Origin of the sequence: Butyrivibrio sp. (assembly GCF_015056685.1) — a bacterium.
In the GTDB taxonomy this organism is placed as follows: Bacteria; Bacillota; Clostridia; order Lachnospirales; family Lachnospiraceae; genus Butyrivibrio.
The window spans coordinates 1-53323 of record NZ_SVFW01000027.1; the positions used below are offsets into that span (position 1 = coordinate 1).

Consider the following 53323-nt stretch of genomic DNA (forward strand, 5'->3'; position numbering starts at 1 on the left):
AGTAATATCAAGGATTTGCGGTAGTAACTGTTAACGATTTATACCAGAGCCTTGGTATAATTTCGCGGGAGCGCAGGTTTTAACCCTTTGAGAATTTCAGTAGCTAATGCTACAGGCGTCCATTTTCTTCCTGCAACATCGTAATATTCATCTTTATCAATAATAGTTTTTATTGATGTAAAAAACTCGTAATTTTCTGAAAGCTCCAGACGTCTATTTTTTGCGTCTCTTCCTGTAATAATTTCTCCAGTTACTTTATTTATCCCAACTATAGATGGAAAAGGCGTTCCCTGATCATCTCCGTGCTCATATCTCCCAATAGAATTGCCCTCATCCAAAAAGGAAATAGATGCACTATTTGTTGTTCCAAAATCAATTCCAATCCACTTATACTTCTTAACTAACAACTCTTCATTTCTCCCAATACATATATTTAATTATTTGATTGTAATACCATTCTTTTCTAGTACTTTAAACACATTCTCCAAAGTATCTACAATAGCAAGACCTACATCATTAGACATTTCCATAGCTTTCAATTCTTCAAAATCTGTATGGAAAGACTTCAAAGATGCTCCAAGTGCATTTTTAAACTCCTGGGCAGATTCTGTCTTGTCTGCTTTTACGATATTTATTACCTCATTTCTATGCTCAACATCAGCTTTGAGTTTATCTATCTCTTCCTGCTTTTCTGCGAACTTTACTGTTACCTCTTCGATTCCCCTCTTTAATTCTGCTTTTTCTTCTGTTAATTCCTTGTTTTTTCTCTTTAGCCTATTTCTTTCTATCTCAACCTTCTCAAATGCAAGTGCTACATCTATTATTTTCTTGAACTGTTCGCTCTTATCTTTAAGAGAAATAGATGCTGGTCTCTTATCTTGCTTTTCTTCAGCGGTAGCATCTGAAGAAGCAATGTCTTGCTTTACATCTTCCTTAATTCGAGCTACAGGCTTACCTGTTTCAATCTCTTGTTCCTTTTCTGCATTAGCATCTTTATCAGTAGTAACAGTGCCGTTATCAACAGGCTTTTTTTCTTGTTCATTTCTGCTCTTCTCTACAGGACTCTCTATTGGATTCCCAACAAGTTGCTCTTCCTGCTTATTTTCTGACACTTCTACTGTCTTATTATCTTTTCTATTATCTTGTCTGTTATCCTTTTTAGATTCTTTCTTATGAGAAAAATCATTTCTTTTTTCTGCTTTATTATCCTGGCCCTGCTCACTACCGCCATTTTCGCGATACTCTTTACTTTCCTGTTTAACATCTTCGTTAATAACCATGCTTACATTGCTCTTTTTGACCTTCTTATTCTTATTACTCATATTCAATCCTTTCCTAGTCTTTTTGTTTATGTACTAATGTTGTTATATTTATTTTATTTACTCATGCCAATTCAAGACATAGATCAATAACCAACGCAGCATTTGATATCCTACCATTATAAAACAGTATTTGATATAGCTATCTTCAACCAATATTTCCTTTAAATTACGGCACTTTACCAAAAACAACATCCAGTTTCTGCTCGATGACACTTATATCTTGCATGTCAGCAGAATTATTAATCTATAGTTTTCTCAAAAACCGTTTCTAAGTATATTTTTTTATGAAATCCCCCACGTTTTTCTGCTTTTTCATGTCTTATTCTTTCCAGTTCTTCAATTGTAAATCCTCTCGCCTCTGCAGCAGCATACAATACTTCCAGGAGATCTGCCAGTTCCTCAATATTCTGGTCTTTATGATATTCTGCTAGTTCCTCATCCAATTTAGCATCAAGAGCCTTAAGGTAGTCCACATCATTAAGAACTCGCACAGAACATGTCTTACCGTCCTGTTCTATTATTTCTGGAATCTTATCCCTTACAAGCTTGTTATACTCTTTTATTCCCATACGCCTACCACTTCTGTAACTCAATTCATGTTGAGCCCCGTTTCCTCATTACGAGTCATCAACTTTTTCTTAAACCACGCCTCTCGTTGTTGAGCAAACTTCTTATCCTGGCCTTCATTTCCAGTACGCGGAATTGTCTCAAGTATTGTAAACTGAAGGCTTTTATACCTATCTGGGTTATTATCCAAATGCTCCTTCAATTTTTTGTTATTGCCCGTGCCTTTTGTCCTGAGGTAATCCTTCCACCTTCCCCAAATACCATCACTGCCATATGCGGAACCAATGTATTGACTAAAATCAACAGTATCAACTATTAGATATACGCCGTTAACCGACGACAATGCTGTATATAAATCACCATATATTTCTTCATGCCCAATATATTTCTCTAAATCTGAAAAGCGCCATATGATATTTTCGCAACCTTCAAACACTCGGCTACTGATACCAACAACAGGCTTATTCGCAATGGTATTCCAATTTACATGCACAATATTCCTTGTGCCACCATAATCGATTACTAGCCTATCTTGCAAATCCTCCAAAATATTCAATTTCTCAAGATCATAAAAATAATCATCCTTTTTGCTATGAATATTTCCAAATCGTTTCCAATATATAGGATTCACATCTGACACACTTAAATTTTTACTAGCGTTGACCTTGTAAACAGCTATAAACCTTGCTGTAGATTTAGTTTCACCAACAAAAGAAAATATATACTCTTTGCCATGAAAATAGTTTTTAGGTTGGATCTTCTGATATTCTTCAAAGCAATCCATCCCCGCTTCCCATACTTGTCTAAAATTCTTATGACTTTTAGGAGTATGCCGGATTAGTGCGATTTTATCATGATCAATCCCAGTCTTTTCAATTACATCAGATAAGAAAAATGTATAGTTCTCCATCTTTACACCTCAATTTGTGACACTTCCCGCATTCACTGCATATTGCAGCAATCTGAAAGAGCTTGCCGGTCGTTTAGCAAAGTCTTCAATAAGGCATTCATGAATAATACGCCCATTCCTAATAGCCTGAATTTTACCGTTATAGAAATCATAATATGTATTCCCATGCTTAAATCCGATATTTGCCTTATCGTCAGCAATATCAACATCCTTAGAAGCACGCTTGAGTTCTCTATAAAATCTATACTCTTCTTCAGATTTAATATTTAGCTCCGGGACAACATCGCTATGCTGAAGCAAAAACATATTTGTAAAACCAATTGCCATACCTTGCTCAAGTGGCTTAATGGTCTCACCTGATTCATTAGTATCAGTAATATCCTTCCACTCCCGGACAGTAATCCTGTAGTATGGCTCATCGCCATTGTTTCTGCTTGGATTGATTGGCACCTCTGTTATAGATGATCTCTTTACCAAAGCAACACGGATAGCCTCGCCATAGTACCTGATCTCGCCCTTATCTCCAAACTTATTGTTAGTCTGATACAAGGCAACATAGTGGATCGGCAGTCTATCATCACTTACCATGCTCTTAGGAACATAATAGAATTTCTTCTGATAACAAGTTTTGAACTGCTCTGGAGATCTGAAAGTTCCTATCAGCACTTCTCTCTTATCCCAATCAACCTTAGCAAGCTTCTCCTCTATACCTGCAGGAAGCGTTGTTCTTTCAAACGCAGATTCCTTGGAATCACTGATAAGGTCATCCAATAAGCTTCTCACCAGTTTGGTGGAACCAGGTAAAAATGGAAGTCCGCCAATATTTACAGTTTCTATACTCTTATAGAATCTGTGGTTTTTGTACTGTTCCTCGTCGTCATAGGGGAATAGAATGTACGCTCCAAACATAGTCTTTTCAAACATAAACTTGGATTCGCGATTCTCATATACAATTGAATCCCTGTATCTATGCATAGTATTGATATCGTCAACCTTTGGTCCTGGCTTATCATCAGGATAAAATGGGCTTGAAGGATCCTTCTCTATGCGGTACTTCGCATCAAATACATACTTGTAAGCTACGTCGGTTCCTCTCTTTTCAAGCTCAAGTACATTGTCAGGTCTCTGATTGACGGTTTGTGTCTTTTGCTCTGAAGGATTATAAACAAGGGTTATATGCTCACCGGTATTAGGATTGATAAATCGTGCCTCGGATCTGTGGCCTTTTACTAGCGTCACAGTTATTCCGTTGTTATCAACCTTAACTATATCCGGCGATACCAGCTCGTATTCTTTCTTTAAGATGCTAAATAGCTTTATAAAACACCAGTACTCATACAAAAGAGCTGTATCCTTAACAGACATTTTAAATATGTCTCCGTTAACAGAAAGGCTTCTGCTTAACATCAGGTAACACTTATAGAGTTCTCTGTAACCTGGAGCCATACCAAACACAAGAGACATGCTCTTAGCAGCATGATACTCAGAAACATCTTGAAGAAATGATGAATGCATAACTCGCTTCACATCCCTCTTCATACGCTGCGCATCCTGTATAACTTTTTCTTCAGGCTCTCCACCAGCTACATTCTTGGCATACCTTGTGTATCTCTTAATGAACTCATCAAGCCTTTTTACCGTAGATCTCAGTATATACTTAACAAAACGGTTCTCTTCAGTGTCATATGTAAGCTGCTTCTTAGCTGTAAGAAGTCTCTCTGCAGCTACTACTCCATCAGAAATAACCATCCTATCCTGTCGCTTTCTTAGCCAGTTGATAGAAGTCTTGTCGGTCCTCTTTGCCTTGTAATACGGAACAACCTCATGCTCTGTAATCAGCTTGTGGTGCGGAACGCTGATAATCCTGTTTACCGCATTCATATAGTCATTAAAGATGACTGATAAAATCTGAAAATATACAGACAGTACAGTACTCTGCTTATCTCCGAGTTTAAAAGTCTGATATGTCTTTTGCATAAAATCGATGGCCACTTCAGAAACCATCTCTGAAATGTCATCGATCATCTTTTGATAATCTTCTTTGTATGTAATTTTAGAAGGGAATACCTCTATCCGAATAGTAAGACATCTCACGCCATCTGCAGAGATTTCAAAGTCAGAATAGCCACATGTATTCTCAAAATTGAGAACGCCAGATAACAGAGTATAATCTCCATCATAAGCAGATCCTACTCTATCCTTGATAGAAGAGTTTTCATTCCAAAAGGAGAGCTGACTTCCATCATTGCTCTTTATGATGATCTCATAATCGGTCTGCTCAAAAAAAATTGGAGGAATCTCAAATTCATAATGAGCATAATCAAAGTTCTCACACTCAATATCCTCCTCTGTCGCTGCGATCTTAACTTCTTTAATATTCCTACCATCAAGCACAAGCGAAGAAGACCGGTTGGAAGTATCTCCCTGCCAGCTTCTTCTACTTTTGATGACTACATTCAGTTTTTCAGTGCTTATCTCTAATAACTTATCAGAGCCAGTAGGAAGTAAAGCCATCCTCTTCGAATCTCCTCATCATGTAGCACAGCTTCTGAGCTGAATTTTTATATTTGCATGATTTATTATTGATACAATCATCCATTTGCTTCCAAATATAGCTCTGGCTGAAACCGGAATAATCGCCGGCAAACATTTTGAACAAGTCACACATCATATTCTTGATGCCTTCGCTACTTCCCTGGATCCTCGGCAAAATCTTTTGCATGATCTCATAGTCAAAAGCGGTATCATAGTCTAGGAGCTTCGCAGTGTCATTGTTCAGCATGTAGAAAACAATCTCATCTCTTACTCTGTATCCAACATGCGCATTTGCCTGCTGCAACACTTTATTGATATTCTGCAGGTCAGCACTTACTCTTTTCGCAAGTTCCTGCTGCTCCGGCTTCACATCTGTACCCAGAACAAGATACTGCGATTTAAAGAAATCATTTCCTTTGTTGAGTGGAGCTACTGCCTCTGCATTAGATGAGAAGCTTGGTAAAAGATCTACATAAGAAAACTCAATAGTATTTGCTCTATCAAGTACTTTCTTACTGAACGGGAATGTGGTCTCATCCATGTTTACAGTACCTATAACATACAAGTTCTCGGGGATATAAAGATCGGGATAATCCTTCTCCGCAGCTTTATCCAAGGTCAGCTTATATGTCTTAATCTCACCGTTAACATTGGTCCTTGTTTCTATAAGAGATAAGAAGTCGCTCAGGTAATACTCAACTCTGGAAAGATTCATTTCATCCAGGCAAAGGAAATATGGATATTCCCTGTTCTCTTTGGCCTCCTTTACAAAATCGATAATAGCTCCAGGAATATAGTTACCGTTCAAATCTGTATGTCCAAAAAGATCTGTCGAATCAGACCAATCAGGGCGAACTGAAACAAGCTTAAATCTGCCATTTCCGCCTGATTCCTTGGCATAAGCTCCAACAGCCCCAGCAAAAAGTTTCACAAGGCGAGTCTTTCCGGTTCCGCTGGTACCAGCAAGGATAACGAAAGGTTTTGATTTCAAGCTCAAATAGAAGTCTTCGATAAGGCCTTCATTGTAGCTAAAGCCTTTAGCTGCTATGTATTTTTTAATTTGTTCTATATCACTCTTGATAGACAAATCTTTTTCTCCCTTGGTTCCATTTGTGACATCAGTTACTGTCTTTGGCTTAACACCGGCATATTCTCTGTAAATATCCATCATCTTTGATAGATCCTGTTGAAGTTCTGCTTCAGATGGTACAGCACCTCTTTTGTATTCTTTATAGAAGATAGTGCCTTTCTGATACATTTCACCTAAATCTGTCAGCCCTTGTCCAAGATCAATATCTTCATCCGTGTTAAATCCCCGGCTATCAATCCTTCCTACAATTTCTGCAGCTCTTTCCCTCATGATCCTGATGGCACCATGCTTACCATGAGCATTCTTGATATCAGTACAGCCCTGATTAAATGTTAAGTATAAGGATTCTCCCGTCTTTGAAAGCAGGTATACAATGTAAACACCTTTTGTTGCTGTAGTTGTGATGCTGCGGTCAAATATACATATCCATGGGATTGTCGCCCAATTACCTTGCCCAACACTGCCGGTTATCAGATAATTCTGCGGATCCACAAGGCCTGTATTGTAAATGGCATTAGGAATCTCTGACCTAACAAATGTACCGAAAGGACTTCCTGTAAAAGCTCCTTTCTTGGCATCCACATATCCATTTAGAAACTTATCAATTACTTCTCTCAATTTGCCCTTAGCTCCATTATCCATTGATGAATAGTACAATTTCAGTTTCTGCTCAACTATGTCCAAGATCTTATCTATCTCAGCATTGGTAATTGCCGACGCTAATTCCGGAACCATTTGGAAACAGTCTTGGTCATCTTGCTTCTCAATTCTAAAGAACCCCTTATTTTGAATCACGTTGAAAGGATTTTTAAGGATAACATCGAGCGCATCCTTTACAGTACTCTCCTCCGGATTTGCTATCGCCTTGCTAACATTTAAGTCAGGAACTTTGCCCTGGCGTATCCTATTTATGTAATACTCCCGGAACAGTTCAGCAATATGCTCTGTTGTAGTGGCTTCTCCTCTTTTTATGCTCTCAAAATAAGACTTGTAGAATACAAGCTTATAAGACCTTTCATAACCTCCAAGACTATTACCCGGACCGAGGTATTTGTAGAAAGATGAGAGTATATCGGTATTTAAAGAATTAAATGTATCCATTTTACTTCCTCTGCTTTGCAGCTTCCATTATTTTATATTTGGAAAAAAATCTATTCTGTGTAAAAGCCAGTCATATCCCTCACTCTTTAATTAGCTTTCAACCTCTGAATTAGCTGACGTGCAAATAGCAATGCTATCTGATCACATGTATAATCTTTAGAATCAATTGCTTGTATATCTGCCACCATCGGATACTTACTGCGTAAATCTTCATTAGTAATTCCATGAACTATCGGCAATATCAGCTTCTGACCATTTCTGTTCTGTCTGTTTAGGAACTCTCCAAGCTCCTTTTCGGTCCATTCTCTATCAAAGAAGTTCTCTGATATTACTATTATTGCAAACTCTGCCTTCTTTGTACCATCAAGAATACGCTTCTTCCAATTGTCGCCCCACTCAAGACTCTTTTTGTCGTAAAAAACCTTTACCCCAAGCATTTCAAGGGAATTATTTAACTCATCAACTATCTCTGCTTTGTCAGCATTAGCATGTGAAAGGAACACATCATATTCAGGTATCATCTTAGCTTTATATGCAGGGACTTCAACAGTTCCTATTCCGTTCATCTTATCTATGAAATCATGATCTTTGCTGATACTGGTCAAGCAAGAAACCACATCTTTATATGCACTAAGAGAACGGTGAAACAACAACGTTTTTATCCTCTGCCCAAGTGCATGCTCTGTTAGGTATTTATTATAAAAAATTTCTACATCATTGAGCCAATCTTCACTAGGTCTGTTATATTCATCAATATTAGTTCCCAATGTTGCACAATTGATAGGCGCCTTAATATCTTTAGTTCTCTCCAGCAATGCATTTAATTCGTCTTCAAATTTTGACATATTATTCTCCTAAAAACGATAATTTAGTGCACCAGCTTCAAACGATATACAATTATTGGTTTTCGCAATATGATTTCCCCAATAACCAAGGAAAACCATATAAAGCTTCAAATGGCACTTTTGTTACGAATGATGTTATAAATAGTGAAGTCCCAGTTGACTGGTCTGTTTCCAAGTTAAATACATTATGTTCCTTCAAAAATGGTATCAACTATGACAAAGAGTTAAGTGGCAATAAATCATACCGAATTGTAAATGTAAGGAATATTACAGCAACACATCCCATGCAAATACCTCATAATAATTTATAATACATCGCCTTCGTCTAAAACAATGGTTCTCTTACTATTCCATTTGAATATGCTTCATCACTCATAAGTTATTTTTTATAACTCCGTATACTTTTTACTGTTCCCATAGCTCTTTTCAACTGGGTACTTCTCGGCGTTTTTCCTGATTTTATCCATGATGGCATCCTCAATATCAATTCCCATTTTGTCTGCCATAAGGATGCAATAGTTCATGATATCGGCCAGCTCTTCTGTGGCAGCTTCCTTATCATAATCAGGGCTCCACTGAAAGCATTCAAGCAGTTCTGCTGCCTCAATAGAAATACTCTTCGCCAGATTCTCCGGTGTATGAAACTGATCCCAGTTTCTGTCTTCAGTAAACTTTACAACTTCTCTTTTTACATCACTAAAGCTCATAATTCCTCAAAACCTTTCCACATATTTCATGAAATGCTCACGAAGTTTTTCATCACACACATACAAATATGTTCCCCTGATTCCCCTTGTCATGAGAACGTAATAGATATTTCTGATGTATAGATCAAGTTCTTCGTCCGTCGCGGACTGCTTTCCACGTTTATCGTAATAGTTTGATCTATCAACATATATCTTGTGACGAACATCATCATATTTAATGTCTTTTCCCAGAATAACAAATGCATAATTAAGGTCATATCCTGCACTGGTATGAATGCATCCCACTTCATCAAGAGCACCATCACTGTTTATCCAGTTATTAAGGCAGTGATTCCATCTCTTGCTGATTCCTTCAATCTCGATATCATAAGCAGTTTTATCATTCTTGGTCTTCCATTCCCATGCGTACCCTGCCAGCATTCTACAGAGTTCCATATCATTTTCTTTAACATACAGCTCCCTGTTAAAGGTTCCAAAATCAGTAAAGATCTTGAAATCGTAATCCGTAAAAGTCTTCTTTGGAACATCAACATCATGAAGAATATCATTTACATAGTTTATGTACTCTTCGCCGCCTTTTACACGCATCTGCATCTTTAAGAAATGCGCCACATACGCACCAATACGATTTCTCCTACCAAGCTCAAGTTTGACCTTATTCTCAAAAACTTCAATCGTTGTGCCTGAAGGTCCGGACAACTGATCAGGATCAAAAAAGAACACGGGCGTCTTTGCAATCTTAAGAACCCAGTCAAGCTCTGTAGCATCACTTGGAAGTCCAAGTTTTTTATTATTGTTATCGTACGCCTGATACCCCACAATGCTGCGCCTTACCTGAAGTTTCTGCGCCTCATCTACAAACAGAATATCCCAGGAACCCTCTTTCACAGCATCAGATGCACCTATAACATCCTTTGAAGCCAAACCTTCAATCTTTTTGAAAAGGCCTCTCAAGGTTGCTCTCAGTGATGTCTGAGGGATGATAAGTCCCATCTTCATACTACGGAACGGATATTCATGAGTCTTTTCATCCTGATAGTCCCTTAAATACTTCATAAGATAAACTGCTACAATCGTCTTGCCGGTGCCGGGGCGTCCCTCCACAACAATTGGCAGCTTTTTCCCTGAACGTATCTCATAAATAATGTCATCCGCTAACTGCTTCTGATCCTTATTTAGTTCTTTAAATGGTGAATACTTGTAGAACTCGCTATTTTTTATCTGCTCAAGAGTATGCTCAGCGAGATTGAATGACCTGAGTTCATTCCATAACTCTTCAAAGGTATCGTCATAGTCCGGCTTCCTAAAATAATTCTTATTGGCGATACCATCATTTTTATTTGTGATTATGAATTTACCATCTGCAGATACAAACTGAATAAGTTTGGACTCATAGTCAAAAGTAACAGACTGATTAAATCTGTCAGAATATATAAAATGAACCTGATTAAACTCACGTTTTTCCTGATTGTTATAATGCTGCTTCATTCTTTCGGCAACATTCGTAGACTCGCCGATGTATACCTTTTTTTCATTCTCCAGAATATACAGCATTGGCCAGTTATTAAGATAATCATCATTCCCATAATTATCACTGGGGAATTTTCGATTTGTAATTATGTAAAGATTATCCTTAGTAGTATCCATCATATAGTCGCTCCAAGCAGGTATTATCTACAACAGTTACAATCAGTATACTACATTTTTACTATTCCTTAGCAGTTGTGCTTGTCTTTGCTTCATAATTCTTTCATAACATTTTTAATTTCAGTTAAAGTACAAGTCATAATATAAAACCATCAAGAAGAACACAACTTCTTGACCCAAACAAAACAATACTTTTTCATAACACACATACCTTCGGAGAATATCCGAAGGTTCCTCCCTAAAACAACGCCGCTATGTTTCCTCATTCAGGAAATATAGCGGCTTCATTTTTTCTATTATTTAATTCAAATACCTGCATATATAAATCTTACAGTAAATTAGTTATTTTCGGGTATTAGTATTAGGATTAACTTGAAAGAGTAAAAAATAGAGGGCATAAGTAGTGTACTCAGCCCTCCATTAGTATACCTATTAAATTACTTGGCTATTCTTCCTTCAGCCTTTCCATAATCATTATAATGCTTAAGTAACTTATCTCCATCAGCTCCAATTGCAGTCTGTAAATCAGCATTGTTTATGTAATATACATATGCATTGAACTCACTACTATTACCTTTATATGTTTTAAGTGCCTCAAGCGCTGCATCGACAGTTGTCTTGGTTGTGGTATTTGCTACCGCAGTAGTTGATTTTGCTGCTGTTGTCTGACTTGAAGAATCCAACGAAACCGGATTACACTTTGAACATGCTCTATAACCTTTATCGATAGCACTCTGAAGAGTGGTTTCTATTTTGCTTCTTCGCAAACTACTACATCCTGACGAATGATAGCACTCACCTGTCTTGGTGATATAAACAACAGTATCTCCACTAGCAGCATATACAGTACTTGTCTGAATACCAAAGCTTACAAGAATTGCAAATGTAATGATTATTGTTCTCAATTTCTTCATCACTATACCTCTTTTCTTTTATGATCAAAATATATTAGTAGTAATCTCTGTAGCTTCTTGTGTACTCAAGTCATCAACACTGGATATTGCAGTTAATGTATAATCATCCTTTTGAAATACTATAGAAAAATACTTTATTCCTAAATCCAGCGCTTTTACCTGCGTGCCAAGATCAACTGCCAAACTCTGCAAATCAGCATTTTCAAATGTATCTGAAACAAGCGTGATATTGCAATCCAACTCACCTTCTGCTCCAGCAACATCAATCATATATATGTCGCTATTTTTATACTCATTGGGAATAATTGAATCAACTTGTTGTTTTATTGGCTCAACTACAGATTCATCAGCCATAGTAATTTGAACAGCAAGAGTGCCATCATCATTTACTGTATACATTGTTGAACCTGCATCATCACCAACCTCATAAGTTCCATCAGCACCTTTTGTCAATGCAATGTCTTTCTGAACAAATCCCATTCCATTAGAATATACACCTTTATTATCCACATCATCGTAAATGATAACATGATACTTGGAATCACTATTTTTCTTCACGAAGTTAGTATACCAATCTGCCAACATTTCTTCAGAACAGTCATCTTTATTTGCATGGCAAACTGTTATAGTGCCAATCTTATTCTTGCCACTACCACTCATCATATCTACAATTTCAGCATTATCATAAATATGAGTTTCTTTTGTCTCTTCAATCTGAGTATTATTAGTTGTTGTTTGTGTATCTGTAGTCTGATTATTGTTTGATCCCAAAACAAATATCAGTAACCAAAACATTACTGTCACAGCTATTTTTATCTTGATATCCCAAGTATTCTTTTTGCGCCAGATCAAGACCATTACAGGTGCAGGGAAAAAACATATCCAGCCAAGAACCCACCAAATTGTGTTTTTCTTTTTAGGAACCTCATTTGCTTCAGATTCAGGATACCAGGTGTGCCCGCAATCTTGGCAAAATCCTACGGTCCTATGAACAATTTGCTTCGCATTTTTTCCACGAATTTCTCCCTGGTTTTCACGAGTAAACTTGATACTAGAACTTCCACACTTTGGGCAGCCTTTTTTATTCAACTGCTCTTGCTCCTTTTTCATCTCAAGAGAAATGTGGGTACCACAAAACTCACAAGTTGTGCTGTCTCCAATCTCAGCGCCGCAACTTGGACACTTCATTTTTTAAGACCTCCTTATTATTAGTCACATAAGCTATTTTATCACTTTAATCATTATTGGAAGCAGTTTTTCACTCTCTAGAATCTTTCCGTGGCATTAAAAATGGGACAGTTTCATGCTATCCCATTCATAATCTCAAAAATTAGTAGCCATTTGCTGTAACACCATATTCAGCTTGTTCTGCAGAAAAGCCTTCAAAAGTCAATTGATCTATAAGACCTGATTTTGAAAATGACATCAATTTTAAGTACTCAGCCGCTTTTTCCTTAGCTTGTTCATTCCAATCAGCTCCGCAATTGTCTACGCCATATTTTGCTTCTTCTGTCGTATAACCCTCAAATTCAAGTTGCTCTTGCAGCCCTTTTGCAGAAAAAGCCATTAGTTTCAGGTATTCTTTAGCTTTCTTTAAAGCCTGCGCGTTCCAATCGGCTCCGCAATTATCTGCGCCATATTTTGCTTCTTCTTCAGTATACCCTTCAAATATCAACTGATCTACAAGTCCGTCATGTGAAAAAGCCATCATCTTAAGATATGTCTTAGCTTTGCTAAGAGCATTCTTTTGTCCAGTTGTTACCGCGCTGGCAGTTGAAATCGTCATAAACTCTACCGATGATGTTGCATCATATCCTGCGGCCAAAGATGTAATAGCTCCATTCTGAACAAATAGAATTCCACAAAGAATGATACCAAAAATTGTTCTCTTAATTGCCATGCGCGCCTCCTTTTCACTTTACACAGTTACTGCCAAATGTTTCAAGATATCGCAATTGCATATAAATGTTTTCAAAGAAAAAACACTGCCATGCCAGCAGTGCTCATTCATATCTTCCGCAACTGGCTAACTTAATTTCAAGTCCCTATAGCTTTGTGTCGCCGGATCACTCCGGTTTTACCTTTTATATTTTCTTGTGATTGTCATTATATCTTGTACTTGTAATTATTAAAACAAACTTTGAATTAAAATATTATAAAACAACTATAATCTCTTAGGTGGTATAAAACCACTCTCACTCTCCAAATTCACACCATTATCCACATTTTTTATACAGAGTTTAGTCCCACGTAACTACTTCTCCGGTTCAATCTATGATTCCGCCAAACTCATACACATTGGTGTAACCCATATCTGCAAGCTTCTGTGATGCCTGCTTGCTACGATTACCACTTCGGCAATATATAAGTATTATCTGGTCAAGATCTGGAAGTTCCGCCGGCTGCTCAGTTCCAATTTCCTCATTGGGAATCAGGATTGCTCCCGGTATATGACCAGCTGCATATTCATCCGTTCTACGAACATCAACAACGATATGATCATCGTCTTTTCCCATAAAATAGACTCCGTCATAACGTGGCGAAGACGTAAGAATCAATTGCTTATCCTCTGCAGAATCCCGGCAACATCTACCCCCGGATGTGTAAAGTACATCCGGCAAATCTGTTCCGCAAGATCTTCTGATATTTTCAGTTTCGCAGCTATTTCTTTGTGAGAAGCTCCCTTGTCAGCAAGCTTCATCGTCTTGGAAATAATAGAGACGATATTTTCCGGAAGAGAACTGGTACTGCCCTCGACCTTTATGATTTTCTTCTCAAAATAGAAATCATACTTTCCACAGATATCAAGAATTCCATAACTCACTTCCTGATCAGGTTTTCTTTTCCCACAGCACCCAGGGTTGAACCAAATCTGTCCATGCTTTTTCTCAACTAGGGAATACTTGTGGCTGTGTCCATAAATAATAATAGGAAGGTCAGCGATATAATCATCGATTTTTCCTTTGTTATGGATCACATAGATCTTATTACCTTCAAATTCAAGAAGTGCTTTCTCAGGGAGGTACACTGCCCAATCCTTGTCAGCATTTCCTCTTACTGCAGTGACCGGTGCAATCTTTTCCAGCTCATCGAGCACTTCCTTCTTGTCGATATCCCCTGCATGAATTATGTGATCAACACCCTGCAGACCTTCTATCACTTCTCTCCTGAGAAGTCCATGAGTATCAGATACAATTCCTATTCTCATTGTTCATCTCCGTTTTAATATTGGTATATCCATTCTTCTAATCCCAGTTATAAATCATCCTGATGCCATCTTCGTCCTTTACTAAAACATTCTTTTTTATAATTATAATTAATTCCAATTGTCTTTGCTTCGTTTTCTCTATTTGCTCTTATCTATTTGTTTCAGTTTCTTTTCCTGATTGCTGATCTTGTTGAGCAGCTGCTGAATCAACTCTTGCAGTAGCACTGTAATTGTAAGAAGCAGTGCTAATAATGTGGCCACAACTTTCAACAATATCCTTTTTATCTTTACCTGATATTTTTCTTTATTCTTCAAATAATGTCTCACTGCAACAATGATTATTGCAAGAAATAATTCAAAAATAGCTAACATGTTACCACCGCCTTTCCCAAATGGCACAGGGCGAGAAATGATATATGATCATTCCCCGCCCCAACTATATATCTGTTAATCGATATCCCCATACCATCCAGGAAGCGTGTAGCCATCCTCTCCCTCAGGAAGTCCAATTACATGAAGTTCATCTGCTGAATACACCCAGCCTTTGCCTGATCCTGAGTAGTCAGATGAATATGTACCATTCACATCGCCATAGTAGCCTGGCTTCGTATATCCATTGGAGCCTTCAGGAAGTCCTATAACATGTAACTCATCTGCTGAGTATACCCATCTTTTTCCAGAAGTTGTTGTGCCAGAGCTTTCTCCAACATAGCTTCCAGATTTGCTTCCGCCAGTTGACTTATGATTAGGAACTCTTCCTTCACCATACTTGCCTGCTGCCTTGATTGCCTCCGGTGTAAGGTTTCCATCAGCTTCGAGTTCATCCAGCCATTTTTCCGTAAACTCTTTTTCCTGCTGTTCTCTCTTTGCGCGCAGATTCTCGTAGTATTCCTGCCAGTCATACGCCCGTGCCGGAATGGTTGTTGCGCCAAGAAGTAATCCCACGATAACGATTGTAGTTAATATCATCACTATTTTTCTCATAATTTCTGCATCCTTTCTGAAAAACACAACAGTTGCATCCCCAGCAATCTCTTTATCATCCAGCGTTCTCGTCACTTTTATTTTCTCTTGAACAACTGCATTATCAAAAGCGCCGAACAGCTACCTACATACCCGATTCCTGTTAATGCCGATAGAAAAAATATCTTCAGAACAAGGAACACACCATATAACCCGAGCATTACTGGTGTTAGTGCTATAACCATACAACATATAAGAAACATGAAATCACCTTCCTTCATTAAAGAATCTTCTTTTCTATTTATGTGATTTTATGCTAATCGATTATGTGTCCTATAATCACACCTTAATAAAGGACTGCGGTGTTTCTGCAGTCCTTTAGGTTGATAATATTCTTTTCCTTAATTAGCCATAAAAATAGAGAGTGGCATAAAACCACTCTCACTCTCCTCTCTTCATCAGTTCTTAAAGCAATCCGGTATTTCTTTTACCCCGCGCCCCATACATAGTGCTGATGAAGCGCCTGTGTATGAAAGGGGATTTCCTTCAATGTCTGTCACGCTGCAGCCTGCTTCCTTGGCGATAAGCGCTGCTGCCGCGTAGTCCCAGATCTGAATCTTCAGTTCAAAGTATAGGCCGCATCTTCCAAGAGCAACACAGCACATATCCCATGCAGCAGTTCCGGATCTTCGAAGATCGACGCACTGGGGCAGGAGTCTTTTGGCAATGTCAAAAGATCTGTCTCTGTATTCTTCGTAGTAAGGAGCGGTTCCAAAGCATGCGAGCTGATCAGAAAGTGGTGCCTCTGATGACATTATCTTTTCACCATTCATGTAGGCGCCCTGGCCTGCTGCCGCAGAGAACATCATGTCATCATAGGGATTGTAGACAACGGCCATGTATGGCTTTCCATCCTTGAGAAGTCCCACTGATACAACTGAAGGTCTATACGCATAGATGAAATTTGATGTTCCATCTATTGGATCTATAACAAAGCAGTATCCGTTTGCCATCTTAGCGGAAAAGACATCCTGCCCATCTTCTTCTCCGAGGAACTCAGCCTCAGGCAGCACCGCCTTCAACTTTTCCACAAGGAATCTTTGAACCTTCTCGTCTGTTTCAGTTACAAAATTTGCATGTCCGGACTTTTCCATCACCTTAGGGCGTTTTGCTGTCAGTAGTATATTTCCGGCCTCTCTTACTATTTCAATAATCTCATCTATTTGCATTTTTTCTTTTAACCTATCCTTCAGATATTCATAGCGGAGTCTCTTTTCCTCTTTTGCAAAATGGAAATCTCGTGACTGCTCTGGATTATCGGTGTAATCAAGTTTCTCATCTGATCTCCAATCCTTTTTAGGAATTCCATATTTTTATGGTCTTTAAAAGTTTTTCCTTTGATGATTCTTCAAGCTTGGATATTTCACGTAAAAGAGCATTATCCAAAGCGGAACTCTTGTATTCGGGCTCTAGCTGCCCTACAAGAGCATCTAATGTAATCCCCATCAACTTGGCATAATAAATAAGCATTCTAAGTGACATAGCAGTTCTTCCGTTTTCTACATTGCTTATATAGCCTGGAGTTACTTTCATTGCAGTGGCAACTTGGTTTTGAGTAAGACCAAGGCTGATTCTGTATTCTTTTATCTGATTTCCATAATCTTCATTCATATAATTATTCCTTTACGAAATATAGTTTTTGTATCATAAGTATATCATAAGTATTGACTGGCAGTAAGCAACAATATAATATATAAAATATACTATTGGTATATAGATGTAAGTAAATGGAGGGCTTTACAAATGGGAGAAAATATCCGAGTGAATGAAAATCTATTTGTCATGTCCGTAGATATGGATGGTAGATCTGTAGATGATATTGCAAGGGATGCAGCAGAAAGAATAGTTAAACTCTTCGAGCAAATCGGACGAGAGCACGAAGCGACTAAGAAAAAAAATGAGAATGTTTGAGGTCACAATTTGTGACCTCAAACATGGAGGAAAAAGTGCAAAAGCAGGAACAACAGAAAAAAGATATTATTCCGATTATAGCGGAATCAAAAGATATTAAAAATCTGGTTTATGTCATTCGAGGACAGCAGGTTATGTTAGATAGTGATCTTGCTATGCTATATCAGGTTGAAACCAAGGCTTTTAATCAGGCAGTAACTAGGAATGCAGAAAGATTTCCAGAGAGTTTCAGATTTCAATTGACGAAAGAAGAGTTTGATGCTTTGAAGTCAAATAATGCAGCCTTAAACGGAAGAGGCGGCAGGAGATATAGACCATATGTGTTCACGGAACAAGGGATAGCCATGCTTTCTGGCGTGCTTCGGAGCAATGTGGCGATTAAAGTGTCAATACGTATAATGAGCACATTTGTTGAGATGCGCCGTTTTATAGCCAATAATGCTCTTCTTTTCGAGAAAGTTAGGGATATAGAACTGAAACAACTGGAATATCAGAGAAGTGCGGACGAGAAATTTGATAAAGTGTTTCGGTATATTGATGATCACGCAGAATCTGAGCAAAAGATATTTTTTGATGGCCAGATTTATGATGCATTTAGTCTGATAGCCTCTATTATTCAAAAAGCACAAAAGGAGATAATCCTGATTGATGGATATGTTGATGTTGATACACTAGACATCTTATCTAAGAAAAATGATAGTGTTGATGTAAAAATATATACATATTCAAGTGCTAAGCTTTCTAACAGAGATGTTTCCGTTTTCAATGCACAGTATCCGACATTGATGGTAAAGAAAACACAGGCATTTCATGACAGGTTTATAATTCTGGATGGGATGATGGTATATCATGTAGGGGCGTCAATAAAGGACGCTGGAAAGAAGTGTTTCGGTATTTCTCTGATAGATGATCCGGGTGTTGTGGCAGATTTGTTGAATCGCTTGAAAATGGTTTGAATAATAAGCCTGCTTACAACAAACTTCTTTTGATCTGCCTTTCGTTTGAGACAGCTACATCCTTAAGGTCCTTTGGTATCATCAGCTCTATCACTACATTCATCCGATTACCAAATCTACGGCTCTTTTCAACTTTGGTAATCGAAGCATGGGTCTGCACTTTGGGATCTTCCAGAAGTGGAAGGACCACGTAGTAAAGCTCATCCTCATCAAAAGATACTGATCCAAGCACCTTACCTGTCACAATTTCTTCAACAACTGCCCTGTCTTCTCGGAGAAAAATGTTCAAAGGCTCCCCTATAGTTGGTGCAGAAGCTTTCGGATCTGCAGGATTTTCTTTTACAAATCCATTGAAAGCGAATACTTCTGTGTCTCTATCCTCACGGACCTTATTGCCAATCTTTCTGGCTGCATCAGCAGGAAGGACATACTCCTGCATCATGAGATGAAAGATTTCTTTTACCTTATCAGGCGTGAGCCTTGCGCTATAGTCTGTCATGATATCCTTGCAGGCTTCCAGAACGCTCTTGGAAAAGAGCTTGAACTCTTCCATATCAGGATCCCAGACAAATCTCCCTCTGGCCATCTTGGAAAGTGGCAGCTCCTCATCATACATCTTGAACTGAACGTAGATGTTCCTCTCAGAGAATGCAGCCTTGTTCTCAAAGGCATCCCAGGTAAACTCATAAGTGTCGAAGTAGGGCTCTCCTTCATACTCCTTGATCTTTTTGTAAGCTTCAATGACCTGCCTGATCTTATCATCGTCCTCAGGATTTCTTTTCCTGGTCGGATCAGAATCCGGATGGTACAGGATAAGAAGCTTTTTGTATTTGGCTTTAATCTCACGGTCGTCGTCATGTTTAGAAGCGCCGAGGATCTTGTAAGCTTCCTTAAGTGTCATACAGATTAATGTGATATCCTTTTTTCGTGTAAGAAACTGATCAGTTCCTCTGAATAATTTGCCTTGATTAGCGTTCCATTATTGGAAGCAATATCTGTAGGGTAAATATGCCGTCCTTGGCATTTACTGTCATAGTGCCGCCATACTTCTCTGCGAGATATCTGATGCTCTTGACGCCAAAGCCGTGCTGGGTCTTGTCTGTCTTGGTTGTGAGGGGCATACCATCTTCAAATGACAGGACATCATTGTAATAGTTCTGAAGCTGTAGCATGAACATATTGTTCTGATTAAGGACCTTCAGATTTATAACTCTCTTTTCCTTATCACTTATCTTCTCAACTGCTGTGATCGCGTTATCCAGAGCATTTCCGAATATGGCATAGACATCCTCGAGTTTCATGAATGAGAGGGAACCCGCGTCGGCCATGCAGCTTAGCTGTATATCATGTTCGCAGCAGTACAGCCCCTTATCCATCATCAGGACATTAAGGGCCTCGTTACCGGTATCTATGGCCACGTCGTAGATCATGATATCTTTCTTCAGTTCTTTATAGAAAGCCTCTTTGTCGCTATCCTTCTCCATGTGATGGATAGCCTCGATCTGATGCTTTAGATCATGGCACTTTCTATTGATACTGTCGATGGTTTCCTGCTTAATCTTGAACTGCTCCTTTTGAATCATGAATGCCTTATTGATACCCTCAAGCTCGCTTGCATAGTACTCGCTGAGCCGCCTTGTACCCTGTGTCCACAGAATATATACGCAGCAAAGAGCATCAACAATTCTGTAATATACATAATTCCAGGAGAACTCCACGTCATAAAAGGTATTGCCTTTATACATGACACTTACAAATAGCACGATCATCATGATCGTTATGATTGGTACCAGATCTGTCTGCTTAAAGCTCTTGGCTTCCATCTTGGCAAAGATTCTTTTGATAACAAAGGCAAATATCCCATAGATAAGAATATAGACAACTATATCTATTACCTGTATTCTGCCAAATATCGCATCAAAGATCTCACATATATCGAAGGCAACATGCTGCACTGCAAGAGCAACAATGGAATAGTACAGAACCTGCCTCATGTTGTACTCTGTGCACAAGAATATCTGGAATAATACGCCCGCTATGTATAGGGACCAGTAGCCCACAAAGCCTATTACCTCCATGATATTCCTGGAAAAATGATTCATAAAAAGAGATACCAAAATGAAAAGAGCTGCTGAAACAGCATAGCGCAGTCCCCAGTATTTTTTCCTGGGACTAAAAATGATCACTATAGTTCCGGCCAATATCAGCTGTACTGCATATGAAATTAGATCCCATATTTCAAACATGGTATTCACAAAATCTTACCTCCCATGTATTCAGCAATTGCCTGCAAAAACTCCCTCTTTTTGGGGCGGCTTATCTTAAGTCTGTCTCCGCCTACAATTACATCATCCTTATCGACACCGCTTACATGTTTAAGATTGATCAGATAGCAGTTGTTGCACCTCTTAAATGGCAGTTCTGATATCTTGACCTCTATCTCTTTTAGTGTGCCTTTTTGTTTGTAAACCTGATTGGTAGTGTGATAGTAGATATAGTGACCGTTCACCTCTATGTAGTAGAGATCGTCACTTGAGATCATGACAAAGCCATGCTCTGTCTGAACTTTGAAGCTCTCTGACCTGTGCCCCTGATAAAAACCAAGAGCGTTCCTCATCTTCATGGCAAAATCACCGTAATTGACAGGTTTTACTATGAAATCAAAAGCCCTGACCTCATAGCCTTTGATAGCCATCTGAGCCAGATTAGTAATAAAGATGATAATGACATCAGAATCGACCTGCCTTATCTTTTTGGCAAGTTCAATTCCATTATCACTATCATCTTCTGTATTAAGCTCAATGTCGAGACAGAGCATCGCATAGCTCTTATCGTACCCGGACAGGAAAGACTCCCTGTCTGAGAACGTAACAACAGACAGGTCGATCCCTATCTCTCCACCAAGTCTTGTAAACATATCTGATAATTTTTGCTGTTCATTAAGATCGTCATCTACAACAGCGATTTTAATCACTTTCTACCTCTGGAAAAATAATCTTATAAACAGGGAAATATATCACCATCTGCACACCGCCATTTATAACAGTTATGAGAATGTTATAAACAGCAGGCTCAAGGAACTGCTTACAAACAGGAACATAGATGGACATCAGCACGCTGCACACTACTGTTATTGCAACGAATGCTATGACATACCACATCGCCTGATACCAAACATTTCCGTGAGACTTAAAGGTAACATTTCTCTGCATTGGGAAATTGACGCACTGAGCAATAAACAAAGTGATCGCAAAGGCTGCAAAATATCCCATTCCACCAGTTTCATCTCCGGTTACCGGATAATTAAAAATGTACGTATCTACTATACCCAATTTTACCCTAAAAAGCTGACAAGGTATACTACACCAATCTGTGTTGTTATTAATTATTGTGGGCAAAAAAGTGAGCAGTAAATACTGAAGCAGTGTAACCAAAAGAGAAAAGAGATAAAACTTAACAAACTGAAATAGTAACTTCTTTATCTTTTCTCTATTCATCATCTTACCTCTACAGTGGCCGACGCTGTCAGATTCTTATTAAGTGAAACTGCATTTACCACCATGCTTCCTTTACTTACAGGTCTTATTACAGCAAGTGCTTCACCGTAGTATGTGTCGCATACATCATCCAGATAGCTGCCCTCATAATACGGGCAGGCGCTGCCAAGGCCAATGAGCTCTCCACCGGTTACGCTGACCTTGATGTGATCTCTTTCAATGGGCTTTAACTCTCCCGCCTGATCTGTAAATTTAAGTCGAACATAAGCAAGATCGCCGTCACTATTTATTGCTGTAAGCTCCGGTTCTGCTACTAACTTAGTCTTTTCCCCTGCAGTTAAAAGAACCGTTGAAGCAACTACTTTACCATTTTCAGCGTATGCCACAGCCTTAAGTTCACCCGGCATATAGGTAACATCAAATACTACTCTGCAATCGTTTTTGGTTCTCTTTTTACCGATAGTTTTACCGTTTAACAGAAGCTCTATCTCGTATGCGCGGGCATAGACCTCTACCCTGGTCTTCATATTCTCGCATCCTTCCCATGACCAGCTGGCCATGGCATTTGTCATTTTCCATGCGGATGGAGAGTGTTTTTGAGCAGCATATTTAACAGGGATAACACCTATTGCAATATCCATCTGTCCAAAGGCTACGCGAGTGTAATCAGCTTCAGAAAGAGATTTACCTGTGAGATCAACTCTTCCGGAACCTGCTGCCACCCATCCTTTTCCGTGGCTAAAATCTGGTGCATAGTCCTGGTATTCCCAGCTTCCGACGCCTACTTCTCCCAGGTAATCCATACCTGACCATACGAAGTCGCCTATTATCCTGGGCTCATCTGCAGCAAGCTCCATGAACTTGTAAGCATCGCTGCAAAATGTCTCACTTCCAAGTATCAATCGGTCAGGATATTTCTTTAGATCATGGACATATCTGTTGATTCCATAGTTATACCCTGCAAAATCCATTCTTGCAAAGGCGTCTCTTGTAAGTACATCGCATGGATACAGAGTAGCTCCAAACTTCATGAAATCTGCACCGAGGATCCCGGCAAGGTTATTAAAGAATTCACTTCCAACTGCCTTCTTTTTTTTGACATTCTTAACTTCCTGCTCCGCCTTTTTATCAGAGTAGATGCCAAGTCCCATTGAACTTAAGAAGTTAAAAAAGATATTGATTCCACATGATACAGGTCTTGAAGGATCAAGTTCATGAAGGTAGTCAGTCATGTTGCCGCAAAGCTCGATCCCCCTTGCCTGAGCTGTCTCCGCAACTTCGTTACCGGTTGAATACATGATCACACTTGGATGATTGTAATCCTTATCTACAAGGGACTTCAGGTCTTTTTTGTAGTTCTTTTCAACTGAGGTTGCATAGTCGTATCTGGTCTTGTGGATATACCAGGCATCGACGTACTCATCCATCATCAGGACGCCCATTTCATCGCATGCTCTAAGAATAGCCTCAGAGCATGGATTGTGAGCACTACGCACTGCATTATAGCCATTTTCCTTCATGAGTCTGATCTTTCTGTAGTCAGAGAACTCATGTCCGGCTGCTCCGAGGATACCATTGTCATGGTGAATGCATGCGCCCCTGAGTATCACTCTTTTTCCATTGATGGCAAAGCCTTTTTTAGCATTGAATTCAAGGGTTCTGATTCCGATACGTTCAGTTCTGACATCATCACCAAAGCTCACCTTAAGGTCATAAAGCTTGGGATTTTCGGGGCTCCATAGTTCTGCTTTTGGAAGCTCCATGGTGATCTCAGCTACACCATCGGCGTTAGTTATTTCTTTTACCTCTGTATCAAGTTCTGCTATGGTGCATGTCACCTGGCCTTCAGAGTTTGTACTAACCGCAGCCTTTATCACAGGAGGATCTATTGACAGGGTATCAACCTTAATTCCATTTATGAGAATATGCTTTTGTGGCATCTGGTATAGCCATACAGGTCTGTAGATACCGGTTCCTGTATACCATCTGCTATTGGGCTGATCAGTATTAATAGCCTCTACAAGAATAGTGTTGTCCTCACCATATTTCAGAAGCTCTGTCACATCCACATAAAATCCGGTGTAACCATAGTCCTGATAAGCAGCTTTGACGCCATTTACATATACAGTTGCCTTGTGATAGACACCTTCGAAATACAGAACTGTGATCTGATCTGCCCATTCCTTTGGAGCCAAAAGAGTCTTTTCAAAAGAGTAATCCTGTGGCACATACCATCCAAGGTTAACTCCTGTGACGCTTTCGTCGTCCTTTTCATCCAATAGCATCGCATCATAAGGAAGAGTTACATCAATTGCGGTATCTCTTTTCCCTGTAACAAAACATTTCCAGTTGTCATTTAAGCATATTCTCTTCATATTAAACTTCTCTTCTTAAAAATCCACTAATAATTGTAAGTAACACTCCAATGCCCATAACAATTGCTATAGACACTATGTTTCCGACCTGTGTGGCATCTCCGAACATGTTAATGCCCTGAAATGCATCCACGAATGATCCAACCTGATCAGCCAGATGTCTGAAGACTGCAAATGAATAGCAAGCTGTCGCAGCTACAATCAAAAGGTCCTCGTCCCTGATCATTACAATAACATTTAATACAATTCCTATTATAAGTGCAGCCACTACAAGAGCATTTGTGGCATTATGGGCAGGAGCCCATGCCAGGTATCTGACAAGTGATATAACTGCAACAATAAGCGCCAGCACTACGGCATAAAAGCCATATGATTTTTTTGCAAAAAAATTCTTCATAGTTGTCCACCTCATTCCTTAACAATCTCAGTTACAGTTCTGCGTTTCTTCAGATCCATGAATATAAACAAAATGTCAAGTGCAGCAAATACTACGATCAGAACGATCATAAGTGGCTGCCACCAAGGTGTTACAGATACGATTTTAGAATCAACGCTGTATCCGTTCATAACGCTGCTGTTTGCAACTGTATACAGGTAATCATGTGCTGACTTTCTAACAAGTGCCAGAAGGTCTCCATCATCAGTGTCTGTGATCTGCTTTGCTACAGCTGTTCCAACTGAACCGGAGAAATCAAGGCAGAACTGGTCTACACCGGCTGCAACTGCACTTGTAAGATGCCACTTATATGTACCCTCGGCACCTGCTACAGCGTCAGTTTCCTGCTGTCCGACAAATCCCCATTCATTCTCGATTACCTGGCTGCAAAGTGCTGTACTCTCTGAGCACCATACAAGACCAAGTCTGTTAAAGCCGTGCATAAGGGCTTTTCCACCGGCTGCTGCTATAGCGCCCTCTGCTGCTCTTAGAGATGTCTCTCTAAATGCCTGTTCGTTAAAGAATACTGCGATACCTTCTCTGTTATTTTCCTGATCATTACCAACTACGTGCTTGGCACCGGCCTGAACGCCTCTTTCTTCCATAGCAACAACTTCAGGAATAGCACAGAGATAACTCATAACTGCATCTTCTGAATAGTATTCAAAGTTTCTGCCACCAAATGGTGTTCTGTGGATGTTAATACCAGGCATCCAGTCTTCTTCCATTCCGAGATACATGCACTCATTTGCCATGAGCTTGCCTCTGTTGTACATAAGGTCTTTATTAAATGTAGAAGCAAGAACTATCTCTGTTGGGAAACATGTATCCTGTACGCTTGTTCCGTACTTACTCTCATTATATGTACCGCCGACACCATCAGGTCCATCACCTGCAACAATGGCCGGCTTACCTACAGATGCGATCTCAGTTGTACCAAAGTTATCTGACAGAAGGCTTGTAAGCTCAGATATTGTAAACTGGTTCAAATATGTATCCCATGCCTCATCGTCATATTCAAGTCCGATAAGTGCAGCAAGTGGCATTCCTATGTTATCGCCCTGAGTGAAATCAGCTACAGAAAGTGCATCTTCACTCTTTTCATAATAATTACCTGCAAGGAGCTCGATCATCTCATCATTAAGTGTAAGCTGTGTAGCAGATGTTGGATATGTTCCTTCCCAATCGTTTCTTGACAGATAAGTAACTGTGCCTTCCTGCCAGTAATTAGGATCAGCTTCTTCGAACTGATTTGTAACAACTTCATCTGTGTACTGTGAAGTTCTATAGGTTTCTGTATCTAATGCTTCGCTCCATGCGTATACATTAGCTGCATTTCCTGTTACTTCCTGACCGTTTTCATCAGTTAGTTTCTCTGCGCCCTTTGCTGCAAGAACGTTATTGAGGGCATCGTGTGCATTATCACCGATTGCGATATAATAATCGCCTTCGCTCATAATATATCCTTTTGCATTTGTGTAATCATAGCTTGCAAGAAGGTACTTATCACAAGTGATGCTAAGTGTCTGTGACTGACCCGGTTCAAGTGTATCTGTCTTTCCAAAATCGAGCAGCTGGATAGCAGATTTTTCTACCAGATTCTTTTTCTCATAATCTCCGTAAGGAGTCTGAGCATATATCTGTACAGAAGTCTTACCGGCAACATCGCCTGTATTTGTAACAGTTACATTAACTGTTATTTCGTCCCCATTCATAGTTACGCTATCAAGGGTCTTCTCAAAAGTAGTATATGAAAGTCCATATCCAAACGGGTATGTAACTTCTGCGGCATAGTTCCAATCTTTTCCAAAAGATGAACCTACAGATGAAGTTGCATTGCCCTGTCCGAGAACGCTGTCTTCATATCTTGTCTCGTAGTACTTGTATCCAACATAGATACCTTCTGCCTGAACTGTTGAATAAGATATTCCGGCATCGGCATCATCTATAGCTGCAAGCACTTCATCAAGATTAGCCCATGTCTGGTTATTGAAGCTTCCGTTTACAACTGCTGGTGCTGAAAGTGAATTAGCAGCATATGTATCTGTAAGTGATCCTGATGGATTGATGTTGCCGTTCAGAATCTGTGCAACTGCTTCAAATCCTCTCTGACCCGGCTCACCGATCCAGAGGCATGCATCAACTCCATATTCATCGAGCCACTCAAGCTCCATGGGATTGCCACTGTTTATCAGCACGATCACCTTATTGAATACGCCAGATTCTTTTATCATATTCAGAAGGTCTTTTTCCTCCTGATGAAGTGCTAACTGGCTGATTCCTTCAAAGCTGTCCTCAAGTGCCAGCTCCATTCCCTCTCCGCCTTCTCTTGCAAGCATTACGATCGCAACATCGCTGTAGTCGGCAAATGAAGCCTTAAGATCATCTGTATAAAAAGAGATGTCTTCTTCACCCATTGATAATACGCTTGTAGTATTAGTTAAAAAGTCATACTTGCCAGTTCCTCTTTCTGTTGAGGACTGAACATATGCATTATAAAGTGTGTCATTGATCTCAAATCCCTGCTCAGAAAGAGCTGTGTACAGGTCAATGCTCTCTGAAGTTTCATAGGCCTTTGAACCTGCAGATGAACTCTTGTATAAAGGCTGCGCAACCGCATGTCCAAAAAGAGTTACTCTTGTTTCGTCAGATGAAAGTGGAAGTGCGTTGTTATCATTTTTTAATAAAACTGCTCCCTCTGCCTCTTCCTGAACCGCCTCATCGTAAGTCTCCCGGATAAGTGTCTGAAGATTCTCAGAATTTAATTCGCCATAATCACTTTCAAAATATGTTGTATCTTCTGACGTATCGCCATCATTTACAACCTTACTGGTAGTAATCCCCAAAGCCTGATTAACTGTACCCGAATACCCCAACATACAGTTAAATCCAACGCTTGACAGTACCAGACAGCATGTACTGACAGATGCCAAACCAGTCCATAACTTGGAATGTTTACTCATTTTTTACATACCTCCATAAATACATAAAATACTTCCTGTGGCCAACATTATCTGATTTTGAAGGCAGTAACAATAGGTTGTTCACAACCTGTAATTCACCGTTCATAAACTGTTTGGTTGTATTGGAAATTTGTATGGTCCTTACCTTGATTCTAGGGATTCAATTCTTTTTCCAATCTCTTTATCAGCAGTAAGATCATAAACCATTCTATAGCAATCAAGCGCCTGGTCTTTGTCTCCGCCTTCTGCAGCTTCCTCTGCTGCCTTGTATAAAAGTGCAAGGGTTACAGGGTTAGCCTCTGTCGGAATTTGGTTATCCTTAAGAATCTTCTGAATTTGAGGCAGGTCTTTCTTTGCAACTTTCTTACCTACAGCTTTCTCCAGGAATTCCAGTTCAGCATCAGCCTGTTGGGATTCGCCAAAATATTTGCTATAGAGATAACATGCTGCAGATACTTCCGGCTTGTATTTTTCCAGGTAATACCATCCAAGGTTTCTGTAATAAGCTGCAAGCTCAGCCCTTGTGCAGCAGTAATTATAAGATTCTATGGTATAGGAATATTCGCCATCTGCATCTCCAAGTTGCTTACAACACAAGATAATTCCAAGGATTGTTTCCATGTCCACAGGGTTCTCAAGGTGTGCACTAAGCCATTCCTGCTGGGCCCCAGAATAATTCCCTGCAAGCAACTGTTCTTTTGCCTTCTCCTTGTGAGGTGTCAATGTATCCTCATCGGATATCTCATATTCATCATCTCCCAAACAGTAATACTCATATAAAAACACTTCCGAAATATGCCTAAGGCAAACTTTTAGTTTACTCATCTTTTCTTTTTCCTCTTTAGTATTCCTTTTTTATCTCTGTTACTTTGTACATTTTCTTGAACATTTCCAAATCCTCACTGGTATTGTTCTGTATCATGTTCTGTAGAAAAGCATAACACAATAGAAATTGTTTTGGGCATGTATAATGCGGAAGCATTCGTAATAAAAAAACCCGTATCATATGATACGGGCCATTCATTATTTAAATATAAAGAGCTTCATAGTTATGCACAAATCTGGGCTACAACGACTTGAGCGCCAGTAACTTGAATGTCGAGAAGCAAACCGGAATCTGCGCAGTCTTTCAAGTACTGTGCAAACTCTTCTTTTGTCACGTCCTCAGGGCCGTCTTCACCGCCGACCATCTGGAAGACTGTCTGATCAGTAATGATGAATGCTGCCTCATCTGCATCATTCATTCCTACGGGATCCTGAGCTTTGTCATTTCTAAAATTGGTAACGCCTTTTACCGTAAGAATATCATCTTCAATATATGCCTCATATATGATTGCCTGAAGAACCCCGGATTCGTCCGGTTCTCCTGCGCTATCTTTATCTGAAGCTCTTAAATATCCGCTCATCCAATATGTGCCTTCATCGGCTAATGCTTCAGTAAAGCTGGTTGAAGCTGTATCAGTTTCAGGCACAGACACTGATTCTGTAACGCTTTCGATGGCTTCTGCAGAAACTGCTGTTGTAGCTCCGGCATCAGCGTTTTCTGTCTTTCCACACCCTATTAATGTGGCACAAATTGATACTACTAATAAAAGTGATACTTTTCTCATCTTTCTCCTCCTCGTATAAAAAATAACAACATATTGATTATACTCTAGAAAAAGTACCATATTTATTAAAAGAATATAAAACAAGAGTCAGCGCCAATCTTATAAGTGTACGGATAAGTCCGGCGCAATTCTTTGTTTTTATCCGTACAATATGGCTATCTCTGGATCCTTTTTCTCTCCTTGTACGGATAGGATTATACGTTGCACGCTATCTTATCCGTATTTCATATGGAAAAAGAAGTATATGCTGGCCGTTTATACGGATAAGATTACACTTTATTAGCATTTCTATCCGTACAGCACTTGGAAATAGATCTTTTTACAACTCCATTGTACGGATAAAGTAGCACATCCAATATATCTTTATCCGTATACGCGGCAATCTTTTCCCAACTCATTCTGCCAAATCATTCCGCCTAACTCATTCTTACAAATCATTCTTCCCAACTTATTTTTACCGCTTTAATGGACCACCAATCAGCTTTCTGATAGCATCTGCCTTCGCTATGGGGTAAAGCTCCCTGATATGCTGCGCAATTGCCTTGCCGGAATCAAGCGGATTCTCGTTATACCTGGATGTCACGTGCTCGTAGCCCCATATGGACTCCGGCTTGGAATATATGGCAATAGGCCAGCCGTAGAACTCGCCTTTCTTGTTTTTTCTTTGGCGGAAATCCCTGACTGTAAGGTACGTCTTCATCTGCAGATCAGTCATGGTCCCATCAAAGCCCTTTTCGCCGCCTTTTCCAAAACCGGCCCGGGCCTTTATCTCATTGGAATAGATTTCAGCCTCAGCATTAAAAAGATCCATGATCTTCTTCTGCCGCCTCGAAGCCTTCTCATCATCCCAAAGCGCGTCGAAATCATAACCATCCCGCCTAAAGTTTGCAAAGTATGGAAGCCACTCTCTTGAGATAAAACCTGCTTTCTTCTCAAAAAACTTCCCGTAGGCGACCTCGCCGCTCCTTGCAATAAGCTCACGCCACTCCCATGGATCCACTTTTGGATCGCCGCACCACCAGTACTCTGGCACAGTTCTTTCTTCCAGTGAGAATCCCGGAATGCTGTTCTTGAAAAGTGGCAAAAAACCTATCTCGTTTATGTAGTTTATCGCATCCTGCACTGTATGCAGGCATTCGGGATCGTCCCACTCCACGCCATACATAATCCAGGTTCCGTTTTCATTTCCCATTTATTCAATCCACCCGTTTCTATCGTCTTTATCTTCATAGTACATCGTTTGATGCCTGTGTTGCAAAAGTTTAAGGCTTTTTGCTTAACTTTTTTCCAAAAAAAATGGATGCACCTCAAAAGAGATGCACCTATGGTTTCCGATCATGTTTTTTATTTTGTCTTCTGTCATGCCTATATTGTACTTTTCATAAATATAGGCAGTGAATTTTAGCCCTATCTTCCTGCCTCTTTAGCTATTTTTCACTATATAGGCAGAACAATTACTGCAAAATCAACTGCCTATATTCCCCATCTCTTTGATATAGGCAGAATACCAATGCCTAAACTAACTGCCTCCATTCACATATCCTTTGATATAGGCAGAATACCACCCAAAAAATCAACTGCCACTATTCACAAATTCCTCTATATAGGCAGAATTGCACATTCCATATGTGCATTTTTCTATCCCAGCAAAAAAGCAGCTACGGATTTCTCCATAGCTGCTGTACTGATTCACATTTAATTCTTATACACTGTTACTGCTGAAACAACCATTCCATAACTGCTATACAGTTATAAGCGTAGTCAAATGAAGCCATATGATATGAAGCTCCGCCTCCGGCACCTCCACCATTTCCGCCCATCATTCCTTCAGGCTTTTCACCAGTCATTTCTTTTGCCGACTCGTCTGCGCTTGTATTCGTAGCTTCGTCTGTTGCATTCTCAGAATCTGAAAAGCTTCCATCTTCAGATGCACTCATCTGTCCGCCGTTTCCTCTTCCTCCAAAGCTGTCATCTCCACCACTCATAGGTGAATTGCCTGTTCCTGCATCAATTGTTCCTGTTTTCCAGGATATGAAATAGGCTCCAGTGGCCTCTCCACTGAATAATTCTGAAGCAGCTGATGAAAGTTCATCTGCTGACCATGTGCCATCCCACTGTGCATATGTGTAAGTGGCACCGTCCGCATCATATCTGTTCATAAGGTCCTGTGCCCCGCTCCATGCACTTGTATCATCTTCAGCTGCAAAATAAACAAAGGTCTGACCTTCCAGATTTGAAAGAAGCTCCGTATCCCACTGTCCGTCAACAAACATGCATGCTGCATAGAGATCCGGATATTCCGATGCAAGTATGAGTGTTGTCATGCATCCCATGGACTGACCTGTTCCATAGATCCTATCAGTATCTACTGCATACTCATCTGTCATATAATCTATAAATCTCTTTGTAAGCTCAACATATTCTGTTGTACTATATCCATCATGATCATCAAGAATTGTTTCGGGGTATGTTGGTACAGCTACAATTGTCGGATATACTGACTGCCACTCTGAGGTCGCCCACACGATACCCCCAAGCCCCTGAGTAAGAGAATACTCAGCATCAGTTCCCGCAGTTGTTGAATCACCTATGAACACAACCATTGGATACTCTGCATGTTCATCGTATCCTTCTGGAAGATACAGATTATATGTTATTGAAAGACCGGTTTCTTCGTCGGTATACTCGAGCTGTTCAAACTTGTCTGTATACGTATTGACAAGAGCCTCTTCATCTTCTGCCAGAGTATTATTTACTGTAAATGAAATCTCATCATTTCCTGTTACAGTTTCTTCCTCACTGGCAACATTACTATCTGACTCGTTACCTTCAGCAAGAGTATTTGATTCGCCGTCTTCTGTGGTATCTGCTTCTGCTACGTCGTTTTCTGTGGTAGTTGTAGCCACATTATTACCACATGCAACAAAAGTACAGGCTAAAGCTGCTGACAAAAGTGTTGTCGCAATTTTCTTAAACATTTTGAATACCTCCAATTTTAAGTTGTTTGTGGAATATTTATAATGCGGACTACCATCCGCAGATGATTATCAAAAATGATAATAAATATGTTACCTAAAACAAGCCTAAAAGAATTATTTCCTATTATTTAATTCTTCCTGTTCCTTTTTAAGTCGGGCCTTGGCTTCCTCAACAGATTCTCCTTCATGTGCAAGATATCTTTCAACAAACTTGTCCTCAATCTTTGTATATCCTCCAACTACAGCATTCTCAATTTTTTTATAGCCGGATACGACTCCATCTGACATGTTATTAAAGCCTTCTGTTACATTTTTGGCGATTTTCTCATTTGCCTCTACTAATTTACTTCTGCTCATTTTCTCTTTCCTTTCTGTTTACCAAAGTTTTATTATTTGTACACTTGTTTACGTTTTGTGATTTAAAATATAATCATTCTGATAGAACTCTTCAATCAACAATTTTTAAACATTTGTTGGGATAATTAAAATGAATGTAGAGAATAACAAGAGAAGGCGTGAATCCATAGAGAAGATCACGAAAGTCTTTATTGAGCTTATTCAAACACATGAACTGTCAGAAATCAGTGTCACAGATATATGCAAAAGAGCAGGCTTAAACAGGGCGACTTTCTATGCCAATTACCTGGATATTTATGATCTTGCAGACAAGGTGCTTGTAATGCTTCAGGAAGAAGTACAAAACCTGTACAGCGACGAGATTGCAAACTGTTATAACAGCAATGATTACTTAAAGCTTTTAAAACACATCGCTGAAAACCAGCTCTTTTACAAGACCTGTTTCAAACTTGGAATTGGAGAAACTCCTCTTGTCAAATACGACACAGAAGCTGCTGAAAAGTATTTCCATGGTGAAGACATTATGTATCATATGGAGTTCTTCAGAGGTGGTTTTAACCGCATAGTAAAGATATGGCTTGATCATGGATGCGACAAGTCTCCGGAAGAAATAGCGCAGATTATCAGTTCAGAGTATCAGGGCAGAAAATAAAGGAGTTTTATGAAAAAAATATTGCAGAGGCTTTTTATTCCTAAGCCATACACCGCTATACTTATTTCCATCCCACTGTTTGTATTTGTCGGAGCTGTGCTTGCAAAAGAAATCACAGGACCGGTGGCATATCTGGCATACTTTCTTTCCAGCTACGCTCTTGTAATAACATGTATTGCTATCGCAAAACTTATCCCGTCATGGAAAAAATCTTTCCTTCACAGCAGATTTTATTTATGGCTGACATCACTTCCGATTATAGGAACCTGGATTACTAACGATGCTATTCGAATAAGGACAGCTCTTTACATTGGGGCCTTTATCAACCTTTTGTATGTAATCCTTAAGATCACAACCGGAACAATATATCACTCTGCATGGCTTATCCTTTTTGGGTTATACTACCTGTTCCTTGCCATCTTAAGATTGTTCATCATAAGAGCAGACAGAATATATACTGAAAATAACGACATTCGTGGAGAGTATAAAACTTACAGATTCTGTGGAATCCAGCTTCTTGTTCTAAACATATTTCTCTGCTTCATAACAGTGATGGCATCAAGACTTGAAGGCACAATTGATTATCCAGGTCTTCTGATATTTGGGATGGCCTTTTATTCTTTTTATGCAACAATCGCAACAGCTGTAAATGCTGTAAAATATCGAGGTCATACTCATCCAATGTTTACCGCAGCCAGGATTTCCAGCTTCACGGCAGCTCTTGTCTCAATGCTTTCTCTTGAGATTGCAATGACAGCCCGTTTTGGTGCAGAAGATATCAGTTTCAGAAAGCAGATGACCGCACTTACAGGCTTAGGAGTATGCTCTATCGTATTGATAATGGCAGTCTCTATGATCATAAAGTCAAGCACCTGGTTTAAACAAAGCCACAACTGAACTGCCTACGCTTCTGTACCCAGCCCGTTATTATCTAGAAATTTCTTAACTTTAGCATTTATCATATTATTCTCACTTTCCGTTATTAAGTGTAGCGTTCATGCTTCCAAGTCGATAGCCCTTCATATCAATAGTAACAAACTTGAATCCTAAATCTGTAAATCTTTTATAGACTGATTCTCTTATGTCTTCCTCAACCAGTTTCGGAATGTCTTTTGCCGGAACTTCAATCCTTGCTATATTGCCATGAAGCCTCACCCTTTCTTCCAAGAAACCGTGTTCTATAAGGAACTGTTCAGCCTGATCGATCATATAAAGCTTCTCTTCTGTTATCTCTTCTCCATATACGAATCTTGACGCAAGACATGCATATGCAGGCTTGCTCCAAGTAGAAAGTCCCATTGCTTTTGAAATCATCCTTATTTCTTTTTTTCTAAGACCAGCCACACGAAGCGGACTTTTTACAGAAAGCTCCGCTGCAGCCTTGAGCCCCGGCCTGTAATCTCCCATGTCATCCAAGTTAGACCCCTCTGCCATAAATAATATCCCATTTTCATCAGCAATTCTTTTCACTTCTGTGAAAATACCATGTTTACAAAAATAACATCGGTCTGGTCCGTTGTGCCTATACCCATCTTCACTTAGCGGGTTGACTTTGCAAATAATATGTTTTATTCCACGTTCCCTACAAAACTCGGAAGCTTCTTTTACTTCACGTTCGGGCACAGACGCATCTGCTCCTGTCACTGCAATCACGTTGTCTCCAAGTACCTCTTTAGCTACAGCCAATAAAAGTGAAGAATCTACCCCTCCGGAGAAACCAACTGCAAGTGATCCAAGGCTCTCTATGTATGTTTCTAATTTTTTCAGCTTATTTAAAAGCTCTTCATTTAAATCGTCTTTGTTTATTTTCATTCTTATCTCCAATTTACGTTCTATATACACAAACCAAGCAGTCATAATCCTATATGAGAATTATGACTGCCCGGTTCCCCTCTTGTTTTGTTATCCTTTTAAGCCGCAGACACTTCTTTTGACTCCTGAGATTTTTCTACTACTTTACCATTGTATACTTCATGATCAAGAAGTCCCTCTGTTTCGGCTGTAAGTACTGTTGCTGTTGCAGCTCCTACTACATTAGTTGCAGTTCTTGCCATATCTACGATTGATGATATAGGTGAGAAAAGAACTATCAGCTCAACCGGAAGTCCTGCTGCAGTGAAAAGAGCTGTCGCTGTGATCGTAGCTGTTCCTGGAACTCCTACTGTTCCGATTGAAACGAGAAGGGTAAGCGCAATGAGAAGTACGTACTGTCCTGCGGAGTAGCTGATTCCCTGCTGATTGATTGTAAATACTGCAAGAAGTACAGGCCAGATTCCTGCGCATCCGGGCATTCCAAGGTTTGCTCCAAGTCCTGCTGTGAATGCTGCCACATCTCCATCAACTCCGATATCCTCTTTTAACTTGCTTACTGTGACAGGAAGTGTACCAACGCTGCTCTGGGATGTAAATGCAACAATTCCTGCAGGTGCGATTTTCTTAAGAAATGTGACAGGATTGAGTTTTCCGATTGTTGCAATAAGAATACTCTCGACTCCAAAGAGCTGTATTGCTGCAAGTACATATGCAACCACAAGTACTGAAAGAAGTGGTAAAAGATCCTGTAGCTTACTTCTGCCAACTGCTCTGGCGATAAGTGCTGTAACTGCGTAAGGTGTGAAAGAAACGATGAAGCTTACTGCTCTGCCGAGTACTGTATTTGCCGCGTCTACAAAAGCCTTGAAGGGCTTAACGGATTCATCCTTTCTTACAACCTTGTTGTATGCAAGTGCAACAATCAGGCCAAACACGAGGATAGGAACAACAGTGTTGCTGCCCCATTCATTTATGAGATTCTTTGGGAAAAGACCTACGATAGCATCTACTGCTGTAGGAACCTCTTTTGCCTCAGTAGCCTCAACTGTATACTGGAAGCCTTTTCCAAGTCCCAGTAAAAGAGCTGCTATAAGAGTTATAACTGCTGCTGTAAATGTGTTCAGGAGCAAGAAAAGAACTGACTTAAGACCAACCTTATGTAGTTTAACCTGATCTCCAAGGTTTGTGATGCTTGATATAACGCTAAACAAAAGAAGTGGAACCACAAATGCCTGAAGGGCATTTACATATACTGTTCCAAATGCTGCAACATATTTGTAGTTTTCTTTGAATATAAGTCCTAAGATCACACCAAAGGCCGTTGCAATAAGGGTTCTGATTCCAAAGTCCACATGTTTTCTTTTTAGGAAGTATAATACTCCGAATAGTGCCAGTGCTGTTATGAGTGCTCCGATTTCTAATATATTGATTTCCATGATGATTCTCCTCCATTTTACATGAAACAAAGTTAAAGAAATATGCCCGGTGACAAATGAGTCTCCCGGGCATATGGCATACGTTCTATTTCTATTTACGCTTGATGGCATGAACATCGATGAGACAACATGCCAGCCATATATGATGCCCGGTTATTTGTCATCACACAACACATGTATTCAGATTTGTGATTTCTGAAGTTAAGCATTTCTCACGCCATCCTTTCTTTTTCGTTTCCTGTTGAAATAAATGATAATGGAGTTTTATCATCTTGGCTAATACGTGATGGTTATTGCCTGCGATAAGCTCAGACTATAGCATCTTCCTCTCCCTTCACACAGGCATTTCCATAAACTCATCTATAGCCTTAAGCACAGGCTCTGCATACTTTTCACCCATCTTACACCCAGCATTCAAAAGACTATATACATTTAAAATAATAACACCATTTGTTAGCTCTGGCTAACTATTGATCAAATAAATGGGGCTGCTTGATTTGATGCAACCCCATTTACATAGTACATTCTTCCTAATATGCCTGTACTTTTACTGAATTTTCAAATAGTCCTCATCCGTAACTGACTCGCACCACTCATTACTTGTGTCTTCTCCTTCTATCTCTATGGCTAGATGTGAGAACCATGAGTCAGCAGCTGCGCCGTGCCAGTGCTTTACATTCGCAGGAATATTGACTACATCACCCGGATGAAGTTCTCTCGCTTCTTTCCCTTCTTCCTGGTAAAAGCCTCTGCCTCCGACGCAGATAAGCATCTGTCCTCCGCCACTTTTTGAGTGGTGAATATGCCAATGATTTCTGCATCCTGGTTCAAAAGTCACATTGTAAATCGGAATTTGCTCTGTAGAAACCGGTGCAAGATAACTTTGTCCGTCAAAATACTGAGCATAAGCATCATTTGGATCCCCTATGGGGAAGAAAATAGTATTCTGATAACGATCTTTGTCTGTATTCTCAGTGACAGGCTCATTATATACTTCCTTTGCAAGATTAAACACAGCCCATGCCTTTGGCCATCCAGCATAAAAAGCTACATGTGTTATAATAGCAGCCATTTCCTTTTGTGTGACACCATGATTTTTAGCGTTCATGATATGATATTTCAGACTACTGTCCGTGATGCCCTGAGACATAAGGGCTACGACTGTGATAATGCTACGTGTCTTAACATCTATGTCCGGATTATTCCAGTTCTCTCCAAATAATACATCATCATTAAAATGTGCAAACTCAGGTGCAAATTCTCCAAGCTGATCCCTTCCTGCTGTCTGAACTATTTTCTCATTCATTGTATGCTTCTCTCCTTTCTTTTGCAGTTTTATTTTCATAAGGTCTGTGAGTTTAGTATATTTTTTCAATCTTTTCTTCAATCCCATACGTGCTCATAAACTTATTAAGATCATCATGGCTTCTTATGAGCATAACTTCTTCAAACGCTCCTGTATGGATATCCTGAAAGCCTGCAACCTGCTCACCATTGCATATGGAAGCCTTGATAACAGGGCGCTGGTTCTCTTTGTCATAGTTTTTCTTTATAGTCTTTTTCTTAAAAAGCATGACTTCCCTTCTATACTTGGGCTCAATACCTGACTTCAAAAGAGCGCTCATCAGGTATTATTTCCAATACCTTTTTATTTATCCCCGATATGTCGATAAATCTACCTTTACTGATGGTTGCTACAAAACTGCCTATTGCTTCTTCATCTCCCTGGACTTCACAGGTGACTGAACCATCATATTCATTCTTCACATACCCTGTGAGCCTGTACATATTCGCTGCATGCATGGCAGTATATCTGAACCCCACGCCCTGCACCATTCCATAAAAACTTAGCCTGTATCTTTTTTCCATGCCCATGCTCCGGTGTTTCAGAAATTGCTTCCATTCCATCCCCAATCTTCTGATCCAAAATAGCGGATATACATATGATCCGGTGCTACTCCCAGAATATCTCCATATATTCCTGTCAGTTCTTTTGTCATCTTCCCATAAGTATCTGACGAAGCATTTCCGTAGATCTTGACCTCTATAAATGCTGTAGGCTGGGAATCATCACCCCTGAAATACATAGGGATATCACCCTCGATTGCCAGCATGAGCCAGCTTTCACTCTTGCCCGGGATTATAGAGATAGCCTGTCCAAGGCGCTCTTTAAGCTGTATCTCTTTTTCCTTTGTTACAGTTACGTTTGTCTTTGTTGAAATAAATGGCATGTTTTTCCCTCCTCGTTTTAATATCAGTTTCTTCGGGAGTCGTAAGTTCCTTTAATCTGCTCACGATTCTTCATCCTCAGTTCCAAGGCCATAGTACAGCATTTCATTGTACCTGGCGTTTGCTTCCTCTGCAGCCTTTTTGTTATGCCAGCTGTCGATATCACTGCAGATTGCAAGCATCTCATCCACAACAAGCTCTGCTGTTCTTGGCTTCACGTTGTATAAATAAGCCAGCATTCTGTCCATAGCCTTAGGACTACCGAGCTGTTTGGCAATCTGCTCCCCAAGTTCCTTGGGAAATCCGAGCTTCTTTATTGTAGATACCAGTTCATCACGCTTTCTAGCCCATTCAATCTGATTCTCTGTCATCTTTTATACCCGCAATCTGCCTTCTCAGGTCCATCTACTCCGGATTCATAGTGGGCCCTGAACTCCATATTAATCTCACGGATTTCTTTTTTACCATCAATGTAATCCTGATACATATCAGCGAGCCCTGACATGCATCCATCACGTCAACTACCACGCACCTAAAGGTACGTGGTTTGCGACTCCCCTGTAGTTCATTGCAATAACTCCTACATTTTGTCGGTGTAACTTCCGTGGGGTCGCATCATGGGACGGTTGACACCGCCCCTTACGCCAAAGATTTACTCTGCCGTAACTGTATCAGGTACTTGACTATCTTCAAGATAGTTGATTCCCATGCGGTACAGATTCATAGCTCCAATGCGGTCATCGTTTGATTTATAGCTACAGTTCTTACAAGTAAACAGATGCAATTTCTTATCACGATTGGCTTTTTCAATGTGTCCACATACAGGACAGCACTGACTCGTATAACGAGGGTCAACCTTAATAACAGTAGACTGATTCTGTTTAGCTTTGTAGATAAGTTTCTGTTCAAGGTCATAGAAAGACCACGATACGGAAACGTAGCGGTCTTTGGTTCTGACACACTCTGTAGCATTACGAACGCCTGACAAATCTTCAAGAACAAAGAGCGTATGCTTCGGGTTGGATTCAACGAGTGCCTTTGATACCTGGTGGTTAACATCCTGCATCCAACGGTTTTCTCGCTGACCGATAGCTTTTAATCTACGTCTTGAAGATGGTGTCTGACACATTTGGAGTTCTTTACGAAGCTTAGAATAGTGAGCACGTTTCTGCTTGATGGCTTTACCGCTTACAAATCCAGACTTGTGCTTACTGTCATAAGTAGCAACGACAAAGTTTATACCTCTGTCAATACCAACGACATTACAGATGTCAGAAATATTACTTTCTTCGACATCGTAGGTTACGGGGATATGCAAAAAATACTTACCATGCTTATTTACAAGCTTGGCAGTTCCAAACTTATAGATGTCGTGGTCAAAGTATTTTGCCATGCCTTCAGCGAAATAGGGCAACTTAACACGTCCATTCAGTGTATTTACTGAAAAGCAGTTTTGTGTAAGTGAATAATCTCTGTTCCAAACGAGGTCATACTGTGGTTTTTTGAAGGATGGCTGAATCCACTCCTTCTGATTTTCGAGGATGGTCTTATATCTTGCAATGACAGTCTTAAATGCGGATTGAGCCATCTGAGATTTGAGTCCAAACATTTCTCGGAGTGTAGAGTACAAAGCCTTGTTAAGTGATAACTGCTTTAGGTCGTGAGTGCGGAACACATAGTCAGATACATAATTACAGGCATCAGAATAAACAGACATGGTTTCATCAAGAAAAACCTTACTGTCTGCATTAACAGATATCTGAATTTTAGCTGTAACTGTCATCTGTTCCATAGTGTACCTCATTGTTATTTCACTAAATATATAATATAATATTTATTAGTGAAAATCAATTATTTGTAAGGAGATTTTACATGAAAAACCAAGTTAAAGACATAATAATCAAAGCTTTGCCGTAAATACATCCTATGGACAACAGATATAATCATCGCAACAGACGCAAGTACAGTCTAAAAGTGCATATAGTTCTCGTCACTAAGTACCGCAAACAGATACTTAAAGGCTCTATTGCTGACGATGCTAAACAGCAAATATATGATATCTGTAATTCTAAAGGTTACTGCATTATAGCTATGTAAACCGACAAAGACCATATACATTTCCTGATAAGCTACGATACTACAGATAGAGTATGCGACATAGTAAAGCTTATTAAGCAACAGACCACACACTATCTATGGCAGAAATATCCAAACTTTTTATCTAAGTGTTACTGGAAGCATAAGATATTTTGGTCAGATGGTTATTTTGCTTGTAGTATAATGCATCTTTTCCGTCTTTTAATTCTATCTCACAGCATCTCTGCGTGTAAGAATCTGTTTCAAGATAGAGCCTGGTCTCGTCATCCATAAGCGTTTGCAGATTTCGTATTATTCACATGTCACACAGAAATGTTTACAGAACTTGTTATTTCCTCTTAAGCATTTGCTTACCCAGCATAAAAATTTTGAGGACAAGGTATACACCGTCCTTTCTCAGCTTTCCTCTATTATGCTCTGACATTCTCTCAAAAGAGACATATCACCGCATATGACAAGCACCTCGTTCCAGCACATTTCTATTTCCTCAGGAAGCTGCTCTATATCTTCAAATCTTCTTGTTACAGCAAAGTCCTCATACCCGGTAATATCATTGAATCCATTTATCTCTCTGTCTTCCTGATCAAAGATATCCTGCATCTCATCAGATGCTTCGCCGCAGAGTGCTATGTTTTTACAGCCTCTTGTGAGGATGTCATCAGCGATATTTTTTATCAGCACCTCATCTTCAAGTTCATCTACTATAATGATTACAGTGTAACTGGAAAGATCATGAAGCCTTTTTCCGGCGATAGCTCTTTTACCAATAAGACTGTATGTAACATTTGATGCGATCTGTTCCGGATATATATGCTTTAACATTGGACACCTCCCTGTTGTACGATAAGGCTTGTTGTTTGTTGTTTCTGTTGTACTCATCTTACAAAATAAAGAGTCCAATAATTACACCAACTGCATATTGTGGTTTTAGCGAATGTATATTGGGTTCCACCACAAAATATGCCATGTTTAGTATCATGATGTATGTTATTTTGCTATTTGTGAAAACTCATTTAGATCCAAACAAAAAAGAATCAGCTCCAAATCCATCTCTGAATTCTTTGCTGATCCTCTCTTTTTCTTTCCTCCGTTTCTTCCTTCTGAGCCTCAATGAACTGCTCTTTAAACCTGGTACTTCCACACAATGTTATTACCGGATACTTCCCCTGCATATTTTCTCCTCGCGCAAATTTAATCGGTATTTAATATATATTTCAATGCAATTATAGTATGATAGAAACACCTCTTGTATAGGTTTTGGGATGCCTATACATATCATAAGACAGGCCGATGCAAACCGTTTTTCGGTTCCCTCGCATCGGTCTGAATTCATCGTTACAGGAAGTCATTGCGGACTTGGGATTCTTACTTTCTTCATAGCGACTCCTGTCACTTTCTGATAAACTTCTCGTCATCGCCAAGCTCATCGCTCACGAATCTCTCCACAGTCATATGCAGATCGTACTTCTCACGAAGCTCTGCAAGCTGCTTCATCATTGGACTAGCATGATGAGCATCAATGGCCGCCTGGTCTGTCCAACTGTCTATCAAAAGAACTGTCTCCGGATCATCAAGTGGCCTAAAATACTGATACCTCAGATTCCCTTCCTCAGCTCTTATAGCATCCGCGATTCCTGACTTTTCCATCTCATCAGCAAAAGCCCTGGCAGCGCCGTTTTGTCCCTTATAGTAAAGATTTACTGTAATCATTGATCTTTCTTATCCTCCAAAATACATAACCTGTTTTTCCAAAAATCTTTTCTTCAAATCCTTGCTAATCATATCTGAAAGGCCGTTACTCACCGGAATATATCCATCTTATTTTAGTGCAGCGCTGAGAGTGTTAGGAATGCCTCTCGGCCCTCTCACTGCATAGATTCCATACTCTGATTTAAGCCTTTCAAACGTGAATTCATCACGCTTATAGCGCTTCAAAAGCTTGATCTTCATAAGTGCTGTTATCTTAAGATTCTTATCCTCGTAGTCATAAGGAATATCCACCTCTGTCACTTTGCACTTGTAAAGGATTGCAGATACCGGAGCTCCCACATACATAAATACCGTATCGCCTTTGATGATTCCTGCTCCCTGCTTCCAATCAATCTCATCAGCTGCATCAAATGCTGCTTCAATGTCGTAATACTTGGGATTTGCAGGGACTATCCATTCTTTTGGCTGCCTGAACTTATCCTTTTTCTTCTTTGAAGCAGTATCCAGGAAGCTGGCATCAATCATTCTGCAAACCTGCTGCAGGTCCACACTTCCATCAAGCATTATGGTTATCCATTTTTGCTTATTCATGTGATAGCCGGGAAGATATCCCTCCTGCTGCAAAAGAATGTCCCTGAGCATCAGATCATCAATCTTAATATCAATGATATCAATCCGATCATTTCTGGGAATCCCAAGCTTATCTGCATCTACATCCATGATGATTGCAAACCATTTCCGATTATCATCATGCCTGAAAACAGCATAGTCCGGATAACTCCTCCAAAGATTCTCAGGAGAGGCCTTATACTTTTTCTTTATGTACTTAACTACTTCTTCACGAATTGAAGTCATCACCAAACCTCATTTACCATCCACCCAATTCTTGTTTACCACATATGTTGTTCCTGCCGGAATATCAGAAACCCCATTACCTGCCGAAGATCTTACTGATCCATTCCCGGAATCTCCGCCAGTTATTATAAAAGAATTCTTGTCTACCACATTGTCTGCATCCGGTGAGAGCTTATTGCTGCCATCTGCATAACTTATATCAACTCCCGGCTGTACGTTGTAGCAGAATACGTTAAAAGAAATACCTCTGCCTTTATCCTCTACAGAGTAAGCCTCTATCTGAACTCCATCGCAGAGAAGGTTTTTTCCTGTAAATATCGGCGTAACCCTGTACATCACATGCTTCCCGGTACTACTCACGTAATCAGCCACCTCATTCTCATAAGGCAGCATGCCTTCCACATTCATGTATCTGGTACCTGTGATCAAGTTCTTTTCATTGGCATTCTCACCTGTGAGCTGGAATCCAATCATGTGACATCTGTTATACAGAAACGGAGGATCTGTATCAATAAGTCCGGGATATTTGTTCTGTTTCCATCCGGTTGGCCTTACATCACCAATGGACTGACGTTCCTCGGTAGGCATAAGGTCTTTTCCGATACAGGCTATCGCCAGTGTGCATCTTCCAAACTTATCAAGTTCTCCATATGTTTCAAAAGAGCTTGTGGTTATCTCATCAGCTGTAAATCCGGGTACATTTCCGTTAAGAGTAACAGAAGCACTTCCACTGTACTCCGGAATGTCTTCCTCTGCGTGAGTATTAACACTCCAGAACAGAAAAGAAGACATACTTAAGGAAAGAGCCAGTATCAAAGCAAATATTTTATTTGCAACATTCATCGTTCTTACGTATATCTTCATATCGGTATCCCTTATCAACAAAAATCAATTGCTTCTGATTACAATCCTAACCCCCATTCTGAACTCATCTAACCATACGCTCTACTATTTCTTTAGTCTCATCACTGAATCCATCAAGGTCCTTCATTGAGATAACCTCATAACCCACCAATGACGCCAGATGCACATGGAAATTTGATCTTCTGACATCCTGCAAAAGAACTCCTGGATTCTTCCTGTCTGCCTTAATCTTCTTTTCAAGCTCCCAGAACTTGTCAGATGCAAGCCCATCACCTTTGAGGAACTCAATGTAGTCTTTGATCAGCTTTTCCATGTAGTTCTCCTGCCAATCAGGAAGGTACTTTCTGAAGAGCTTCCAGTCTTTTTCATTTACGTCCATACTACTCAACCCTCTCAAGCAAAATGACTTCTATCCTGAATATCCACATCCAGGCCCTCATCATATAGCAGCTTCTCTATATGCGTAGCTGCATAGTCACCAATTCCAAACACTTGCCACTCCCATCTCTTTTGACGGACAAGAAGAACAAGCAGCTCCGCCAATAAGAACATACTTGTCAGTATCATCCGCAAAATAATCTCTAAAAATATTAAGTCCTGTTACCATACATACTCCTTTAGCATTTCATTTACTGATGCCTCCACCCTTTCATCGTCCATCTCATCTCTGATAGAAAGCATCACGCTTAAGGGATCCTGAACATCTTTTTTTATCTTGTCAATAATATAGCCAAGTTCGAAAACACGGCATCCAGTATCTTCGCCTCGTCCTACCTGCTTCATATCCCTAATACCGGATGATGCGATTCCCTTCTTCTCGATCGCATATGTTGGATAATTGTTATCAGCAAGCATGGAATACTCTGAAAGGGCAGATATTCCTGCCTTTACAGGCAGCTTTACATCCTCTTTCAGTTCAAACACTTTTATGACCGGGTTTCTCATTAGCGGGCGGAACCGTTCCCATGCTTCTTTATCACCTTTGCGGATCGTAATGGTACGGCGCCGATTCCGAACCTCTATGATTCCTATATCCATATATTCCATCTCATCAAAGCTCTTGCTTATCGCCATTTTGGATACATCAAGATGCTCCGCCAATCTAGAGACGGTATCATGATCGTACCCTTCATATAATCCCTGGAGCAATATGCGTTGTGTCAGGAAAGAAATCTGATGAACCGGCTTGAGTTCTCTTTGTTTCTTTCCCAAAAGGAGCCCCATAAACGGAAGGTACACAGTATCATTACGGATCACGAAAGGAATTCCCTCCTCCGTCATCTTATCCTTTGAGTAGAGCGAAGCTTTTTCCAAAAATACTGCAACATTCATTTGCTGTTTTTGTTCCAAAAAGGCTCGATTTTTCCTGATTTGACTAAGCCTTACATTTGTGTTGGGCTGTAAGGCTATCCATTCAACTCCGCCTGAGTTTACTTTGTAAATAACATAAGTCCCTTTAAATAAAAGTGGGAGATGATCATATAATTCTGTAGCCTCGACTAATTTAGTATCCATATGAAGCATTTCAGTAAGATATTTTTCCATAATGCATCCTTTTTAATTTGTAAACCATTTTTATTTACAAATTAAATATAGTATACTGGTTGGAATAAATCAATTAAAATCGCGGTTTGCTTCGTAAAGGCACGGTTCATACAATATTGTGATCATCTATATTCACCTGCTCTCCAAAGAAATCTTTTATCTGCTTCAACGAAGCCTCCAAAGCCCATCTTATAAAAAAGAACAAAAGCAACCGGTAACAACAAGACCTTCAAGAGTTTTCGTAATATGAACATATTAACCAATCCTCCCCTCGCGCAGCTCGTTCATCACCTTGTAAGCGATCAAACGTAAAACATATTCCGGCATGGCTCTACGGCCAAGTTCCCACTCCTGCATGGTCCGATAAGGTACACCCAACCATACAGAAAAATCAGTTCTGCTCATACCGGACTTTTCCCTGATCATTCTGAAACAATAAGCCAGGCGACGACGCTCAGCATCCTTGTCATTTTTGTCATACTTTTCTACTTCAATCTCGATTCCTTCGAGGTTATATATTTCCTTCTTCATAGGCACCTCCTTCATGTAGTCAATGCGTGTGTTTCTGTTTTTATTATATGTAGTCACTGACTACATGTCAATGTAAATATAAGGGCCAGCTAATTGCTGACCCCATCTGCTTATGCCACCATTTTTCTAACCCTTTTCCCCATCATCATGCAATGTTCGTATAAGATCTATATCCCTAAGCACAAGGTCTGATCTGGTTGCAATACTTACCGATATTCCACTTCCCTGAAGCTGTTTCAGAAGAGTTCTTGTTCTTTCATATTTCTTTTCACAAGGCTGGTAAGGATCTGTCACAAAATCCAGGCGATTCCCTTAGCAAGCCGAATATCAGCATCCTTAAAGTGATTTCCCGGATTCAACTCAAAAACCGTATCTATACCGCTGTCTTTGTAATGCTCATAAGTCTCTTTAGTTTTATCTTCAACCGTGCCAAGCAGGTTATTCCTTGTTCGTGCCTCTTTATCTCCAAGAGAGAAATATACCCTGTCAGGCTTTCTCACAAAATCATTTTTGCTGGCATATTCCACAAAATCAGGAAACCACATGGACCCCGATGCACTTACGACTCTTGAAAATATATCCGTCTTATACAGGCTATAGATAGCAAACAACCCTGCCAGAGAATAACCAGCTATAGCTATATATTCAGGTTCAACAGCAAGTTCCTTCTTTATTGCTGGGATAATGGTGCCTGTCAGTTTTACAAGATACTCATCTGCACCACCTGTGCATGGACTGTCATTTTTACTTAAGGGCGGACATTCCCACGGTGACATCTCATCATCCCAGTTAATATCGCTTATAACCGCTAAATTCACCTTCTTATCTGTCATTGAGCAAAGCGCACTGTAAATGCTGCTACCGTTTCCCTGAAATGTGTTAATAATCACAAGCGGAGCAGCCTCATCTCTGTCACCATATAAATAAACATGCTTTCCTTCAGCTATCATTTCCTTCATTTATCCTCTTTTGCCTCATATATCTCTTTTTCATGCTTAAAGCCCCAGTTCATGATAGAGTAAAATACAGGGAACAGATCTTTTCCCATATCCGAAAGAGAATACTCCACATGAGGAGGAACCTCGTTAAATTGGATTCTTGTAACCAGCCCGTCATCTTCAAGCTCCCTAAGGCTCTTAGTAAGCATGGTATTTGTGATTCCCGGCAGGTCTTTCTTTAGCTGTCCGAATCTCACACTGTCATAGATGCAAACAAGATTTACGATATTACATAAATCTATTTTATCGTATTTAATTTCATGTAGCCATTCATATCTTCAAATCCAGGGGACCTGTATAATTCAACGGCCATATCAGAGCTCTCAAGATAGATCTTTTCAGCACCTTTTTCTCCGACTTCTCCATCCGGAAGTTCTTTTCCTTCCTCATCCATGACTTTAATCTCTGTTCCAAGCACAGACTTTCCGACAGGGAATGTGCCATCTTCAAGGACATTATCACCGATGATACTTTTGTGTGATCATGCGGTATTTCAAAGAGAAAAAAATTACTACTTTATGTTGTTAAGTGTTATGTTTTATAAGGATGCTGTAGCATTTCCACTGTGATTATCACACCAGTTCTTTTCCATCTACATAAACATGAAAACCGTTGGTAACGATATTTCCCGTATCTCCGTTAAACTCAGAAATGTAGCTGTCACCTGTAAGCTCCCACGTACTGTCATCTGCAAGAGTAACAGATACATTTCCTGCTTGCCCCGAAGAATTTATAGCACCGGTGTATTCTGACTTTTCAAGATTTAACTCAAGGGATGATATATCATCTACAGTTATTGTTCCCTCGATTTTCTGGTCGGTTGCATTAAGGGTACAGTTTCCGCCGTTACTTCCATCATTGCCCCATCTTCCGGCAGAAACAATCATAAATTCTCCCGTATCTGACAATTCGAGTTCTGCATTACTAAGGCTTATAACACTTGAAGTATTGGTACAGTAGAACATAGCGCCGATGCTGCTCTTCATACTGCCGCCATTCATCGTGAACACACCGGTTCCATCCTCTGCATCTCCCGAAGCGCTCTGATAAAGGAGCACATTGGCTTTGATACTCCCTTCTTTTGTGGACTGATCATTACCACTAAGCGTGCAGTTTTCCAGAGTAACGCTGTTTTTCCCTTCTATAATGACAGCTCTGGAGTTTTCGGAAATACATGTAGCATCAGACACTTGAATATCAGCTGTGCTGTAAATAGCCGGACATCCTCCGGTACCTGTGGAAGTATAAGTACCACCATTAACCACCATTGTGCCACCGCCTCTGTCAGACCTTATTGCTGCCTTGCTTGCACTTGTAACAGTCAGGTTATCGGCATATAAAGTTCCTCCACCTGCAACCTGTATTCCACCTGCTCCTCCGCCGGTTACATTAACTGTTGAGTCAGATATATTTATGGTTCCACCATCATATGCAAACACACCCGTAGCATTATCTGCTTCCGCCGTTATGGTACAATCTTCCAGCGTAACTGTTGCATTATCATATGCCCTGACTGCAGCGTTAACGCCCTCGAAGCTGGAAGAATCTGGGCTTGTAGCATCTCCTGATATTTTATTTATAACAGCACCTGATACAGAAGCACTTACAGTTCCACCGGCGCCTATTGCACTCTCGTCTTCATTTTCTGCATCATAAGTCCCCCCGGATATACTCTCACCATCGGACAAAGAATATGCAAGTGTGCCGGAAGATGATTCAGATGAACTGTCTGTCTTCTTACCTGAATGAGTCCCCTTTTTCTTGCTTGAAGTTGAAGACTCTGCAGTATCGGATTCTGCAACTGCTGTTGATTCACTTTCTGCAGCGTCAACAACTGATTCAGCAGAAACCACCTCATCTGCTGCAACCTCGTTCCCCTTCGCTGTCTTCCCACATGCTGATAATGTAATACTACTTCCTATCAATAATGCCAAAATTACCCTTGACTTCATATATACCTCTTTCCGGAGCATAAAAAGAGCTCCTATGATTTATAACTAATCATAAGAGTCCAACCTAAATTCTTACTAAAAATCATTTATTTTTATGATAAAGAAAATCCATTGTATTCTTCAAGCACTTGTCCTATGTCACCGTCAATGCATATTGCCCTATCCATGATTATTTCAGGGCATGTCTGTAATCAGTCATTGTACACCTCTTCCACTTCCTCATGCTCAATCTTTCCTCTTGCCATTATCAGTGTTCCAATGATTATTATCATTGCGGGAATCAGGAAAAAATCGTTTCCGAATATTATTCTGCAAAGGAGAGTCGCTCCAAGTCCCAGCATTGCCGGAATATGGTTCTTGGCATCCAGCCACTGCTGAATGAATACAGTTGTGAAAAGAGCTGTCATTGAGAAGTCAATTCCCGTCGAATCAAAATTCAAATATGTGCCAATCACTCCACCGAGGAAAGAGCCAATAATCCAGGACGACTGATCAAAGAGAGTTACAAGAAGTCTGTATCCGCTTTTGTTCACTCCTTCGGGACATCTATCTGAACTAAGCATTGCGTAAGTTTCATCACAGAGTGCATAGTAAAGATACCATTTTCTTTTTCCATACTTCTCCCATTATTCCATTTGATATTTGCTCAGGAAGCTGCTAGATATCTTCAAAGCTTCTTGTTACAGCAAAGTCCTCATCGTCATTTTATTATATATTTTCTATTCTTATTTTATGAAATCTTAAGGCTCTTTTATCATAAATCAGCGTAGGCGTTTCTTAAAGAATCTATTCATTGAACTATGGACTACTTCCTTTGGTCTTTCTATCTCAATATATCCGCTCTTCTCATAAATATGTATTGCAGCCTGAAGATTATCATGTGTTTCCAGATATGAATACTGGTATCCTGCGTCCCTCATTTTTTCTTCTATCAATGCTATAAGCTCATATCCCAATCCCGAACCTTTAGCAGAATCATCAAGATACAATTTCTGAAGCTCTGCTGTCTCTTCCATAAAATCAAGCTTCGCAAAACCAACACCCCCAATGACTTTTTCCTGCGCATCTTCTATTACGAAATATCTTCTCTCATCTGCTCCGTAATAGTCACTAAGTTGGTCAAGCCCTTTATCAAAATAAACTGTTCCCGGAATATCAAGTTTGTGCTTTTCAAGATTTTTTCTTATAAGTTTGGCAACAGCAGCATTGTCGTCCTTTGTCATTTCTCTATATTTAAGCATCTGTTTCTCCTACAAATATTGGCTTTAAAAGCTCTGGTATTTTCTGTCGCTACAAGACTTTCCGATTATTTATTTTCCCTGCTAATGGTTATAGTAACATCACCATTAGAAAGAAGATCTGCCATCTCTGCTTCATCCTTATCAGATATATGACCTAGCCTTGTGTATGACCAACTGTTGGAACCATAAAACACCACCATCTGGTTTCCTGAATACAGAACTATATCTCCTGATGATGTTGTTGTCTGCTTATCATCTCGTGGCAAACTCTGTCCTATGGAACCCACCTGTTCAAAATCGCCATACATTGACATCTGAATGGTAATATCACCATCTTTAGCCATATCCCGCAGCGCTTCTACAGCCTGATTGTCTTCCCAGTCTACATTAACTTTTGTATCGCCAATCGTCATTATCATTGTACTATCTCCAATAGCTTCATCATCTACTGATTCATCTTTTTCTGCCAGCTGATTCATAGCAGTTCCCTCCGACATGACATTCTCTTCTGAGCTTTCTCTTTCAATATTTTCTGATGCTGATATTTCAGTTACAGCATCCTGATTATCGCTAGAGTTTTTTGTATTCCCAGAACAGGCACACATGCAAAACATTATGGTCATACAGAATGCCAGAAAAATCATTTTCGTTTTCATCGCAAACTTCCTTTATTTTAGAGCTTTACCAAACTCGAAAGCTTCGTTTAACTCTTCTGTTTTCCCAGATGCCTCACCCATATCACCTATGCCTCCACAGAATAAGGAACCTGAAAACTGAGCTTTTTCAAAGCAATCAATCCATCCCTGGAGTCCACTTTCAGCCTTTTTAGGCACAAACTCTTCATCCTCAGCTGCGACGGAGAGCATATATACATTTCTAAATCTATAATCTGAAGGATATAGAGGATTGAGCCTATCCAAAAGAGTCTTCATCTGTCCGCTCATCTCGTAGTAATAGATTGGTGTTGCAAAAACCAGGGTATCTGCATTCTTTACTTTTTCTGCAATAGTGGCAGCATCATCCTTAATGACACATTTTTGTGTATTTTGACAGGCCAGACATCCGATACAGAATCCGATATTTTTCCCTTTTAGGCTTATATGCTCCACATCATGACCTGACGCTTTTGCCCCCTCTATAAGCTTTTCAGTAAGTATATCTGAATTGCTATTTGCGCGAAGACTTGTTGAAATAACTAACACTTTACTCATATCATCCCATCCTTACTTTAGATTCTCCTTAAAGAAGCTCTCCAGCTTGTCAAAAGGAATATAATCCTTATCCCCGCCATCATAAAGGTCAGTGTGCACAGCATCAGGGATTATCATAAGTTCCTTATTATCTGCGTACTTGCTGTCTTTAATCATATCTGCATAAGCATCCTTTGAAAAATAACATGAATGAGCTTTTTCTCCATGTACAAGTAAGACAGCACTTCTGATCTCGTTGCTGTATTTAAGGATTGGCTGATTTACAAAAGATTCACAGCCGATCACATTCCAACCACCGTTGGAATTAAGACTTCTCTTGTGATATCCTCTGTCAGTCTTGTAATAGTCATAGTAGTCTTTTACAAAGAAAGGTGCATCCTCCGGAAGTGGATCTACTACACCGCCGCCAAGCTTATACTCACCTGCCTTAAGGTCTTCAAGTCTCTGAGCGCACATGGCAGCCCTCTTCTGATACCTTGCTTCCTCGCTGTCCTCGGAGTCAAAATATCCCTTGGCATTTACTCTTGTCATGTCATACATTGTCATTGCAGCTGTAGCTTTGATCCTTGTATCAAGAGCTGCTGTATTTACAGCCATGCCGCCCCATCCACAGATACCGATGATTCCAATCCTGTCAGGATCTACTTTTTCATTAAGTGAAAGGAAATCAACTGCAGCCATGAAATCTTCTGTGTTGATATCAGGAGATGCCATATATCTTACATTCCCACCGGACTCTCCTGTAAATGATGGGTCAAATGCTATTGTTAAGAATCCTCTCTCTGCCATTGTCTGAGCATAAAGACCTGAGCACTGCTCTTTAACTGCACCGAATGGCCCGCATACAGCAATTGCAGGAAGTTTGCCCTCTGCATTCTTAGGAACATACATATCTGCTGCCAGGGTGATTCCATATCTGTTTACAAATGTGACTTTGCTGTGGTCTACCTTATCGCTCTTTTTAAAGGTCTTATCCCACTCGGTTACAAGGTTTAGTTCTTCTTTTCTGATCATTTTACATTCCTCCGTTTTAATCATTTCTCTTTTTGAATCTGTCTTATCAAAAAATCCATGTTATCAACTTTTTTCTGGCTGTCATGAAGCTCATCCATAAGATGGCACCGGCATTTTCTAAGATCTCTAAGAAGTGTATCTGTATCTCCTTCTTCATACATCTTTTTCATAAAGCTTATTTCTTTCTCATCACAGCCCATGTCAGTAAGGCTTTCAAGAATCTT

General features: G+C 39.8%; 62 protein-coding genes, 4 pseudogenes and 1 riboswitch. Of the genes and pseudogenes, 6 read left to right on the plus strand and 60 right to left on the minus strand.

All coding sequences use genetic code 11. The features are described 5' to 3' along the window. Positions 1 to 38: 38 nt before the first annotated feature. From E7303_RS10650 to E7303_RS10735, 18 genes and pseudogenes are all read right to left on the minus strand, one after another. Positions 39 to 407: a hypothetical protein gene (locus E7303_RS10650; protein WP_292145263.1), complete on the minus strand. Its 369-nt coding sequence runs from the start codon at positions 405 to 407 to the stop codon at positions 39 to 41. 30 nt (positions 408 to 437) lie between these two features. Continuing rightward, complete coding sequence (locus E7303_RS10655) at positions 438 to 1322, minus strand: hypothetical protein (RefSeq protein WP_292145264.1); 885 nt, start codon at positions 1320 to 1322, stop codon at positions 438 to 440. A gap of 239 nt (positions 1323 to 1561) precedes the next feature. Then, a complete protein-coding gene (locus tag E7303_RS10660; protein ID WP_292145265.1) occupies positions 1562 to 1891 on the minus strand; it encodes a nucleoside triphosphate pyrophosphohydrolase in 330 nt (109 codons plus the stop codon). A gap of 20 nt (positions 1892 to 1911) precedes the next feature. Further along, positions 1912 to 2799 carry a GIY-YIG nuclease family protein gene (locus E7303_RS10665; protein WP_292145266.1) on the minus strand — a complete coding sequence of 296 codons (888 nt, stop codon included), beginning with the start codon at positions 2797 to 2799 and terminating at the stop codon, positions 1912 to 1914. A gap of 9 nt (positions 2800 to 2808) precedes the next feature. Next, complete coding sequence (locus tag E7303_RS10670) at positions 2809 to 5313, minus strand: restriction endonuclease-like protein (RefSeq protein ID WP_292145267.1); 2505 nt, start codon at positions 5311 to 5313, stop codon at positions 2809 to 2811. Further along, entirely contained in the window at positions 5288 to 7525 is a 2238-nt protein-coding gene (locus tag E7303_RS10675) for an MrcB family domain-containing protein (protein WP_292145268.1), read from the minus strand. Before E7303_RS10675 ends, E7303_RS10670 begins: the two co-directional genes overlap by 26 nt. 86 nt (positions 7526 to 7611) lie before the next feature. Continuing rightward, complete coding sequence (locus tag E7303_RS10680; RefSeq protein WP_292145269.1) at positions 7612 to 8370, minus strand: toll/interleukin-1 receptor domain-containing protein; 759 nt, start codon at positions 8368 to 8370, stop codon at positions 7612 to 7614. A gap of 386 nt (positions 8371 to 8756) precedes the next feature. Beyond that, positions 8757 to 9077, minus strand: coding sequence for a nucleotide pyrophosphohydrolase (locus E7303_RS10685; protein ID WP_292145270.1), 321 nt, complete (start codon positions 9075 to 9077; stop codon positions 8757 to 8759). Positions 9078 to 9083: 6 nt separating this feature from the next. After that, positions 9084 to 10727 (minus strand): DNA/RNA helicase domain-containing protein, encoded by a 1644-nt coding sequence (locus E7303_RS10690; protein WP_292145271.1) that lies wholly within the window; start codon positions 10725 to 10727, stop codon positions 9084 to 9086. Positions 10728 to 11161: 434 nt separating this feature from the next. Continuing rightward, on the minus strand, positions 11162 to 11638 hold the full coding sequence (locus E7303_RS10695) for a hypothetical protein (protein ID WP_292145272.1): 477 nt from the start codon (positions 11636 to 11638) through the stop codon (positions 11162 to 11164). A gap of 24 nt (positions 11639 to 11662) precedes the next feature. Further along, positions 11663 to 12826, minus strand: a complete 1164-nt coding sequence (locus tag E7303_RS10700; RefSeq protein ID WP_292145273.1) for a hypothetical protein — start codon at positions 12824 to 12826, stop codon at positions 11663 to 11665. Positions 12827 to 12968: 142 nt separating this feature from the next. Next, the gene (locus E7303_RS10705) at positions 12969 to 13538 is read right to left on the minus strand and encodes an Ltp family lipoprotein (RefSeq protein WP_292145274.1); all 570 of its coding nucleotides are present in this window, start codon (positions 13536 to 13538) and stop codon (positions 12969 to 12971) included. Between the two features lie 114 nt (positions 13539 to 13652). Then, positions 13653 to 13730: riboswitch (cyclic di-GMP riboswitch) on the minus strand. A 175-nt stretch (positions 13731 to 13905) separates the two neighbouring features. Beyond that, positions 13906 to 14145, minus strand: a pseudogene (locus tag E7303_RS10710) (rhodanese-like domain-containing protein); the annotation flags it as partial. Positions 14146 to 14192: 47 nt separating this feature from the next. Beyond that, positions 14193 to 14846 (minus strand): metallophosphoesterase family protein, encoded by a 654-nt coding sequence (locus E7303_RS10715; RefSeq protein ID WP_292145275.1) that lies wholly within the window; start codon positions 14844 to 14846, stop codon positions 14193 to 14195. Between the two features lie 138 nt (positions 14847 to 14984). Further along, positions 14985 to 15218: a hypothetical protein gene (locus tag E7303_RS10720; RefSeq protein ID WP_292145276.1), complete on the minus strand. Its 234-nt coding sequence runs from the start codon at positions 15216 to 15218 to the stop codon at positions 14985 to 14987. Positions 15219 to 15293: 75 nt separating this feature from the next. Then, the gene (locus E7303_RS10725; RefSeq protein ID WP_292145277.1) at positions 15294 to 15905 is read right to left on the minus strand and encodes a hypothetical protein; all 612 of its coding nucleotides are present in this window, start codon (positions 15903 to 15905) and stop codon (positions 15294 to 15296) included. 362 nt (positions 15906 to 16267) lie between these two features. After that, entirely contained in the window at positions 16268 to 17038 is a 771-nt protein-coding gene (locus tag E7303_RS10730; protein WP_292145278.1) for an inositol monophosphatase family protein, read from the minus strand. A gap of 127 nt (positions 17039 to 17165) precedes the next feature. After that, the gene (locus E7303_RS10735) at positions 17166 to 17480 is read right to left on the minus strand and encodes a helix-turn-helix domain-containing protein (RefSeq protein WP_292145279.1); all 315 of its coding nucleotides are present in this window, start codon (positions 17478 to 17480) and stop codon (positions 17166 to 17168) included. Positions 17481 to 17612: 132 nt separating this feature from the next. Here E7303_RS10735 and E7303_RS10740 point away from each other — a divergent pair, with 132 nt between their 5' ends. Both E7303_RS10740 and E7303_RS10745 read left to right on the plus strand, forming a co-directional pair. Next, positions 17613 to 17780 carry a hypothetical protein gene (locus E7303_RS10740; protein ID WP_292145280.1) on the plus strand — a complete coding sequence of 56 codons (168 nt, stop codon included), beginning with the start codon at positions 17613 to 17615 and terminating at the stop codon, positions 17778 to 17780. Between the two features lie 23 nt (positions 17781 to 17803). Beyond that, positions 17804 to 18736 carry an ORF6N domain-containing protein gene (locus E7303_RS10745; protein WP_292145328.1) on the plus strand — a complete coding sequence of 311 codons (933 nt, stop codon included), beginning with the start codon at positions 17804 to 17806 and terminating at the stop codon, positions 18734 to 18736. 13 nt (positions 18737 to 18749) lie between these two features. Here the strand turns inward: E7303_RS10745 and E7303_RS10750 are convergent, their stop codons facing one another. The 12 genes from E7303_RS10750 to E7303_RS10805 all read right to left on the minus strand — a co-directional run bounded on the left by E7303_RS10750 (position 18750) and on the right by E7303_RS10805 (position 32952). Beyond that, entirely contained in the window at positions 18750 to 19637 is an 888-nt protein-coding gene (locus E7303_RS10750; protein WP_292145281.1) for a J domain-containing protein, read from the minus strand. Between the two features lie 67 nt (positions 19638 to 19704). Then, entirely contained in the window at positions 19705 to 20982 is a 1278-nt protein-coding gene (locus tag E7303_RS10755; RefSeq protein WP_292145329.1) for an ATP-binding protein, read from the minus strand. Between the two features lie 5 nt (positions 20983 to 20987). After that, on the minus strand, positions 20988 to 21710 hold the full coding sequence (locus tag E7303_RS10760; protein WP_292145282.1) for a LytR/AlgR family response regulator transcription factor: 723 nt from the start codon (positions 21708 to 21710) through the stop codon (positions 20988 to 20990). Continuing rightward, the gene (locus E7303_RS10765; protein WP_292145283.1) at positions 21703 to 22236 is read right to left on the minus strand and encodes a hypothetical protein; all 534 of its coding nucleotides are present in this window, start codon (positions 22234 to 22236) and stop codon (positions 21703 to 21705) included. The genes E7303_RS10760 and E7303_RS10765 overlap by 8 nt, the downstream gene beginning before the upstream one ends. Then, a complete protein-coding gene (locus E7303_RS10770; RefSeq protein ID WP_292145284.1) occupies positions 22233 to 24608 on the minus strand; it encodes a glycoside hydrolase family 2 TIM barrel-domain containing protein in 2376 nt (791 codons plus the stop codon). The genes E7303_RS10765 and E7303_RS10770 overlap by 4 nt, the downstream gene beginning before the upstream one ends. Position 24609: 1 nt before the next feature. Next, on the minus strand, positions 24610 to 25005 hold the full coding sequence (locus tag E7303_RS10775; protein ID WP_292145286.1) for a hypothetical protein: 396 nt from the start codon (positions 25003 to 25005) through the stop codon (positions 24610 to 24612). Between the two features lie 11 nt (positions 25006 to 25016). After that, entirely contained in the window at positions 25017 to 28007 is a 2991-nt protein-coding gene (locus E7303_RS10780) for a glycoside hydrolase family 3 protein (protein WP_292145287.1), read from the minus strand. A gap of 141 nt (positions 28008 to 28148) precedes the next feature. Then, complete coding sequence (locus E7303_RS10785; protein WP_292145288.1) at positions 28149 to 28832, minus strand: hypothetical protein; 684 nt, start codon at positions 28830 to 28832, stop codon at positions 28149 to 28151. Positions 28833 to 29056: 224 nt separating this feature from the next. Then, positions 29057 to 29617: a hypothetical protein gene (locus E7303_RS10790; protein ID WP_292145289.1), complete on the minus strand. Its 561-nt coding sequence runs from the start codon at positions 29615 to 29617 to the stop codon at positions 29057 to 29059. Positions 29618 to 30071: 454 nt separating this feature from the next. After that, the gene (locus E7303_RS10795) at positions 30072 to 30809 is read right to left on the minus strand and encodes an AlkZ-related protein (protein ID WP_292145290.1); all 738 of its coding nucleotides are present in this window, start codon (positions 30807 to 30809) and stop codon (positions 30072 to 30074) included. Between the two features lie 520 nt (positions 30810 to 31329). Then, positions 31330 to 32595, minus strand: coding sequence for an alpha/beta hydrolase-fold protein (locus E7303_RS10800; protein WP_292145291.1), 1266 nt, complete (start codon positions 32593 to 32595; stop codon positions 31330 to 31332). Between the two features lie 114 nt (positions 32596 to 32709). Further along, positions 32710 to 32952, minus strand: a complete 243-nt coding sequence (locus tag E7303_RS10805; protein ID WP_292145292.1) for a hypothetical protein — start codon at positions 32950 to 32952, stop codon at positions 32710 to 32712. Positions 32953 to 33082: 130 nt separating this feature from the next. Between E7303_RS10805 and E7303_RS10810 the strand changes: the two genes are divergently transcribed. Together E7303_RS10810 and E7303_RS10815 are read left to right on the plus strand one after the other, a co-directional pair. Beyond that, positions 33083 to 33604, plus strand: coding sequence for a TetR/AcrR family transcriptional regulator (locus E7303_RS10810; protein ID WP_292145294.1), 522 nt, complete (start codon positions 33083 to 33085; stop codon positions 33602 to 33604). A 9-nt stretch (positions 33605 to 33613) separates the two neighbouring features. Beyond that, complete coding sequence (locus tag E7303_RS10815; protein WP_292145295.1) at positions 33614 to 34501, plus strand: hypothetical protein; 888 nt, start codon at positions 33614 to 33616, stop codon at positions 34499 to 34501. 72 nt (positions 34502 to 34573) lie between these two features. Here E7303_RS10815 and larE read toward each other — a convergent pair whose 3' ends face one another. Then, positions 34574 to 35416 carry an ATP-dependent sacrificial sulfur transferase LarE gene (gene larE, locus E7303_RS10820; protein WP_292145296.1) on the minus strand — a complete coding sequence of 281 codons (843 nt, stop codon included), beginning with the start codon at positions 35414 to 35416 and terminating at the stop codon, positions 34574 to 34576. 98 nt (positions 35417 to 35514) lie between these two features. Further along, the gene (locus E7303_RS10825; RefSeq protein WP_292145297.1) at positions 35515 to 36852 is read right to left on the minus strand and encodes a dicarboxylate/amino acid:cation symporter; all 1338 of its coding nucleotides are present in this window, start codon (positions 36850 to 36852) and stop codon (positions 35515 to 35517) included. Positions 36853 to 36925: 73 nt separating this feature from the next. On the opposite strand from E7303_RS10825, the gene E7303_RS10830 reads away from it, so the two are divergent. Continuing rightward, positions 36926 to 37051 (plus strand): hypothetical protein, encoded by a 126-nt coding sequence (locus E7303_RS10830; RefSeq protein WP_292145298.1) that lies wholly within the window; start codon positions 36926 to 36928, stop codon positions 37049 to 37051. A 348-nt stretch (positions 37052 to 37399) separates the two neighbouring features. Here E7303_RS10830 and E7303_RS10835 read toward each other — a convergent pair whose 3' ends face one another. The 7 genes and pseudogenes from E7303_RS10835 to E7303_RS10865 form a co-directional block, all read right to left on the minus strand. Next, complete coding sequence (locus tag E7303_RS10835) at positions 37400 to 38158, minus strand: carboxymuconolactone decarboxylase family protein (protein ID WP_292145299.1); 759 nt, start codon at positions 38156 to 38158, stop codon at positions 37400 to 37402. A 52-nt stretch (positions 38159 to 38210) separates the two neighbouring features. Beyond that, the gene (locus tag E7303_RS10840; RefSeq protein WP_292145300.1) at positions 38211 to 38426 is read right to left on the minus strand and encodes an aspartate dehydrogenase; all 216 of its coding nucleotides are present in this window, start codon (positions 38424 to 38426) and stop codon (positions 38211 to 38213) included. A 22-nt stretch (positions 38427 to 38448) separates the two neighbouring features. Beyond that, positions 38449 to 38721: an acylphosphatase gene (locus E7303_RS10845; protein ID WP_292145301.1), complete on the minus strand. Its 273-nt coding sequence runs from the start codon at positions 38719 to 38721 to the stop codon at positions 38449 to 38451. 17 nt (positions 38722 to 38738) lie between these two features. Beyond that, a complete protein-coding gene (locus E7303_RS10850) occupies positions 38739 to 39083 on the minus strand; it encodes a phenylpyruvate tautomerase MIF-related protein (RefSeq protein ID WP_292145303.1) in 345 nt (114 codons plus the stop codon). A gap of 60 nt (positions 39084 to 39143) precedes the next feature. Beyond that, a complete protein-coding gene (locus E7303_RS10855) occupies positions 39144 to 39452 on the minus strand; it encodes a hypothetical protein (RefSeq protein ID WP_292145305.1) in 309 nt (102 codons plus the stop codon). Then, positions 39449 to 39595 (minus strand): annotated as a pseudogene (locus E7303_RS10860) (purine biosynthesis protein PurH); the annotation flags it as partial. The gene E7303_RS10855 and the pseudogene E7303_RS10860, both read right to left, overlap by 4 nt. A 138-nt stretch (positions 39596 to 39733) precedes the next feature. Then, complete coding sequence (locus E7303_RS10865; protein WP_292145306.1) at positions 39734 to 40873, minus strand: transposase; 1140 nt, start codon at positions 40871 to 40873, stop codon at positions 39734 to 39736. Positions 40874 to 41007: 134 nt separating this feature from the next. Here E7303_RS10865 and tnpA point away from each other — a divergent pair. Next, positions 41008 to 41451, plus strand: a pseudogene (gene tnpA / locus E7303_RS18085) (IS200/IS605 family transposase). A gap of 123 nt (positions 41452 to 41574) precedes the next feature. Here tnpA and E7303_RS10875 read toward each other — a convergent pair. The 21 genes and pseudogenes from E7303_RS10875 to E7303_RS10975 form a co-directional block, all read right to left on the minus strand. Further along, on the minus strand, positions 41575 to 42000 hold the full coding sequence (locus tag E7303_RS10875) for a hypothetical protein (RefSeq protein WP_292145307.1): 426 nt from the start codon (positions 41998 to 42000) through the stop codon (positions 41575 to 41577). Between the two features lie 212 nt (positions 42001 to 42212). Beyond that, entirely contained in the window at positions 42213 to 42350 is a 138-nt protein-coding gene (locus E7303_RS10880; protein WP_292145308.1) for a hypothetical protein, read from the minus strand. Between the two features lie 217 nt (positions 42351 to 42567). Continuing rightward, positions 42568 to 42888 carry a putative quinol monooxygenase gene (locus E7303_RS10885; protein WP_292145309.1) on the minus strand — a complete coding sequence of 107 codons (321 nt, stop codon included), beginning with the start codon at positions 42886 to 42888 and terminating at the stop codon, positions 42568 to 42570. Positions 42889 to 42996: 108 nt separating this feature from the next. Next, positions 42997 to 43743: an MmcQ/YjbR family DNA-binding protein gene (locus tag E7303_RS10890; protein WP_292145310.1), complete on the minus strand. Its 747-nt coding sequence runs from the start codon at positions 43741 to 43743 to the stop codon at positions 42997 to 42999. A 9-nt stretch (positions 43744 to 43752) separates the two neighbouring features. Then, positions 43753 to 44607, minus strand: coding sequence for a DNA/RNA non-specific endonuclease (locus E7303_RS10895; protein ID WP_292145311.1), 855 nt, complete (start codon positions 44605 to 44607; stop codon positions 43753 to 43755). 64 nt (positions 44608 to 44671) lie between these two features. After that, positions 44672 to 44986, minus strand: coding sequence for a hypothetical protein (locus E7303_RS10900; protein WP_027206596.1), 315 nt, complete (start codon positions 44984 to 44986; stop codon positions 44672 to 44674). A 96-nt stretch (positions 44987 to 45082) separates the two neighbouring features. Next, the gene (locus tag E7303_RS10905) at positions 45083 to 45214 is read right to left on the minus strand and encodes a hypothetical protein (protein WP_292145313.1); all 132 of its coding nucleotides are present in this window, start codon (positions 45212 to 45214) and stop codon (positions 45083 to 45085) included. Next, positions 45208 to 46152 (minus strand): hypothetical protein, encoded by a 945-nt coding sequence (locus E7303_RS10910; RefSeq protein ID WP_292145315.1) that lies wholly within the window; start codon positions 46150 to 46152, stop codon positions 45208 to 45210. The genes E7303_RS10905 and E7303_RS10910 overlap by 7 nt, the downstream gene beginning before the upstream one ends. Positions 46153 to 46274: 122 nt before the next feature. Continuing rightward, positions 46275 to 46406: a hypothetical protein gene (locus E7303_RS10915; RefSeq protein ID WP_292145316.1), complete on the minus strand. Its 132-nt coding sequence runs from the start codon at positions 46404 to 46406 to the stop codon at positions 46275 to 46277. A 1-nt stretch (position 46407) separates the two neighbouring features. Next, entirely contained in the window at positions 46408 to 46683 is a 276-nt protein-coding gene (locus E7303_RS10920; RefSeq protein ID WP_044959238.1) for a helix-turn-helix domain-containing protein, read from the minus strand. A gap of 126 nt (positions 46684 to 46809) precedes the next feature. Beyond that, positions 46810 to 46977 carry a hypothetical protein gene (locus tag E7303_RS10925; protein WP_292145317.1) on the minus strand — a complete coding sequence of 56 codons (168 nt, stop codon included), beginning with the start codon at positions 46975 to 46977 and terminating at the stop codon, positions 46810 to 46812. Further along, positions 46974 to 47642 (minus strand): alpha/beta hydrolase, encoded by a 669-nt coding sequence (locus tag E7303_RS10930; protein WP_292145318.1) that lies wholly within the window; start codon positions 47640 to 47642, stop codon positions 46974 to 46976. Before E7303_RS10930 ends, E7303_RS10925 begins: the two co-directional genes overlap by 4 nt. Next, a complete protein-coding gene (locus tag E7303_RS10935; RefSeq protein ID WP_330601665.1) occupies positions 47639 to 47878 on the minus strand; it encodes a winged helix-turn-helix transcriptional regulator in 240 nt (79 codons plus the stop codon). The genes E7303_RS10930 and E7303_RS10935 overlap by 4 nt, the downstream gene beginning before the upstream one ends. Positions 47879 to 47919: 41 nt before the next feature. Beyond that, positions 47920 to 48099: a hypothetical protein gene (locus tag E7303_RS10940; protein WP_292145319.1), complete on the minus strand. Its 180-nt coding sequence runs from the start codon at positions 48097 to 48099 to the stop codon at positions 47920 to 47922. Between the two features lie 154 nt (positions 48100 to 48253). After that, positions 48254 to 49633 (minus strand): hypothetical protein, encoded by a 1380-nt coding sequence (locus E7303_RS10945; RefSeq protein WP_292145320.1) that lies wholly within the window; start codon positions 49631 to 49633, stop codon positions 48254 to 48256. 191 nt (positions 49634 to 49824) lie between these two features. Further along, positions 49825 to 50235, minus strand: a pseudogene (locus E7303_RS10950) (hypothetical protein); the annotation flags it as partial. Between the two features lie 159 nt (positions 50236 to 50394). Beyond that, entirely contained in the window at positions 50395 to 50874 is a 480-nt protein-coding gene (locus E7303_RS10955) for a GNAT family N-acetyltransferase (protein WP_292145321.1), read from the minus strand. 65 nt (positions 50875 to 50939) lie between these two features. Further along, positions 50940 to 51530, minus strand: coding sequence for a cyclophilin-like fold protein (locus E7303_RS10960; RefSeq protein ID WP_292145323.1), 591 nt, complete (start codon positions 51528 to 51530; stop codon positions 50940 to 50942). Positions 51531 to 51542: 12 nt separating this feature from the next. Next, on the minus strand, positions 51543 to 52085 hold the full coding sequence (locus tag E7303_RS10965; protein WP_292145324.1) for a flavodoxin family protein: 543 nt from the start codon (positions 52083 to 52085) through the stop codon (positions 51543 to 51545). Positions 52086 to 52097: 12 nt separating this feature from the next. Next, a complete protein-coding gene (locus E7303_RS10970; protein ID WP_292145325.1) occupies positions 52098 to 53099 on the minus strand; it encodes an alpha/beta hydrolase in 1002 nt (333 codons plus the stop codon). Positions 53100 to 53119: 20 nt separating this feature from the next. Next, a partial coding sequence (locus E7303_RS10975) for a hypothetical protein (RefSeq protein ID WP_292145327.1) occupies positions 53120 to 53323 on the minus strand: 204 nt, incomplete at its 5' end.

What these genes read in the sequence shown, in the direction of transcription:
- E7303_RS10655 (WP_292145264.1), bottom strand. Translation starts at nt 1,322, where the DNA reads ATGAGTAATAAGAATAAGAAGGTCAAAAAGAGCAATGTAAGCATGGTT.
- E7303_RS10660 (WP_292145265.1), bottom strand. Translation starts at nt 1,891, where the DNA reads ATGGGAATAAAAGAGTATAACAAGCTTGTAAGGGATAAGATTCCAGAA.
- E7303_RS10665 (WP_292145266.1), bottom strand. Translation starts at nt 2,799, where the DNA reads ATGGAGAACTATACATTTTTCTTATCTGATGTAATTGAAAAGACTGGG.
- E7303_RS10670 (WP_292145267.1), bottom strand. Translation starts at nt 5,313, where the DNA reads ATGGCTTTACTTCCTACTGGCTCTGATAAGTTATTAGAGATAAGCACT.
- E7303_RS10675 (WP_292145268.1), bottom strand. Translation starts at nt 7,525, where the DNA reads ATGGATACATTTAATTCTTTAAATACCGATATACTCTCATCTTTCTAC.
- E7303_RS10680 (WP_292145269.1), bottom strand. Translation starts at nt 8,370, where the DNA reads ATGTCAAAATTTGAAGACGAATTAAATGCATTGCTGGAGAGAACTAAA.
- E7303_RS10685 (WP_292145270.1), bottom strand. Translation starts at nt 9,077, where the DNA reads ATGAGCTTTAGTGATGTAAAAAGAGAAGTTGTAAAGTTTACTGAAGAC.
- E7303_RS10690 (WP_292145271.1), bottom strand. Translation starts at nt 10,727, where the DNA reads ATGATGGATACTACTAAGGATAATCTTTACATAATTACAAATCGAAAA.
- E7303_RS10695 (WP_292145272.1), bottom strand. Translation starts at nt 11,638, where the DNA reads ATGAAGAAATTGAGAACAATAATCATTACATTTGCAATTCTTGTAAGC.
- E7303_RS10700 (WP_292145273.1), bottom strand. Translation starts at nt 12,826, where the DNA reads ATGAAGTGTCCAAGTTGCGGCGCTGAGATTGGAGACAGCACAACTTGT.
- E7303_RS10705 (WP_292145274.1), bottom strand. Translation starts at nt 13,538, where the DNA reads ATGGCAATTAAGAGAACAATTTTTGGTATCATTCTTTGTGGAATTCTA.
- E7303_RS10715 (WP_292145275.1), bottom strand. Translation starts at nt 14,846, where the DNA reads ATGAGAATAGGAATTGTATCTGATACTCATGGACTTCTCAGGAGAGAA.
- E7303_RS10720 (WP_292145276.1), bottom strand. Translation starts at nt 15,218, where the DNA reads ATGTTAGCTATTTTTGAATTATTTCTTGCAATAATCATTGTTGCAGTG.
- E7303_RS10730 (WP_292145278.1), bottom strand. Translation starts at nt 17,038, where the DNA reads ATGCAAATAGATGAGATTATTGAAATAGTAAGAGAGGCCGGAAATATA.
- E7303_RS10735 (WP_292145279.1), bottom strand. Translation starts at nt 17,480, where the DNA reads ATGAATGAAGATTATGGAAATCAGATAAAAGAATACAGAATCAGCCTT.
- E7303_RS10740 (WP_292145280.1), top strand. Translation starts at nt 17,613, where the DNA reads ATGGGAGAAAATATCCGAGTGAATGAAAATCTATTTGTCATGTCCGTA.
- E7303_RS10745 (WP_292145328.1), top strand. Translation starts at nt 17,804, where the DNA reads ATGGAGGAAAAAGTGCAAAAGCAGGAACAACAGAAAAAAGATATTATT.
- E7303_RS10750 (WP_292145281.1), bottom strand. Translation starts at nt 19,637, where the DNA reads ATGACACTTAAGGAAGCTTACAAGATCCTCGGCGCTTCTAAACATGAC.
- E7303_RS10755 (WP_292145329.1), bottom strand. Translation starts at nt 20,982, where the DNA reads ATGTTTGAAATATGGGATCTAATTTCATATGCAGTACAGCTGATATTG.
- E7303_RS10765 (WP_292145283.1), bottom strand. Translation starts at nt 22,236, where the DNA reads ATGATGAATAGAGAAAAGATAAAGAAGTTACTATTTCAGTTTGTTAAG.
- E7303_RS10770 (WP_292145284.1), bottom strand. Translation starts at nt 24,608, where the DNA reads ATGAAGAGAATATGCTTAAATGACAACTGGAAATGTTTTGTTACAGGG.
- E7303_RS10775 (WP_292145286.1), bottom strand. Translation starts at nt 25,005, where the DNA reads ATGAAGAATTTTTTTGCAAAAAAATCATATGGCTTTTATGCCGTAGTG.
- E7303_RS10780 (WP_292145287.1), bottom strand. Translation starts at nt 28,007, where the DNA reads ATGAGTAAACATTCCAAGTTATGGACTGGTTTGGCATCTGTCAGTACA.
- E7303_RS10785 (WP_292145288.1), bottom strand. Translation starts at nt 28,832, where the DNA reads ATGAGTAAACTAAAAGTTTGCCTTAGGCATATTTCGGAAGTGTTTTTA.
- E7303_RS10790 (WP_292145289.1), bottom strand. Translation starts at nt 29,617, where the DNA reads ATGAGAAAAGTATCACTTTTATTAGTAGTATCAATTTGTGCCACATTA.
- E7303_RS10795 (WP_292145290.1), bottom strand. Translation starts at nt 30,809, where the DNA reads ATGGGAAATGAAAACGGAACCTGGATTATGTATGGCGTGGAGTGGGAC.
- E7303_RS10800 (WP_292145291.1), bottom strand. Translation starts at nt 32,595, where the DNA reads ATGTTTAAGAAAATTGCGACAACACTTTTGTCAGCAGCTTTAGCCTGT.
- E7303_RS10805 (WP_292145292.1), bottom strand. Translation starts at nt 32,952, where the DNA reads ATGAGCAGAAGTAAATTAGTAGAGGCAAATGAGAAAATCGCCAAAAAT.
- E7303_RS10810 (WP_292145294.1), top strand. Translation starts at nt 33,083, where the DNA reads ATGAATGTAGAGAATAACAAGAGAAGGCGTGAATCCATAGAGAAGATC.
- E7303_RS10815 (WP_292145295.1), top strand. Translation starts at nt 33,614, where the DNA reads ATGAAAAAAATATTGCAGAGGCTTTTTATTCCTAAGCCATACACCGCT.
- larE (WP_292145296.1), bottom strand. Translation starts at nt 35,416, where the DNA reads ATGAAAATAAACAAAGACGATTTAAATGAAGAGCTTTTAAATAAGCTG.
- E7303_RS10825 (WP_292145297.1), bottom strand. Translation starts at nt 36,852, where the DNA reads ATGGAAATCAATATATTAGAAATCGGAGCACTCATAACAGCACTGGCA.
- E7303_RS10830 (WP_292145298.1), top strand. Translation starts at nt 36,926, where the DNA reads ATGGCATACGTTCTATTTCTATTTACGCTTGATGGCATGAACATCGAT.
- E7303_RS10835 (WP_292145299.1), bottom strand. Translation starts at nt 38,158, where the DNA reads ATGAATGAGAAAATAGTTCAGACAGCAGGAAGGGATCAGCTTGGAGAA.
- E7303_RS10840 (WP_292145300.1), bottom strand. Translation starts at nt 38,426, where the DNA reads ATGCTTTTTAAGAAAAAGACTATAAAGAAAAACTATGACAAAGAGAAC.
- E7303_RS10845 (WP_292145301.1), bottom strand. Translation starts at nt 38,721, where the DNA reads ATGGAAAAAAGATACAGGCTAAGTTTTTATGGAATGGTGCAGGGCGTG.
- E7303_RS10850 (WP_292145303.1), bottom strand. Translation starts at nt 39,083, where the DNA reads ATGCCATTTATTTCAACAAAGACAAACGTAACTGTAACAAAGGAAAAA.
- E7303_RS10855 (WP_292145305.1), bottom strand. Translation starts at nt 39,452, where the DNA reads ATGACAGAGAATCAGATTGAATGGGCTAGAAAGCGTGATGAACTGGTA.
- E7303_RS10865 (WP_292145306.1), bottom strand. Translation starts at nt 40,873, where the DNA reads ATGGAACAGATGACAGTTACAGCTAAAATTCAGATATCTGTTAATGCA.
- E7303_RS10875 (WP_292145307.1), bottom strand. Translation starts at nt 42,000, where the DNA reads ATGTTAAAGCATATATATCCGGAACAGATCGCATCAAATGTTACATAC.
- E7303_RS10880 (WP_292145308.1), bottom strand. Translation starts at nt 42,350, where the DNA reads ATGCAGGGGAAGTATCCGGTAATAACATTGTGTGGAAGTACCAGGTTT.
- E7303_RS10885 (WP_292145309.1), bottom strand. Translation starts at nt 42,888, where the DNA reads ATGATTACAGTAAATCTTTACTATAAGGGACAAAACGGCGCTGCCAGG.
- E7303_RS10890 (WP_292145310.1), bottom strand. Translation starts at nt 43,743, where the DNA reads ATGACTTCAATTCGTGAAGAAGTAGTTAAGTACATAAAGAAAAAGTAT.
- E7303_RS10895 (WP_292145311.1), bottom strand. Translation starts at nt 44,607, where the DNA reads ATGAAGATATACGTAAGAACGATGAATGTTGCAAATAAAATATTTGCT.
- E7303_RS10900 (WP_027206596.1), bottom strand. Translation starts at nt 44,986, where the DNA reads ATGGACGTAAATGAAAAAGACTGGAAGCTCTTCAGAAAGTACCTTCCT.
- E7303_RS10905 (WP_292145313.1), bottom strand. Translation starts at nt 45,214, where the DNA reads ATGGTAACAGGACTTAATATTTTTAGAGATTATTTTGCGGATGATACT.
- E7303_RS10910 (WP_292145315.1), bottom strand. Translation starts at nt 46,152, where the DNA reads ATGGAAAAATATCTTACTGAAATGCTTCATATGGATACTAAATTAGTC.
- E7303_RS10915 (WP_292145316.1), bottom strand. Translation starts at nt 46,406, where the DNA reads ATGTTCATATTACGAAAACTCTTGAAGGTCTTGTTGTTACCGGTTGCT.
- E7303_RS10920 (WP_044959238.1), bottom strand. Translation starts at nt 46,683, where the DNA reads ATGAAGAAGGAAATATATAACCTCGAAGGAATCGAGATTGAAGTAGAA.
- E7303_RS10930 (WP_292145318.1), bottom strand. Translation starts at nt 47,642, where the DNA reads ATGAAGGAAATGATAGCTGAAGGAAAGCATGTTTATTTATATGGTGAC.
- E7303_RS10945 (WP_292145320.1), bottom strand. Translation starts at nt 49,633, where the DNA reads ATGAAGTCAAGGGTAATTTTGGCATTATTGATAGGAAGTAGTATTACA.
- E7303_RS10955 (WP_292145321.1), bottom strand. Translation starts at nt 50,874, where the DNA reads ATGCTTAAATATAGAGAAATGACAAAGGACGACAATGCTGCTGTTGCC.
- E7303_RS10960 (WP_292145323.1), bottom strand. Translation starts at nt 51,530, where the DNA reads ATGAAAACGAAAATGATTTTTCTGGCATTCTGTATGACCATAATGTTT.
- E7303_RS10965 (WP_292145324.1), bottom strand. Translation starts at nt 52,085, where the DNA reads ATGAGTAAAGTGTTAGTTATTTCAACAAGTCTTCGCGCAAATAGCAAT.
- E7303_RS10970 (WP_292145325.1), bottom strand. Translation starts at nt 53,099, where the DNA reads ATGATCAGAAAAGAAGAACTAAACCTTGTAACCGAGTGGGATAAGACC.